Origin of the sequence: Bradyrhizobium diversitatis (assembly GCF_016031635.1) — a bacterium.
In the GTDB taxonomy this organism is placed as follows: Bacteria; Pseudomonadota; Alphaproteobacteria; order Rhizobiales; family Xanthobacteraceae; genus Bradyrhizobium; species Bradyrhizobium diversitatis.
This window is the reverse complement of sequence record NZ_JACEGD010000062.1, coordinates 1-51,659: the sequence shown is the minus strand read 5'-3', so window position 1 is coordinate 51,659 and position 51,659 is coordinate 1. Positions and strand designations below refer to the sequence as shown.

49 protein-coding genes and 2 pseudogenes are annotated in these 51,659 nt (G+C 61.4%); 32 read left to right on the top strand and 19 right to left on the bottom strand.

Annotated elements, in window-relative coordinates; translation table 11 throughout:
* Positions 1-235, bottom strand: a 235-nt coding sequence (locus H1B27_RS37610) for a transposase (RefSeq protein WP_197965965.1), incomplete at its 3' end; no start/stop codon positions are given.
* Positions 236-300: 65 nt separating this feature from the next.
* On the opposite strand from H1B27_RS37610, the pseudogene H1B27_RS37605 reads away from it, so the two are divergent.
* A pseudogene (locus H1B27_RS37605) lies at positions 301-1,140 on the top strand (IS110 family RNA-guided transposase); the annotation flags it as partial.
* Between the two features lie 812 nt (positions 1,141-1,952).
* Complete coding sequence (locus tag H1B27_RS40600) at positions 1,953-2,153, top strand: hypothetical protein (protein WP_311977739.1); 201 nt, start codon at positions 1,953-1,955, stop codon at positions 2,151-2,153.
* 136 nt (positions 2,154-2,289) lie between these two features.
* On the opposite strand, the gene H1B27_RS37600 is transcribed toward H1B27_RS40600, so the two are convergent.
* The 3 genes from H1B27_RS37600 to H1B27_RS37590 all read right to left on the bottom strand — a co-directional run bounded on the left by H1B27_RS37600 (position 2,290) and on the right by H1B27_RS37590 (position 4,322).
* The gene (locus H1B27_RS37600) at positions 2,290-2,502 is read right to left on the bottom strand and encodes a hypothetical protein (protein ID WP_197969513.1); all 213 of its coding nucleotides are present in this window, start codon (positions 2,500-2,502) and stop codon (positions 2,290-2,292) included.
* A gap of 34 nt (positions 2,503-2,536) precedes the next feature.
* A complete protein-coding gene (locus H1B27_RS37595; protein WP_197969512.1) occupies positions 2,537-2,896 on the bottom strand; it encodes a hypothetical protein in 360 nt (119 codons plus the stop codon).
* A gap of 892 nt (positions 2,897-3,788) precedes the next feature.
* Positions 3,789-4,322: a MarR family winged helix-turn-helix transcriptional regulator gene (locus H1B27_RS37590; RefSeq protein ID WP_246516004.1), complete on the bottom strand. Its 534-nt coding sequence runs from the start codon at positions 4,320-4,322 to the stop codon at positions 3,789-3,791.
* A gap of 348 nt (positions 4,323-4,670) precedes the next feature.
* Here H1B27_RS37590 and H1B27_RS37585 point away from each other — a divergent pair, with 348 nt between their 5' ends.
* Entirely contained in the window at positions 4,671-4,892 is a 222-nt protein-coding gene (locus H1B27_RS37585) for an RraA family protein (RefSeq protein ID WP_197969511.1), read from the top strand.
* A gap of 568 nt (positions 4,893-5,460) precedes the next feature.
* Here the strand turns inward: H1B27_RS37585 and H1B27_RS41140 are convergent.
* The 6 genes from H1B27_RS41140 to H1B27_RS37560 all read right to left on the bottom strand — a co-directional run bounded on the left by H1B27_RS41140 (position 5,461) and on the right by H1B27_RS37560 (position 11,333).
* Complete coding sequence (locus H1B27_RS41140) at positions 5,461-5,970, bottom strand: TCP-1/cpn60 chaperonin family protein (protein WP_311977741.1); 510 nt, start codon at positions 5,968-5,970, stop codon at positions 5,461-5,463.
* Positions 5,903-6,901, bottom strand: a complete 999-nt coding sequence (groEL, locus tag H1B27_RS37580; protein ID WP_311977736.1) for a chaperonin GroEL — start codon at positions 6,899-6,901, stop codon at positions 5,903-5,905. The genes H1B27_RS41140 and groEL overlap by 68 nt, the downstream gene beginning before the upstream one ends.
* 107 nt (positions 6,902-7,008) lie before the next feature.
* The gene (locus H1B27_RS37575) at positions 7,009-7,365 is read right to left on the bottom strand and encodes an MmoB/DmpM family protein (RefSeq protein ID WP_027545366.1); all 357 of its coding nucleotides are present in this window, start codon (positions 7,363-7,365) and stop codon (positions 7,009-7,011) included.
* Between the two features lie 25 nt (positions 7,366-7,390).
* Complete coding sequence (locus H1B27_RS37570; protein ID WP_246516001.1) at positions 7,391-8,500, bottom strand: aromatic/alkene monooxygenase hydroxylase subunit beta; 1,110 nt, start codon at positions 8,498-8,500, stop codon at positions 7,391-7,393.
* A 33-nt stretch (positions 8,501-8,533) separates the two neighbouring features.
* Positions 8,534-9,592 (bottom strand): NADH:ubiquinone reductase (Na(+)-transporting) subunit F, encoded by a 1,059-nt coding sequence (locus tag H1B27_RS37565; protein WP_246515999.1) that lies wholly within the window; start codon positions 9,590-9,592, stop codon positions 8,534-8,536.
* A 76-nt stretch (positions 9,593-9,668) separates the two neighbouring features.
* Positions 9,669-11,333: a ferritin family protein gene (locus H1B27_RS37560; protein ID WP_197969510.1), complete on the bottom strand. Its 1,665-nt coding sequence runs from the start codon at positions 11,331-11,333 to the stop codon at positions 9,669-9,671.
* A gap of 617 nt (positions 11,334-11,950) precedes the next feature.
* Here H1B27_RS37560 and H1B27_RS37555 point away from each other — a divergent pair.
* Positions 11,951-12,094, top strand: a complete 144-nt coding sequence (locus H1B27_RS37555; protein ID WP_197969509.1) for a hypothetical protein — start codon at positions 11,951-11,953, stop codon at positions 12,092-12,094.
* A gap of 136 nt (positions 12,095-12,230) precedes the next feature.
* Here H1B27_RS37555 and H1B27_RS37550 read toward each other — a convergent pair whose 3' ends face one another.
* From H1B27_RS37550 to H1B27_RS37540, 3 genes are all read right to left on the bottom strand, one after another.
* Entirely contained in the window at positions 12,231-12,992 is a 762-nt protein-coding gene (locus H1B27_RS37550; protein ID WP_197969508.1) for a hypothetical protein, read from the bottom strand.
* A gap of 2 nt (positions 12,993-12,994) precedes the next feature.
* Positions 12,995-13,555: an RNA polymerase sigma factor gene (locus H1B27_RS37545; protein WP_197969507.1), complete on the bottom strand. Its 561-nt coding sequence runs from the start codon at positions 13,553-13,555 to the stop codon at positions 12,995-12,997.
* 127 nt (positions 13,556-13,682) lie between these two features.
* Entirely contained in the window at positions 13,683-14,042 is a 360-nt protein-coding gene (locus tag H1B27_RS37540; protein WP_197969506.1) for a cupredoxin domain-containing protein, read from the bottom strand.
* A 270-nt stretch (positions 14,043-14,312) separates the two neighbouring features.
* Between H1B27_RS37540 and H1B27_RS37535 the strand changes: the two genes are divergently transcribed.
* The 17 genes and pseudogenes from H1B27_RS37535 to ccoS all read left to right on the top strand — a co-directional run.
* A complete protein-coding gene (locus H1B27_RS37535) occupies positions 14,313-14,765 on the top strand; it encodes an Hsp20 family protein (RefSeq protein WP_197969505.1) in 453 nt (150 codons plus the stop codon).
* 129 nt (positions 14,766-14,894) lie between these two features.
* Complete coding sequence (locus H1B27_RS37530) at positions 14,895-15,239, top strand: hypothetical protein (RefSeq protein ID WP_311977733.1); 345 nt, start codon at positions 14,895-14,897, stop codon at positions 15,237-15,239.
* A 683-nt stretch (positions 15,240-15,922) separates the two neighbouring features.
* Positions 15,923-17,707, top strand: a complete 1,785-nt coding sequence (locus tag H1B27_RS37525) for an outer membrane beta-barrel protein (protein WP_246515997.1) — start codon at positions 15,923-15,925, stop codon at positions 17,705-17,707.
* Between the two features lie 367 nt (positions 17,708-18,074).
* A complete protein-coding gene (locus H1B27_RS37520; RefSeq protein ID WP_197969504.1) occupies positions 18,075-18,275 on the top strand; it encodes a hypothetical protein in 201 nt (66 codons plus the stop codon).
* 103 nt (positions 18,276-18,378) lie between these two features.
* Complete coding sequence (locus tag H1B27_RS37515) at positions 18,379-19,821, top strand: PAS domain S-box protein (RefSeq protein WP_197969503.1); 1,443 nt, start codon at positions 18,379-18,381, stop codon at positions 19,819-19,821.
* Positions 19,811-20,419, top strand: a complete 609-nt coding sequence (gene fixJ / locus H1B27_RS37510) for a response regulator FixJ (RefSeq protein WP_197969502.1) — start codon at positions 19,811-19,813, stop codon at positions 20,417-20,419. Before H1B27_RS37515 ends, fixJ begins: the two co-directional genes overlap by 11 nt.
* Positions 20,420-20,595: 176 nt before the next feature.
* Positions 20,596-20,823, top strand: coding sequence for a hypothetical protein (locus tag H1B27_RS37505; RefSeq protein WP_197969501.1), 228 nt, complete (start codon positions 20,596-20,598; stop codon positions 20,821-20,823).
* A 15-nt stretch (positions 20,824-20,838) separates the two neighbouring features.
* Positions 20,839-22,173 (top strand): oxygen-independent coproporphyrinogen III oxidase, encoded by a 1,335-nt coding sequence (gene hemN / locus H1B27_RS37500; RefSeq protein WP_197969500.1) that lies wholly within the window; start codon positions 20,839-20,841, stop codon positions 22,171-22,173.
* 66 nt (positions 22,174-22,239) lie between these two features.
* The gene (locus tag H1B27_RS37495) at positions 22,240-22,689 is read left to right on the top strand and encodes a DUF6455 family protein (protein WP_197969499.1); all 450 of its coding nucleotides are present in this window, start codon (positions 22,240-22,242) and stop codon (positions 22,687-22,689) included.
* Positions 22,690-22,779: 90 nt separating this feature from the next.
* On the top strand, positions 22,780-24,405 hold the full coding sequence (gene ccoN / locus H1B27_RS37490) for a cytochrome-c oxidase, cbb3-type subunit I (RefSeq protein WP_376709025.1): 1,626 nt from the start codon (positions 22,780-22,782) through the stop codon (positions 24,403-24,405).
* Positions 24,406-24,413: 8 nt separating this feature from the next.
* Complete coding sequence (gene ccoO / locus H1B27_RS37485) at positions 24,414-25,148, top strand: cytochrome-c oxidase, cbb3-type subunit II (protein WP_197969497.1); 735 nt, start codon at positions 24,414-24,416, stop codon at positions 25,146-25,148.
* A 12-nt stretch (positions 25,149-25,160) separates the two neighbouring features.
* Positions 25,161-25,325, top strand: coding sequence for a cbb3-type cytochrome c oxidase subunit 3 (locus H1B27_RS37480; protein ID WP_197969496.1), 165 nt, complete (start codon positions 25,161-25,163; stop codon positions 25,323-25,325).
* 3 nt (positions 25,326-25,328) lie between these two features.
* Positions 25,329-26,201, top strand: coding sequence for a cytochrome-c oxidase, cbb3-type subunit III (gene ccoP / locus H1B27_RS37475; RefSeq protein ID WP_197969495.1), 873 nt, complete (start codon positions 25,329-25,331; stop codon positions 26,199-26,201).
* A 34-nt stretch (positions 26,202-26,235) separates the two neighbouring features.
* Complete coding sequence (gene ccoG / locus H1B27_RS37470) at positions 26,236-27,600, top strand: cytochrome c oxidase accessory protein CcoG (RefSeq protein ID WP_311977729.1); 1,365 nt, start codon at positions 26,236-26,238, stop codon at positions 27,598-27,600.
* A 19-nt stretch (positions 27,601-27,619) separates the two neighbouring features.
* Positions 27,620-28,120 (top strand): FixH family protein, encoded by a 501-nt coding sequence (locus H1B27_RS37465; protein ID WP_197969494.1) that lies wholly within the window; start codon positions 27,620-27,622, stop codon positions 28,118-28,120.
* A gap of 11 nt (positions 28,121-28,131) precedes the next feature.
* Positions 28,132-30,321 (top strand): heavy metal translocating P-type ATPase, encoded by a 2,190-nt coding sequence (locus H1B27_RS37460; protein WP_197969493.1) that lies wholly within the window; start codon positions 28,132-28,134, stop codon positions 30,319-30,321.
* Positions 30,321-30,467: pseudogene (gene ccoS, locus H1B27_RS37455) on the top strand (cbb3-type cytochrome oxidase assembly protein CcoS); the annotation flags it as partial. The gene H1B27_RS37460 and the pseudogene ccoS, both read left to right, overlap by 1 nt.
* A 442-nt stretch (positions 30,468-30,909) precedes the next feature.
* Here ccoS and H1B27_RS37450 read toward each other — a convergent pair.
* A complete protein-coding gene (locus tag H1B27_RS37450; protein ID WP_197969492.1) occupies positions 30,910-31,512 on the bottom strand; it encodes a hypothetical protein in 603 nt (200 codons plus the stop codon).
* Positions 31,509-32,093 carry a hypothetical protein gene (locus tag H1B27_RS37445; protein WP_197969491.1) on the bottom strand — a complete coding sequence of 195 codons (585 nt, stop codon included), beginning with the start codon at positions 32,091-32,093 and terminating at the stop codon, positions 31,509-31,511. The genes H1B27_RS37450 and H1B27_RS37445 overlap by 4 nt, the downstream gene beginning before the upstream one ends.
* Before the next feature lie 94 nt (positions 32,094-32,187).
* Between H1B27_RS37445 and H1B27_RS37440 the strand changes: the two genes are divergently transcribed.
* The gene (locus H1B27_RS37440; RefSeq protein WP_311977726.1) at positions 32,188-33,078 is read left to right on the top strand and encodes a helix-turn-helix domain-containing protein; all 891 of its coding nucleotides are present in this window, start codon (positions 32,188-32,190) and stop codon (positions 33,076-33,078) included.
* Between the two features lie 351 nt (positions 33,079-33,429).
* On the opposite strand, the gene H1B27_RS37435 is transcribed toward H1B27_RS37440, so the two are convergent.
* Positions 33,430-33,981 (bottom strand): hypothetical protein, encoded by a 552-nt coding sequence (locus H1B27_RS37435; protein WP_197969490.1) that lies wholly within the window; start codon positions 33,979-33,981, stop codon positions 33,430-33,432.
* Positions 33,982-33,983: 2 nt separating this feature from the next.
* Positions 33,984-34,220 carry a hypothetical protein gene (locus tag H1B27_RS37430; protein WP_197969489.1) on the bottom strand — a complete coding sequence of 79 codons (237 nt, stop codon included), beginning with the start codon at positions 34,218-34,220 and terminating at the stop codon, positions 33,984-33,986.
* A gap of 380 nt (positions 34,221-34,600) precedes the next feature.
* Between H1B27_RS37430 and H1B27_RS37425 the strand changes: the two genes are divergently transcribed.
* The 10 genes from H1B27_RS37425 (at position 34,601) to H1B27_RS37380 (ending at position 48,053) form a co-directional block, all read left to right on the top strand.
* A complete protein-coding gene (locus tag H1B27_RS37425) occupies positions 34,601-34,783 on the top strand; it encodes a hypothetical protein (protein WP_197969488.1) in 183 nt (60 codons plus the stop codon).
* Positions 34,784-35,075: 292 nt separating this feature from the next.
* On the top strand, positions 35,076-36,035 hold the full coding sequence (locus H1B27_RS37420; protein WP_197969487.1) for an ArdC family protein: 960 nt from the start codon (positions 35,076-35,078) through the stop codon (positions 36,033-36,035).
* Between the two features lie 103 nt (positions 36,036-36,138).
* Positions 36,139-38,250 (top strand): ParB/RepB/Spo0J family partition protein, encoded by a 2,112-nt coding sequence (locus H1B27_RS37415; protein WP_197969486.1) that lies wholly within the window; start codon positions 36,139-36,141, stop codon positions 38,248-38,250.
* A gap of 258 nt (positions 38,251-38,508) precedes the next feature.
* Positions 38,509-42,804 carry a strawberry notch-like NTP hydrolase domain-containing protein gene (locus tag H1B27_RS37410; RefSeq protein WP_197969485.1) on the top strand — a complete coding sequence of 1,432 codons (4,296 nt, stop codon included), beginning with the start codon at positions 38,509-38,511 and terminating at the stop codon, positions 42,802-42,804.
* A gap of 298 nt (positions 42,805-43,102) precedes the next feature.
* Positions 43,103-44,185: a DUF7146 domain-containing protein gene (locus H1B27_RS37405; RefSeq protein WP_197969484.1), complete on the top strand. Its 1,083-nt coding sequence runs from the start codon at positions 43,103-43,105 to the stop codon at positions 44,183-44,185.
* Between the two features lie 239 nt (positions 44,186-44,424).
* Positions 44,425-44,742: a DMT family transporter gene (locus H1B27_RS37400; protein WP_197969483.1), complete on the top strand. Its 318-nt coding sequence runs from the start codon at positions 44,425-44,427 to the stop codon at positions 44,740-44,742.
* 7 nt (positions 44,743-44,749) lie between these two features.
* On the top strand, positions 44,750-45,019 hold the full coding sequence (locus tag H1B27_RS37395) for a hypothetical protein (RefSeq protein ID WP_197969482.1): 270 nt from the start codon (positions 44,750-44,752) through the stop codon (positions 45,017-45,019).
* 531 nt (positions 45,020-45,550) lie between these two features.
* On the top strand, positions 45,551-46,480 hold the full coding sequence (locus tag H1B27_RS37390) for a DUF2493 domain-containing protein (RefSeq protein ID WP_197969515.1): 930 nt from the start codon (positions 45,551-45,553) through the stop codon (positions 46,478-46,480).
* Between the two features lie 234 nt (positions 46,481-46,714).
* Positions 46,715-47,161 (top strand): hypothetical protein, encoded by a 447-nt coding sequence (locus H1B27_RS37385; RefSeq protein WP_197969481.1) that lies wholly within the window; start codon positions 46,715-46,717, stop codon positions 47,159-47,161.
* A 571-nt stretch (positions 47,162-47,732) separates the two neighbouring features.
* A complete protein-coding gene (locus H1B27_RS37380; RefSeq protein WP_197969480.1) occupies positions 47,733-48,053 on the top strand; it encodes a DUF736 domain-containing protein in 321 nt (106 codons plus the stop codon).
* Between the two features lie 742 nt (positions 48,054-48,795).
* Here H1B27_RS37380 and ftsZ read toward each other — a convergent pair.
* A complete protein-coding gene (gene ftsZ / locus H1B27_RS37375; RefSeq protein WP_311977723.1) occupies positions 48,796-49,836 on the bottom strand; it encodes a cell division protein FtsZ in 1,041 nt (346 codons plus the stop codon).
* An 838-nt stretch (positions 49,837-50,674) separates the two neighbouring features.
* The gene (locus H1B27_RS37370; protein WP_197969479.1) at positions 50,675-50,926 is read right to left on the bottom strand and encodes a hypothetical protein; all 252 of its coding nucleotides are present in this window, start codon (positions 50,924-50,926) and stop codon (positions 50,675-50,677) included.
* Positions 50,927-51,659 lie beyond the last annotated feature (733 nt).

The following is a 51,659-nucleotide window of genomic DNA, read 5'->3' as shown; positions in this document are numbered from 1 at the left end:
CTGCAGCATCCAGCATCTGCTCGGCCAGCAGCTTCTTCAGCTTGGCGTTCTCGTCCTCGAGTTGCCGCAACCGCTTGGCATCGGAGACGTCCAGACCGCCGAACTTCGCCTTCCAATTGTACAGCGTCGCTTCAGAGACGCCATGCTTCCGCGCCAAATCGGCAGCCTTCGCACCCGCCTCATGCTCACGCAGCACGCCAATAATCTGCTCTTCCGTAAACCTGGCTCGCTTCATCTGTCCGTCCTTCAGAAGGCCGGACTCTAACTTCAACTGGAGGAAATCGGCAGGGGCAGGTCAGTCGCAAGATCAAGAGACTGGGGCTCCTTGAGGCCTTCAAACTACTGCCTCCCAGCATCGTCGGCATGGAGGCTTGTCTCAGCGCGCACTTTGTCAGCCGTGCTCTGCGCCAACTTGGCCATCAGCCAAGGATCATCCCTGCGATCTATGTGAAGCCGTTCGTGAAGGGACAGAAGAACGACTACAACGACGCCGAAGCTATTGGGACCATCAATCAGATCCGTGCCTTTCTGATCGAGCAAGGCATCGCGGTCAGGACTGGGGCGACGGCTCTGCGGAACTCGCTCCTGGCGATCTTGGAGAATCGGCAGGACGAGATATCGCCGCGAATGCGCGATCTGATCGTAGGTCTCCACGAAGACTGGATACATCTCGATGAGCGGATCGAGGCCCTCGCCAGCGAGATCGACCAGATCGGCGAGAAGGAAGCCAACTGCCAGCGCCTCATGAGTGTCCCCGGCATCGGTCCGCTGATCTCGACCGCCGTCGTGGCGGCCATCGGCACTGGTGAGGCATTCGAGCGCGGACGAGACTTTGGTGCCTGGCTTGGCCTCGTGCCACGTCAGTACAGCACGGGTGGCCGATCTATTCTGGGACGCATCTCCAAGCGCGGAAGCAAGTATCTCAGAACCCTGTTCATCCAGGCTGCAAACGTCATCCTGATGCGCCCGCACAATTGGAATCGCTTCAGCTTCGGAGCATGGCTGCAGAACGCAGCTCCACGGCTGCACCGCAACAAGCTGGCAACGGCCCTGGCCAATAAGCTGGCGCGGATAGCATGGAGCATCTTGCGCAACGAGAAGACCTTCGACGCACCAAATCACGAAGTGATCGCAATCTGAACCCTACCCCGAGTTCGCGACAGAGAAAATGCATGGAACGGATCGATGAACGCATCCAGAGTCTGGTGACCCAAATGGTTGCTTGCCAACCTGTCCGCTAATAAGACCAACGATGCGTGCGTATTCCCATTAAGGCCACGGCCCGCGAGCCGATCAAACAGGCCGGATACATATCAGCGACTTCCGAAACCCACGCACGATCTCTATTGCGAAACGCAGCCGGTCCATACATTGGGTCACGAGCGGCGATTACGCTCGGGCCGACCCATGTCCGATTGATCCCAGCGAGCCGACCTACGGATACCCTGCAGCTTTCGGCATCGGGCCAATAGCAAATGATTGTCGGGTAGGATGATGATTGATGATCAGTGCTGCAAATGCAAAGGCTCGTGTAACAATGGGCAATCGACAACGGAACTCCACGAGCATCCGCGCCTTTGCTCATGCAGTTGTGGCGGAATTCGATAGGCTCTTCGACTCGGCCGACCGCGAGAGTCCTACAGGCAGCCCACCATTCACCAACATCCGCAACACGTTCTCGCCGCAGTGGCATGCTGGTTAAAGCCAGAGAACCGATGGCCTGCGCCGTTCACGCCATCGCCGAAGTAACTGCGCTAGGCGCGCCCAGTTGGGCGATGATCGGGGTTGCATCAGTTCGTTCCAAACCCCGAACGAGGTGAGCCAAAAATCGCGGACGTTGCAGATTTACAACCCGCGTAGCCATTCGAGATACTAAGCTGATACCAAGCTCGTCCATTGAGACGACCGAAACATATTTCATGTTTACTTCATACGAGCAGCGGGGACAAAGAGTGTTTGATGTCTATCGTAATGGCAAGCACGAGTTGCTTGTTCTAAGCAACGGCTCTGCAATACCCGGCGTTTGCTCTCGGAATAAATGGCGCAAGAGCAGAAAAAGAGTTCTCAAAGTCAGCGCCGAGATCAAGTCGGCCGTTCAGAGGCAGGGCTACTACGTTCGCAGCTTGCGGGTCACCAAGGAGCGGTTGATCTAGGTCGAGCAGGTCGGCGGCTTCTCCATGTGCATCTCGACAGCATCACCACAAGCCTCTATCCTCGTTATTCCGCCTAACAGCGGGGTTGAGAAGGCAGATAGCCCGGCAGCTTGAAACGCAAACGGCTTTGGGAAGATTAGGTCGTCGCCGTGCCATCCAACTGCGCCAACCCAGCCTCGATCACGATGATATCTTCCTCGATCTGCTGAATGGTTGTCCGGCAATCAAAACCGGTGCGTGCCTTTAGGTCCACGACCAGCTTACGGCGCTGCATGCGCAAATCGTCGAGAGCCCTCCTGTCATTCAGGCTAACGTAACCGTCCACAATAAGCTCGATTGCGTTTGCCATCCCGCCCGCCAGTCTAATCACCCATCCGCAACGCTTAGCCCGCGACACTCTTCACAACCGCATCTCTTCGCAGATTGTGTCCGGCAGCCGTCAGATGGAATCCTACGATCAGACCGAGCCGCCTTAACGTCAGGAGTGCAAGCGGGTCGCACAGTTCAGTGGAAAGTCCGGCTCCCAATATCGCAATGGTGCGTCGTTCGCCGCAATCGAGATCAGCCCATGAGATGTCCATCACGCGCCTCCGCGCCAAAGAATTGTCTAAAACCCAAACGCGTGCCTGATTTGCCGCAGCATTTCCGTAGCCGCGCCGGTGTACCGGCCGTTGGTTAGGGTATCGATCCAGCTGCGCTGTGCCAATCAGCGCCACAATTGCCACCGTGAAGCCCTTGAACATTAGGCCTCTCCTGCAACAGACCGCCAACCGAGTGTGTCGAATATAAACAGAATGCGCTACTGCACATGCCGACTTAATATGCAAATGGTGACAGTGACTAGTAACCAGTTCCTTAACGGGCGCGATGAGCGCCATGGAATGAGGCGAAGACGCTGCAACGTCCGTTGCGGGATCGCGCGCTCAAAGTCTGCACCTTTCTCAACCGTCCAGGACCACGCAATCAAAAGCCCGCGTGGGGCTCATCGTCTGCGCAATGACATTCGCCCGTCTTCATCGCCAAAGACACTGGAGCAGAGGAGCAGATCAACGCTGTGATGGTGCTACCGAGACAGCTCGTCAGTTGAGATTACGAGTGCGACCCGGATCCCTCCACTTTGAACTGGCGCTCGCTTAAAGAATGAAAACGGCCCGGCGTGAGGCTGGGGGGCGCCGGAGCCGTCATTTCCACGCCTCCGCTCCTGAAGGGTCGAGACGAAAGCGCCAGATCGATCAATAGTCCTTGCCCGTCGATCGGCCGGCTGCAACGTGAGCATTGTTTGAAGACCGCCAATGAACCCGGGCGACGACCATATAGATGACCGAAATTGCGATATATCCTTGCGCCTCAAGCATCCAAAACGTCTCCATCGAGCCTGTCGTTGCTCAGTAAGGCGAGCCAGATTCTGGATTTCGGATCGCGCGATGACAATTGCTCAACGAAAGCAAATTGCAATTTCAAATGAGATGTTCGTGCCGCAGAGGCAAGGCGCAGGCGCTGCTTGATACTTGCTGGCGCGACGAAATCCGTGCGGCGATGTCCTATCCTCCTCCGCAATGCTTCCTTCTCGAACGAAGCTGGAGACGGCGAATCGCTTCAGGAAGCGAGATCGCCATCCTGGTCACTCAGTTCATCTCAAGATTTGAGTTCAGCGTGCAGGCGAGCTTTCTCTAGCCTATGCCTAACTCCCCTAAGGCAGCTGGCCAATCTCGCGAATTCCTGAATACCAAGATAGTCAAAAACAAACTGATCGAGCTCTTCCTGCTGGGCCGCGATGCTCGCAAGACGTTTGCGAGCGTTCTCTGTTAGAGACAGATGTACGAGACGGGCGTCCTTTGAGCCTGGAGTGCGCCGCAGAAATCGTTTGTTCTCAAGCTCCTTGGAATGTTTCGTGATGAAAGACGAGCCGATGTTCATTAGTTTTGCAACGACATTGACAGGAACACCGCCGTCGCGTTCCAACTCGGTTACAGCCATCAAGATCATCATTTGCGGTCCAGTGATACCGAGCGCATTCGCCTGGAAGCAGCGAAGGTCGTCCAGACACACATTGATCGATCTGATCTCCCATGTGAATTGCCTGAGTACATCCTGGCCCGCGTCTGGCCCTTTTCCGAGCCGTTTTGTTCGCCCAGATAAATTCGGCGGCATCGGATCCAGGAGCTCCATCCTTAGATTGTTCCGCGCTGGCGGAATTCAGGGAATTATTTCGGCTGACTGGCTCGACCGGCCAACCATAGGATGTCAGCTCGATGCGCTGCAATCCGCAACTCGCTCCCAGTTGCTGACTTTCCATGTAGAAGGTGCGCCGCTGAAGCTGCTAAGGTACGGCGCAACTTGACACAATCGTTGTGGCGAAATCCGCTGAAAGATTCCGTCTAGCGCAGAATTTGAGCGTCATGCTGGGCTCTAAGGCGCATTTTATTGCTCAAGTGAGACTCAGCGCCACAAGCCGAATGCCTGTGTACCGATCTGGACCGTGCGCCCTCGCGGCATCAGGTAAGTGGCGATGTTGCAATGGGTATTGCCGTTCATCCGGGCGACATCGTCAGCCCGGATGACAACGGCGTGATGGTGCCGAAAGCGACGAGCGGCGCGGTGGTGAAAATCGCAGCCGCACGTGACGAGAAGGAAACGGGAGTCATCAGGGCACCCCTGGACGGAAGCGACATTCCCGAGCTTTCCGGGATGAAAAACCTGCGACTGAGGCGGGCACCGGCAAGCGAGAATTGGTGGTGATGAAAGGCGGTCGCACTGTTTCCTCCGGCGGCAAGAGCATCGCGCATATCCTGCATCACCTCATCGGCGCAAAAATCGCCGGCCGCGTCACCCGTTGGATGGCGAACGTGCTGTCGAAAGCGAGCGAGACGGAAAGCCGTCCCCGCTCTCCTATCGAGCGGGGGCAGGAAACGTCTGGATCAGATCATCCAGCAGACCAGGTTCACCGCGGAAGACCAACTGATGCATGGGATCGGACGCATCGAAGGGCGCTTCAATTCCATAAGTTGCGCCTTGGAAAAAGCACGCCGCGTCGGGCGCAGCCGGAAGATCGATCAGCGCCTGGTAACCTGGCCGACGCCAGAGGACAACGGCGCTTCGGGCCTTCTCATCAGCCCCAGGTAGCGCCGTGAAGTGGCCCAAAAGCCAGCTCGTTTCGTTACCCTTCCCGGCGGGAAAACTACCAGGAACTGAGGGCATGGCTCTTTCTGCGAAAAGCCTCGTTTAGTGATCATTGACGATTCGGAAGATAAGTAGACATATCGATCGGAGCGGAACGAACGCGATGGCGATCGTCGGTCCGCGCCGATCAGCTCCGGCCGTAAACTTCGGCACCGCCGCCGCGCGCAGGGCCGGCGGTAGGATCGACGCCTTCAGGAAGATCGACGACGAGCGAATGGGTCGTCAGGATTAGCTTGGCGACCGACACCGCATTCTCGAGAGCGGCGCAGGTAACCTTGACGGGATCAATGACGCCGGCTTCGAACATGTCGGTAAATCTGCCGCTCCTGGCATCGAAGCCCGTGCCGGGTTGCTCGGCGACGACCCGTGTCACGATCATAGCGCCATCCTGTCCGGCATTGCCGGCGATGATCGCCAATGGGCGCTTGATCGCGTCGCGGACCAGCATCGCACCGGCCTGTGCGCCATCAACCTCCTGATCCACCAACGGATCGAGCTGCGCTGCGACCTGCGCGAGGGCAGTACCGCCACCGGCCACCACACCTTCGCCACGGGCAGCCCGGGCTGCGTTAAGGCCATCTTCGAGGAGTTGCGCCGTGCGTTTTTGTTCGACCGGCGTGGCGCCGCCTGCGAGCAGGAGCGCGGTCCCGCGGGTGAGCTTTGCCGCGCGCGATCACCCGGCCACCCGTCATGATCGCGAGATCCTCCATCATCGCCTTGCGCCAATGGCCGAATTCCGGCGGATTGATCGCGACGACGGTGCCACGTCCCTGAAGCCGAGCCTGCATCACCGCCGCGATGACCTCAGGCGCGATCTCGTCAGCTACCAGCAGCAGCTGACGCCCGCTCTCCTTGAGTTGGTCGAGGATACGCAGGATCGGCTCGGCCGATGGCACTTTGTGGTCGGTCAGCAGGATCGCCGGATTGTCGAGTTCGGCGGCCAGGCTTGAACTGTCGGTCGCCATATGGTGCGATACGAATCCGCGATCGAGCACGAGCCCTTCGTCGACCTCCAGCCGCGTCGGTGAGCCCGGCAACGCATATTCGACATGGACGACGCCTTCGATGCCGACCCGCTCAAGCGCTTCCGCTATAAGCTCTCCCAGTGACGTCTCGGTGGCCGCGACGCTTGCAACCATGCGCAATTCGCCCTGACGCAGCGGCCGAGAGCCCTCTCGCAGTGCTTTGATGACCAGATCGCGGGCGTGGTCCATGCCGGCGACAACGTCGACCGCCTTGTGCTTGTGCTCGACCAGTTTCACGCCATCCTGCACCAGCGCATTGGCGAGCGCTGTCGCGGTCGTGGTGCCGTCACCGGCGATCTCATTGGTCTGGGCGGACACCTCGCGAACAACCTGCGCGCCCAGATTCTCGAACCGGCAGGGTAACTCGATCTCGGCCGCGATGCTGACACCATCGCGCGACACCAACGGCGTCCCGATCGGGCGATCCATGATGACGTTGGTTCCCTTGGGGCCGAGCGTACCGACTACAGCGCGGGCAAGCTGGTCCACGCCGCGCGCAAGCGCCGCCCTAGCGTCAGCATCGTAAAGCATGATCTTGGCCATCTTTCGTCTCCTGTGTGCGCCGCCATCCGTTTGGGGGGGCCTTGTCATTCCGGTCTGGCTAGGGGGATGCCACGCGCCGGCGGCGCGGCCGCCGGCGCGTGATCGTGTCATTCGTATTGGAGCGCCTCGTCCATGTCCCCGAAGAGGATCACGGTGTTCTCGTCGATCATCACCATCCGGCCGTAATGGGTGGCGGTGGAAATCTCGAAGATGTGCGGTGTCATCTCGCGGCCGAGCGCCTCGCTGATCTCGGCCATGTCGAAGACGATCTTACCCTCGCCGTCCACACGGATCATCGCCGGCAGGTAGGTGACCTTGATTCCGGGACGCTGTTCCATGATCTCGGCGATGCAGCGTGCCTCGACGCTGTCGTTCATCGTCACCCCGCATTGATGCGAGATGGTGCGTTCCTGGGTGATGTCCTTGAGCGGCGTGAAGAGCTGCTGCTCGGTGGTAACGGCCATGTTGTGGGTTCCTTTCGTGGCGCGATTATTCGACGGGCTCGGCGACCTGCAGCTCCGGCATCGGAATTTGCGTCGAGAAGACGCCGATCTCCGACACGATCGCCTGCAGGCGGTTGATCGCCGACGCATAAGATTCGGCGAACTGCGCCGATTTCACCCGCGGCTGTGACCAGATGGGTTGCAGATCGAGCGCCGCCTGGGTCGCGATCGGTGAATATTTGTCGAACCAGTCTTGCAGCAGGCGCCGATTGTCCTCACCATGCGCGGGATCGCGCACGAGCGTCGCAAACAGCTCAACCGTATTGGCTAGGTTGCGCTCGTAATCCGCTTCCGCCGCTGAGATGACGGCGGGCGACGAATAGTCGCTCTGTGTCGCCGCGACCTGCATGACGAAACCAGAGCGGAACAACTCGCCTACCAGTGGCTCAAATAGCACGTTGACGATGAAATACTGCTCCAGGAAATCCTCGGCGCCGCGTGCAGATTCCACGAGCTCGCGAGCCTTCTGCCAGATCGAGTTCTCCAGCCAATTGCGCTTGCCGGCGTCGACGTCGAAGCCTTCGATGTCGAGCGCGATCTCGCCGAGATAGAGCGTTAGATCCTGCGCCAGCCGCAGCTTGTAGGACGAGTTGGTCAGGATCGCGTTGTTGATCATTTGGGTATAGCCGTAGCGCTGCGCGCGCATCAGCGCGGTGCCCAGGCCATATTCGGCATGCTTGAAGGCACCCAGATGATCTTGCAGTATTTTCACCCACGCCTTGTCGAAGCGCCTCGGTGCGCCGGCGCGCCGTGCGTTGTCGATTACGTTCTTGATCATGCCGCAGATGGTCGACTGGCGCTGATAGTGCGTCCGTTCCCATTCCTGGTCGGGCGCGCGATAGAGGTGCCAGTCGCTGCTCTTCAGCGCGGTACACTCCTTCGAGTATGTCGGCGTGCCGTCCCCGAACGAAATGATCCAATTCTGGAGGAGGTAGCGTTCGGGGTCCGGCTGGACGTCAACGGTGACGTCCTCGTAATGCGTCGCCCGACGCCCCTTCGGCTCGAAATAATTATACGCGCGGCTATCGGATCCCGGAAAGGTCTTGGCGCCCGCCGCTGCGGACCTCTGCTCCTGCTCCATCACTCGTCCAGACATCGTCTTCTCCCTCTCTCTCTTGGGCATTCGGCCTCATGCTTGGGTGGCGGGCGTGAACTTGTCGAAATACATCCTGGCCGGGTCGATATCGGCCATTTGCAGGATCGGCAGTGCGGCATCGATCATCGGCGGTGGACCGCAGCTATAGGCGTCCGCTTCCTCGGTATTCTCCATGTCGAGCAGGTGGCGGCGCAGCACGTCGTGGATGAATCCGGTTTCGCCGTTCCACTCCGAATCCGCTTCGACATGTGACAAGGCGGGAATGAACTTGAAGTCGGGCATCCGCGCTTCAAGGTCGGTGAAGACGTCGAGCGCGAACAGATCCTGCGTTGTCCGGGCGCCGTAGAAGAAGCGAACCGGGCGCGTCTCGCCGCTTGCCGCCTGGTCGAGCAGGATCGACATCAACGGTGCCATGCCCGATCCGCTGCCGACCAGGATCATCGGCCCCTCGCGCTGCTCGCGACGGAAGCAAGAGCCATAAGGCCCCTTCACCGTGATCGGATCACCGATCTTCGCCTCGCCGACCGCGGTCGAGAAGGCACCGCCGGGATGACGCTTAATGATGAACTCCAGGCGATCGGACTCACTCGGTGGATTGCCCATCGAATAGGAGCGCGTGATCTCCGCGCCATGGAGCGTCAGGTCCGCATACTGTCCGGCCCAGAACTTCATCGGCTGGTCTAGGTCGATCGCGATGCGAACGATGTCGTGCGTCAGCGGCTCGACGCTCGCCAGCTTTCCGTTGAACGCCTTGACTGCGATCGAGCGCGACAGCAAGTCCTCGTCATAGTTGAGCAGCTCGACGTTGACGTCGCTATAGACGAGCGTCCGGCACAGCAGGACCTGACCGCTTTCCTTCTCCGGGTCGGAGAGCGCGAAGGTCGAATATTTGAGCATGTCCACATCCCCTTCGTTGAGGATGCATTTGCACGCGGAGCACTGCCCTTCCTTGCAGCCGTGCGGCAGGGCGACGCCCTGGCGGAAGGCTGCGTCGAGGACGGTCTCACCTTCCTCCACTTCCATCTCGACCCCTACCGGCTCGAGGCGCACCTTGTGCACCGCCGGCCTGCGCTGAGGCATTTCCTGTCCCATGATCATTCTCCGTGAGGCAGTCGCAGCGGTGCCGGGGGAGGCGGGGACACCACCTCCCCCGGCTGCCGGTGGGGGGTCAGATCCGGCGGATCTTGAAACCCTTGCGATAGTCCTCGACATGTTTGGCCCTCGCCTCGGGCTTCAGTTCGCGCAGCGCAAGCAGTGGGCTGCGGATGGTGTGGCCTCGGACATGGTCAAGCGTCCACATGTCCTTCTCCTCGAACGACATGTGCGGCTGAGCGATCAGCGTCTTGCCGTCAGGGCGCACGAAGCCCATGTCAACGATGGCGTCGGCGAGATCCCAGCCGTCATAGACCTCTTCCCACTGGCGGCGGCCCGAGAAGCGGCCCATCGCCGGGGTCGGACGGCCCTGATATTCGGCGGCGAACGCTTCCTTGTGGGTCCAACGGTCGACCTCGCTGGCATAGGTGAACAGCTCGCCGTCCACCTCGTCGACGCAGAAGTCCTCGCGGACGACGCATGGCACCAGGCTCGACCAGCAGCGATGCGGATAAACGTAGCCGGTGTCGGCGAAGGTGATGATCTCGCTGCCGGGTTTGGAGAGCTTCTCGTAATTCTCCCACCAGGCGCCGAACTCGTCGTACCAGCCCGGATACTTGGCCTCGAACCATTCGAAGTCGCGCTCGGTCTGCGCCTCGATCCGCCAGAAAGTCGCCCACCAGCCGGCCGAGATGGACTGCGCGAACTTGTGGACATAGCCTTTCTTGACGATCGAATCGAACGCCTCATGGACGTCGTCGTGGTGGATCTTGATGCCGTATTTTTCGAGCGGCAGCATGTAAGTGCGATAATAGTCCTCGAATATCCAGCGGTGCCACAGCTCCGCGTAGCTCTCCTTATTCTTGTCGCGATTCTTGGTGCCATATTCGATGATCGTACCGATGATCGCGTCAACGATCATGTGGTTCTGCCAGAAGGAATAACGAATATCGCGTTCCAACAGCAGATGATTATCTGGCTCCTTCAATACCGACATCAGCATCGAATGGCCGTTGCCGATATGGCGGCTTTCGTCGCTCTGGACCGAGAGGAACACGGTCGGCAACGCGTAGTCGCCGTTGCGTGCGGCCTCCGACGGCATCGCCACAAACAGCGTGTTGGTGAACGCCGTCTCGGCGGCGACTTGGAGATAGATATTCGATGCGGTGATCGCATCACCGGTCAGGAAGGCCTCGCCAAACTGCCGCCCGATCGTCGTCGCAGCGCATTTGCCGAACGCCTTCTCAGTGATGTCGAACCCGGCCGGATCGATATAATTCTCCATGTACCATTTCTTGAGGTTCATCTGGATGGTCGAGTGCCGGAACTCGTCCACCATCTGCATCGTGAAGCCGGTGCGCAGATGATCGCCGGGGGCGAGCTGCCCGAGCGGCGCCATTGATCGCGCGGCCGAGATCTCCGGGAATGGGATGATCGCCAGGAACAGCTTCATCCATTCAATCCAGCGCGGCTCGACGTTGCGGAACATGTCGCCGCGCAAGGCTGCGTCGAGCGCGCCATAGACGCGATTGTCCTTCTCTTCCTGCATGGGGAAATAGGAACGCAGCACCTGCTTCATCGGGTCGCGCGGCGGCTTGCTGATCTTGTAGTCGGTCGGGATCGCCATCGCGTCCTGCACATAGGACGGGGTCCAGCCCAGATCCGCGATGAGGCGCGTCGCCTCCCCGATACTGATGCCCTTCTGGCTTGTGATCTTGTTGAGTGTGAGTGCCTCAGTCATCGCTCATCTCCTTTCCCTGGCGCGGCGGGGCGTTTTGCGGTTTGGCTGCGACGACATGGCCCGATCATCAGGCACGGCCACCGCTTGAGTCCGCTCAGCAACATACGTGCCAACGGGAGAAGTGCTGGATTTCTTGGAATAGGCGGGGCGGGGCGCGTCATCGATGCGACACGGCGCGCAACACTTTTGTCCCGTCGGTGACGCAGATCTGTTCCGTCGACGCGCGATGCGGGTCCGCCGATCGTCTTCGGCTCTGCACAGAAACGACCTGTTTCCGTCACCCAAGCGCCTCACCTTCGTGCCTGGCACCAAGCATGGCATTTGCCATCGCTTCACCTCCTCCCATCAGCTCATGCCAGCCTGTATCCCAAGCAAACCGCGCGATGACGAGGTGGAGGCCTCATGTCGGTTACGGTGGTTTTGGGAAATTGGCGAAGCATGAGGTGAACTAAAATCGACATCGAGATGGAAATCTCGCGCCAGTCGGGAGCCGCGGCGCGAACATCTCATTTGAAATTGCAATTTGCTTTCCTTGAGCAATCGCCATCGCGCGATCCGAAATCCAGAACCTGGCCCGCCTTACTCAGTAACGACAGGCTTTGATGGAGGCGTTTTGGATGCTTGAGGCGCAAGGATATATCGCAATTTCGGTCATCTATGTGGTCGTCGCCTGGGTACATTGGCGGTTTTCGAACAAAGCGCACGTTGCGACCGGCCAATCGACGGCAAACGAATCGAATGAGCAAGGCGGCAAAGAATGAACAAGGAGAGCCTGATCATTTGCGCGAGTTACGCTGCCATCGCACTGATCTACTTTGCCATGGCAATTGCTCACGCGCTGGGCATTTAGAAGAAGCCGGCGAGTGAGGGTGCACTCGCCGGCTTCATTGCTGCCTCTCAGGGCTCGATTTTGTCCGTATTGGCTGGTAATGGCGCGCACCGAACACTCTTCATATAACCGAGCTTCTCAAGGTCGATGGACGAGTTAACGTCGCGACTCAATCTTGGCATCTCGATGACCTTCGATGTGGATGGCGTTGCATGAGCCAAAGACAATGTCCGATCCTTCATTCCGGAGGTCTGAGTCTCTTCGACGGGCGGCGGCGAGAACATGACATGTCCTTCCCGATTGGCGAAGGAAGGCCGTGCAGTCTTGATCTCTAAGGCGATTTCGGAAATCTCATTTTGCCTGTTCTTTAGCTCTGCTATGACTTCCTTTTGCTGCTTCACAAACGAGGCGACGACATTCGCGAGTGATTCCGAGCGCTCTGCTCTAAGGGACTGATTGATCCAGTGCATCTCGGCAACTTCAGCTCGCAACTCGAGCGAGAATTCGATCATCGTTATCGTGCTTACAACCAGAGCGACGCCAGCAATTCCAAACCCTAGACGCAGGCACCATCGCGTCGTGAATAAGCGCGCAATCGAGTTTGCAGCAGCGCCGAATCGCCCACCTGGATGGAGTTCTCCCCGAGGCTTCGGATCGCCCTGAGACTTTGCTGTCAGCTCGCGCAGTGCCGGCGGCATTTCGGGGCGCAATCCCGCTGCTCGCAGTTCCTCCCGAATGACGGCGTCCGGATAATCGAGAACATCCGTGTGATCTTCCGGCGGGTTCGCGTCGAGGCGAGCCAAGATCATTTCGATAAGCGATTTATCCATATTTATTCCTCCAGATCAGCAATCTTGGCGCCAGACGGCGGCTTACGCACGAGGCGCAAGTCGTTGCGTCCAAGCTCCAGAATGATGCGGCGCAAATTCTTCTTGAGCGCGTCCACTTTTTGAGGAGAAACACTCATGGCCTCGGCTATTTCACGCGAGGTTCTGAGGCCTGCGAGCATATGCATCGCCACCTGGTTGGCCCCTGGGTCCTGTTGTTCGATGAGTCGTGAAAGACTCGCGATCGACAGCGCGTCGTCTTGAGTGGGACGCGCGGGGAAGCGGATCACCGCTTCATCATCGAAATCGAACAACCTTGCACCTGGTGACCTCATCTGATCGCTGCGAATGCTTCGCATGATGCCGACGAGATAGACGAAGAGCTCGTATTTCTTTAAATCAACCGTCCTGGTTGTGAAGCTCCGCGTAATGGCTTCTTGCGCAAGCTGCTCGGCTTCGTGCCGCCTGTTCGCTCGGCCGGCACTCATCCGAAAGGCGACAGCGAGGACTCTTGGATAGAGGTCGTCCCAATCGATGTCGTCCACCCAGTCCGGTCGTTTTTGCATTCGTCACCGCCTTGATCGAGGCATTCTAATGCCCGCCGCCCATCGGGTTGGCGTACAGCTGAATCTCATTCGGGTAGGCGAGCCTGCGGCACGTTTTCATCGCCACCAGACCAAATAAATTCTGACATCATAAAAATCTTTGCAAAAATAGCGGCCTGTTCTTTTGGCAAGAGGCTTGCGGCGCAACGTGGCGGCGATCCGCGAGCTCGGCTTCAACGTGTTCAGCCATGGGCTCTTCACGAAGGGTACCGTCTAGGAGACGCTCGGGACGATCAATCAGCCGGTCGTCTGCTTGCGGCATTGTGTCACTTCTCGGCGGCAACGAATTTGACGGTGTCGCCGGGTTCGATTTCACCAGCGTCGGCTCGAACACCATTTTGCCGCCATCTGAACCTTTGTTCAGCATCTTGACCACGATTTCGGCCGCAGCAGCGAAGCTCGTCACGGTCAAGCATCGCTGCGGTATCCGAAGCAGCGCCTTGCGCATTGTGATCTCCTGTCGTCTCGCGTCGACGGACTTCGACGATATCCAGGATGTCAAAGTGACCGAGGAGCACGGATGGTAGGGAGCTAACCAACGCGAGTCGTGGCCGGGATAAATTCGCGCCGCGCCCTTGAAACGTTTTCCGGCCTTCTTAGTTTTTCGGCGTCGCCGCCGCGCCGATCGGGATGCTCTTAGGGTCCCGCGAAATGAGTCGGGCGCCGGACGGTGTCCGGAGCCTGCTCGTACCCATCTTGCTCCAAGGAGGATTTGGCTATGAGGCATGATTGGACTCCCCTCGGGAGGTCCGCCATCGGCTTCGACCGTCTTTTCGACGTTCTCGACGAGGTCCAGCGGACCGCCGAAGAGAGCTATCCCCCTTACAACATCGAACGTCTCGACGAGAACCGTTTCCAGATCTCGGTGGCCCTCGCCGGATTCACGCCGGACGAGGTCTCGCTGACGGTCGAGCAGAACGTCCTGACGCTCGAGGGCCGCAAGAGCGAGAAGGAAGAGAAGATCTACCTGCATCGCGGCATCTCGGCACGCAATGTCAAGCGCCAGTTCACGCTCGCCGAGCATGTCGAGGTCAAGGGCGCCCGCTTCGAGAACGGTCTGCTCGTCATTGACCTGCAGCGGGAGATCCCCGAGGCGATGAAGCCGCGCCGCATTGCGATCAGCGACGTCGCTCCGAGCAACGTCACACAGGTCGAATCCCGGGTCGCCTGATCCGTCCCGAAAATCTGAAACATCTCGCCGCGCGGGCCCCCGCGGCAGATGCGGTAACTCGTCCTGGCTCAGGAGGCGACCACGCGGCCTGCGACCGCTCCCGACGACAACATTGTCGATTTCTGCTGTTTGCTTCATCGCGGCGTCGCGTTCGAGCCCCCGCGGGATCTCGTCTCACACCCGGGCCTCAGCTTTTACGACAAGCGCGCCATCCTGGCCTCATGGGCATCGGATGCGACCGCGATCGCGTCGTGCCCGCCGCTCATTGCTCCCGAAGGGCTCAAGGCGCCAGCGGCCATCGACGAGATCCTGGAAGCGCTCTGCGCGCTGGACGGCGGCCCGCGGCAATTGCATGCCGGCGTCGCGATCACTGGCCCGCGTTCGGCTGCCTTGTTCTATGACCTCTCGAAGCTGACGTCCGATCCTCGCCAGCAAGACCCCGCCAGTGACATCTATCGGCATCGCGCGGGATAATGATCGACCCACCTCGCAGGCACCCCGATCAGACATTCCCGCCCGCCGAAGCCAGGCGGATCTTGCGGCGGCTCGGACTTCCACGACACCTCCAACCATGCAAGCTGGCTCAACATGATTGAGATCGAGAGGGAGCGTATTGCGGGGAAAACGCCTCTATCGCTGGATCGATGATCTAACCCATCGCGCCGCGAGATCACCGCTTGGGAACGGCAGAGGAATGCCGGGAGCTGCCGCATCAAATAGACGTTCGCTGCGGACAAGGCCCGCGCCAAAATCGGTCGAAGCGATCCCGACCCTTCCAAAGAGTCATGGTCACTGTGCAGAGGGCACGGGTGCGGTCGGAGGCAGGTAGCGGCGCCCCGAGCTGCCCATGTCCGAAAGCAAACGCACGGCTTGTCCGAAGCTCGCCAAGCTGACGCGAACGCGACATGGCGCACGACAAGCCAGAGGCAATGAAGGCGCGCTTTGGCGCTGGCCTGGATCCTGCAGTCGCGAAGGCTGCGTGTGTAAGGCGGCGTAACAGCATCAGCAACGCAACGGTTTGGGACTGCGATCGACCCGCTGCCCGTCGCAGGCGGTGAGCTTCGACGCATCTCCATCTCGGTGTGTCGCTGATGCATGCGCTATGACGACACGCCTGAAGCAGTTGTCGTACTCGGTCCACCGAAGGACGGGTGCAAATGTCTGTGTGTCATCAGCCTTCGTTCGATGATGACGCACATTGTGAGGTGATGATGCGATTTGAAGTTCTTACCTGGTGGGCCGCAACAGCTGCGCTCGTTGCAAGCGGAGCAGTCAATTCAACAGATCTCAAGCCGGCCGCAAAAGTCCCGCCGAAACTGTGGAGCTGGACCGGAGGATATGTCGGCGGACACGTCGGCGGGGGCTACGGCCGGACGTCATTCAGTGATCCCTATGGCCCGTCGATTTACGGGGACGTTGTTGATACGCCTGCATTCCTGGCCGGCGGACAGCTCGGCTACAACTGGCAGCGGGACCGCTGGGTGTTCGGCGTCGAACTGGAGGCGAGCCGTGCTGTCTCGGAAGGCACAAACACCTGTCTTGCCTTCTCCAGCGTTGTTGTGATTGCAACCTGCAACGCAGGTCCAAGCGTCCTTGCCACGGGAACCGCTCGTGTGGGCTATGCTTTTGGCCCGCAGGGCCACACGCTGGCCTACGTCAAAGGAGGCGCCGCTTGGCAAAACAATCGCGGCGCGATCACCAATCACAACGAATTCCGGGACGGGACCTTTGCCGGATACCCGCGGCATACGACGCAGTTCGATTACGGTCGTTTCGGCGGGACCGTCGGCGTCGGCATCGAGCAGCAGCTCACACCCGCTTGGTCCGTCAAATTTGAGTACGACTATATGGGTTTTGGCGGACCTGGTGTCGCGACCCCTCCAACGGTGCAGCGTCCGCCCCTTGCTATCATCCCCACCAGCACGAGCAGGTTATCCAGCGATTATCACGTCGGTAAAGTCGGCTTGAATTACCATTTTGGCGTCGATCCGACGGCGGAATGGGCCGATGCACCGCTGCACCCCGCAACAGCGACGGCCAAAGCCAAGCCTGTTCTATCTACGGGCGGCTGGTCGCTCGAAGGCGGCTCACGGGTCTGGCTCAGCCGGGGCGCTTTCCAGTGGGACTACACACTTGCGCCCAGGTTTCCGGGAGATGCCAGCGTTCCCAGTTCAAGGCTCACCTATCAGGGGCTCGACGGAGTGTCCGGCGAGATGTTCGGACGCCTTGACAGCCCCTGGGGGATATTCCTGAAGGGCAATATCGGCCTCGGACGCTTCAACAGAGGAAAGATGAACGACGAAGATTCGAGCCTCGGGGAGTTGGCCTATTCCAACGCGTTATCAGGTCAGGCGAATGGGCGATTTACGTACTACACGGCGGATGCCGGCTACGATTTTCTGCGCGGCAGCATCTATAGGGTGGGCGCATTTGTCGGATGGACCTCCTATGGCCAGAAGTCGGATTCGATAGGTTGCGTGCAGACCGCTTCGTCCTCGCCGGGCTCGCCATGCACGGGGCCGTTCCAGCGACAGGGACAGCTCATCGGCACTCAAGACACCAATTGGAATGCGCCGCGCATCGGCCTTAGCGCCGAGACTTTGGTGCTTGAACGCTGGCGCGTGAGCGCCGACATGGCTTACCTGCCATGGACCGATTTCAGTGGTCGCGACAACCATCTCCTCCGCGCAGAGACAACGTTCTACGATCAGCGCGGAGACGGTGGCGGAGGCCTTCAGGTGGAAGGGGCGCTCTCCTACTTTCTCACCAAGAATGTCAGCATCGGAGTTGGTGGTCGATATTGGTCAATGTGGACCAAAAAGGACAGCGATGTGATCTACAACGCCAATTTGCTGGGTACCCGAGTTGAGGATCCTGCTCTTGCGAAATACCGCATGGAACGGTGGGGCACGTTCATCCAAGCTTCCTACAAGTTTGACTGAAAACCCAATGGCTCTGCACGGTGACTTTTCACCCGTCGCGTGCGGCGGCGATCAGATGAGCTCCGGCAGGCTTGGGATCAGTGAGGATCTTGGTGCGGAGAGATGTCATGGGCAGACCTCCGATTGGGCCCGCTTCGCTCAAGCGTCAGTGCCATCTGGTGACCCGATGGCGGGTCGACGCGGGAATATTCCTGCATGTCGGTTCGGCAGGGGCTTGCGGTGCAGTTGAGTACCAAGGTGGATAACAACCAGACACTGTCCCTGCCTGGCGTGGAGGCTTTGCCGAATAGAAGTCCCAGCCAAGGCGCTGATGCGCGGCCGTTGCATGTTCCCCAGGCGGGCAAGGGTATCCTGTGAGATGAAAGCAATGGACGAGCGAGCGGTGTGGGAAGGAATTTCGACGGCCCCGTACGAACGAGCGCTCGAGCTCGCCGTGATCGAAGGCAATCGCGTGCATGCGCTGATCTTCGCCTGCCGTCGCACCCCGAGCGGCTGGATCAAGGATACGACCCGTGAGCGGGTCGTCATCCATCCGACGCACTGGCGTCCGTGGCCTGGGAAAGACTAGTTTGCTCCAGCCCACCTCTTGCCGATAGCACGGGCGGTCGAGCTATGAGGCGATCACTCTCCAATCTTGCAAACACGTGTTCGTTTTCGCATCTGGCCACTGAATGACAGCACAAGCCCGATTCTGGCTTCGCTACGGGGCGGCGGCAACCGCCTCCGCTTTCATCTTCTTTCTGCGCCTTGCCTTGCATCACCATTTCGAGGATCGGACCTTCACCGTGATCTATATTCCGGTCGTGGTCTTTGCGGCATTTGCGGGCGGCCGCGGGCCGGCGATCTTTGCTACGCTGCTCTGCCTCGGAAGCAGCGCCTATTTCCTCGGAGCCAGCCTCTACAGCGACCCGGCGAACCTGATCGATGTCTCCTTCTTCACGGTCATGGGACCGATCCTCGGCGTGATCGGAGACCGGCTACGGCAAGAGTCCGAAGATGCCCGATATCGGCAGGCCCAGCTTCAGTCAATCCTGGATACCGTCCCGGAAGCGATGGTCCTGATCGATGAGCGGGGCATCATGCGATCCTTCAGCGTCACCGCCGAGCGCCTCTTTGGCTGGTCGGCCGCGGAGGCGATCGGAAAGAACGTCTCGATTCTGATGCCGGCACCTTACCGGCAGGAGCACGATAGCTATCTCGATCGCTACCGCGCCACTGGCGAGCGCCGCATCATCGGACTCGGGCGAATCGTGGTCGGCGAGCGCAAGGATGGCTCGACGTTTCCGATGGAGCTCGCAGTCGGCGAAGCCAACGCCGGCGCGGGGCGGTATTTTACCGGCTTCGTCCGCGACCTGACCGAACGGCGAACCCAGGAACGCCGCATGCAGGAGCTGCAGTCCGAGCTGGTGCACGTGTCGCGGCTGACCGCCATGGGTGAGATGGCGTCCTCGCTCGCGCACGAGCTCAATCAGCCACTGTCCGCGATCACGAGCTATCTGCGCGGCGCCGCGACCCTGCTGAAGCCTAAAGAAGTCGACAAGGAGCGCGTGCGCGAGGCCATGGACCGCAGCGCCGACCAGGCGCTGCGCGCCGGCGACATTATCAAGCGCCTGCGCGAGTTCGTCGCCAAGGGCGAGACCGAGCACACCATCGAGAACCCGGCGACGCTGCTCGAGGAGGCGGCGGCGCTGGCCCTGGTCGGCGCCCGGGAACAGGGGGTGCGAGTGTCGCTGCGCTGTGACCACGATCTTCCCGATATCGTCGTCGACAAGGTCCAGATCCAGCAAGTCGCGCTCAACCTCATCAGGAACGGAATCGAGGCGATGGAAACAACCAGCCGGCGCGAGCTGACGATCGGCGTCACCCGGCAAAACAGGTTCGCCTTCTTCTCCGTCACCGATACTGGCACGGGCATCGCCCCGGAGATTGCCGAGAAGCTGTTTCAACCCTTCGTCACCACCAAGGCAAACGGCATGGGTGTAGGTCTTTCGATCTGCCGAACCATCATCGAAGCACATGGCGGACGCGTCGCGGCGCGTCCCAGCGACGGCGGTGGCACAGTGTTTGATTTCACGCTGCCCTTCGCCGAAACGGAGGCGGCTGATGAACGGTAAGCCGGTTGTTCACGTCATTGATGACGACGCTGCGATGCGGGATTCGCTGGCGTTCCTGCTCGATGTCAATGGATACGAGTCGCAGGTCTACGAGACGGCCGATGCATTTCTGGCCGGCGGCGGGGCCGAGGTTTTAGGCTGCGTCATCTCTGATATTCGCATGCCGGGCATCAGCGGCATCGAGCTGGTTCGAACGTTGAAACGCGAAGGAGCAGCCAGTGCGGTCATCCTGATCACCGGCCACGGCGATGTCGCGCTCGCCGTGGAGGCGATGAAGGCGGGTGCTGCGGATTTCATTGAAAAGCCGTTCGACGACGAGGCGCTGCTGGGGGCAATCCGCTCTGCGCTGGAGGCCCGTCCGCCGGAGCTGGCAAGCGGCTCAGCTCGAAACGAGGCCGAGGCGCGGCTCGCAGACCTCTCGCCCCGCGAGCGCGACGTGCTGCAGGGGCTCGTGGCCGGCAAAATCAACAAGGTCATTGCGCATGACCTCAGCATCAGTCCGCGAACGGTCGAGGTCTACCGTGCCAATCTCATGGCGAAGACGGGGGCGCGCAGCATGTCCGAACTGATGCGTCTTGCACTCGCTGCGGGTCTGTGACGCCTAGGGTTAGCCCGGCATCGGGTAGCCGCGGTCGCCGACCCGGCCAGTGCCAGTGCCTGCACTGAAGACTGGCGCTCGACTGCAGCGTCGGCGCTCGGGCGCGATGTCTGATTGATCTTGCTCAAGGACTTCGCTCCGGTTCTGAGCAACATGTCGGCAAACAGGAGAACACAATGCGCTTATTTGAGGTGCGCTTCATCAAGACAGTCTGTGACGACACCGGGCACGAGCATCGCGCGTGCCAGGCGGCGTTCACCATCGAAGCTCCGTCCCTGACGGACGCGGTTGGACGAGCGGAAGCCGATTTCTGCCGGCAGAAGCACGTCCATGACTGGACGATCTTCGCGGATGCCGTCGAATTCCGGGCGCCTGCCGCGCTGGAGCGGGCCGGGGCCTCCTAGCAAGGTCGATGTGCCATGAACCCCGTCATGCGCCGCTATGCGGGCTACAATGTGCCGCGCTACACGTCTTATCCGACTGCCGCCGATTTCTCAGCCGACGTTGGCGTGAAAGACCACGAGGTTTGGCTCGCCGGCCTCGGGGCAGGTCAGGCCGTCTCGGTCTATCTTCACGTGCCTTATTGCCGGAAGATATGCCTGTACTGCGGCTGCACGACCAAAATGGCCGTCCGTGATGACGTGGTCGGTGCCTATCGCCGCGCGCTTGAGACGGAGATCGATCTTGTTGCGGGTCTTCTTGGGGAGAGGCCTGAAATACTCCGGCTCCACTGGGGCGGTGGCACGCCCAGCATTCTCGGGCCTGACGGTTTGCGATCCGCCATCGCCGCCCTCCGCCGTCAGTTTCCATTCGCAAATGGTTCCGAGCACGCGATCGAGCTCGATCCACGTCACGTGACTGTCGCGCTCGTGGAGGCCCTGGCGGAACTCGGTGTCACCCGTGCGAGTCTGGGCGTGCAGGACGTCAATCCTTTGGTCCAGGCCGCGATCGGCCGCGTCCAGCCGCTGTTTGTTGTCGAGGCGGCCGTCGAGCGATTGCGGTCGGTCGAAATCAGAAATCTGAACTTCGATCTGATGTATGGGCTGCCGCTGCAGACAGCCGCTTCGATTCGCAAGACTTGTGCGCTGGTCGCGGCGATGGGGCCGGACCGCATCGCCTGCTTCGGCTATGCGCACCTGCCGCGGCTCAAGGCCAACCAGCGGCGTATCGACGAAGCCAAACTGCCGTCGCAGGATCAGCGCATCGAGCAGGCCGAGGTCATGTCTGAGGAGCTGGTTGGCGCTGGCTATGTGAGAATCGGCATCGATCATTTTGCCAAGCCTGGCGATGCGCTCGCAAGGGCCGCGGCAGGTGGGAAGCTGCATCGCAATTTCCAGGGCTATACCGAGGATGCCAGCGGCGCTCTTCTCGGCCTCGGCGCCTCCTCGATATCGACCTTCGCGGACGGCTTCGTGCAGAACGTCGCGGATGTTCCGAGATATGTCGGCGCCATCGCTGCCGGCTCACTCGCCTCCGCCAGGGGATGCCGGCGCGATGAAAACGACCGGCAGCGCGCGCACATCATCGAGCGGCTGATGTGCGATTTCACCGTCGATCTCGATGACGTCGCGCCAAATGCCGAGTTCCGCAATGAATTGGCGAGGCTGACACCGATGCAATCGGAGGGGCTGGTCGAGATCGCGGGCGCGAAATTGACGGTGACACAAGCCGGCCGGGCCGTCGTTCGCGTCATCGCCGCAACGTTCGATACCTATCGATGCGCGCAGGCCGCACAGTTCAGCAACGCAATTTGATCTGCATCAACGACAAAGTCCCTCGGCGGATGTAACACACCATCGAAAAGGGACCCAAATCGTCAGATGTTGATTGAAGCGGCCGGCAAGACGTGCAGCACATTGTTCGGCAATCTCCGTGACCGCTTGAAGGGCGTCATGGATCGCAGGAACGAATTGCAGCGGCTGGACCAGCGGGAGATCGAGGTTATCGCGCGCGAGCTGAATCTTTCCAGGACGGAGCTCTTAGCGCTGATCTTGAAGCCTTCGGGTTCGCTTCAGTCGCTGAGCAGGCGCCTCTCCCATGCGGGTCTTGCCGAGGACGATTTGGACGCATCTCACGGTGACGTGCTCCGCGATCTGCGACGCGTGTGCAGCCAATGCTCGTCCAAGGCGCGCTGCGCCCGGGACTTGAATCGCGACCGGCAAGCGACGCCCGCAAAATACTGCCCGAATGAGCAGACGCTGCGGGCGTTAGCAGACGATGTGCAGCGGTGCGCCCCACCGGTTCTGCCGGGCCCCGCCACCCGCAATTGATGTCGATCAACCCGGGCGCCGCGCGTGCCTCCCTGATCCACTCCTCGAGGAGGTCGCAGCATGACGAACGTCTCCGCCGGCGCAAAATCGATGACGATTGGAGAGGCGACGTTGTGGCCGCTGTTTGCGGTGCTCGCATTCCTTTGCCTGATCGGTGCGGGATTCGCGCATGACGCCCCGTTCGCCTTTCACGCCTCGCTTGGATGCGCGGCCAGCATCGCGGCTGCGTTTGCGATCCTCAACCGCTACTATGATCGCCCGGCCAAGCTGCCCCCGCAGGAGATCAACGGGCGCCCCAACTACAATCTGGGATCGATCAAGTTCGCATCCGTGGCGGCGATGTTCTGGGGCATTGCCGGCTTTGCCGTCGGGCTGATCATCGCCTCGCAACTGGCATGGCCCGCGCTTAATCTCGATCTGCCCTGGACCAGCTTCGGCCGCCTTCGTCCGCTGCACACGTCGGCCGTGATCTTCGCGTTCGGCGGCAATGTCCTGATCGCGACCTCATTCTACGTCGTGCAAAAGACCTGCCGCACGCGGCTCGCCGGCGATCTCGCGCCCTGGTTCGTCGTGCTGGGCTACAATTTCTTTATCCTGATCGCCGGCACCGGCTATCTGCTCGGCGTCACCCAATCCAAGGAATATGCGGAGCCCGAGTGGTACGCCGATCTGTGGCTGACAATCGTTTGGGTGACTTATCTGCTGGTGTTCCTGGCGACGCTGGTCAAGCGCAAGGAACCGCACATCTTCGTCGCCAACTGGTTCTATCTGGCGTTTATCGTCACCATCGCCGTGCTCCACCTCGGCAACAATCCCGCGTTGCCGGTCTCATTGCTCGGCTCGAAGTCCTACGTCGCCTGGGGCGGCGTGCAGGACGCCATGTTCCAGTGGTGGTACGGGCACAATGCGGTGGGTTTCTTTCTGACGGCCGGTTTCCTCGCAATCATGTACTATTTCATCCCCAAGCGCGCCGAACGGCCGATCTATTCCTACCGGCTTTCCATCATCCATTTCTGGGCGCTGATCTTCCTCTATATCTGGGCTGGCCCGCACCATCTGCACTACACCGCGCTGCCTGACTGGGCGCAGACGCTCGGCATGACCTTTTCGATCATGCTGTGGATGCCCTCCTGGGGCGGCATGATCAACGGGCTCATGACCTTGTCCGGCGCCTGGGACAAGCTGCGCACCGACCCGGTGCTGCGTATGCTCGTCGTCTCCGTCGCCTTTTACGGCATGTCGACGTTCGAAGGCCCGATCATGGCGATCAAGGTCGTCAACTCGCTCAGCCATTACACCGACTGGACCATCGGCCACGTGCATTCCGGCGCGCTCGGCTGGGTCGGCTTTGTCTCCTTCGGCGCGCTGTACTGCCTGGTGCCGTGGGCGTGGAATCGCAACGGACTCTACAGCCTCAAGCTGGTCAACTGGCACTTCTGGATCGCCACCATCGGCATCGTGCTCTACATTTCCGCCATGTGGGTGTCTGGAATCCTGCAGGGCCTGATGTGGCGCGCCTACACCTCGCTCGGCTTCCTCGAATATTCCTTCATCGAGACCGTCGAGGCCATGCACCCCTTCTACATCATCCGTGCAGCCGGGGGCGCGTTGTTCCTGATCGGCGCGCTGATTATGGCCTTCAATCTCTGGATGACGGTCAGAGCCGGCGAAGCCGAGGCGGCACGCGCCGCCGGACGGCTCCAGCCAGCCGAATAGGTCATCCCATGTCCTTCTGGAACCGACACAAGATCTTCGAGAAGAACGCGACCATCCTGATCGGTGGAATCCTCGTGGTCATCGCGATCGGCGGCCTCGTCGAGATCACGCCGCTGTTCTATCTCAAGAGCACGATCGAGGCGGTCGACGGCGTTCGTCCCTACACGCCGCTCGAGCTTGCCGGACGCAACATCTATGTCCGTGAGGGTTGCTATCTCTGCCACTCGCAGATGATCCGCCCGCTGCGCGACGAAGTGGAGCGCTACGGCCACTACTCGCTGGCCGCCGAGAGCATGTACGATCACCCGTTCCAGTGGGGATCGAAGCGTACCGGTCCTGATCTCGCCCGCGTCGGCGGCAAATATTCCGATGATTGGCATGTCCGCCACCTGATCGATCCCCGGGCGATCGTGCCGCAATCGGTGATGCCGGGGTATCCATCGCTGGCTGCCACCGAACTCGAGCTTGAGGACGTCGCCGGGCATCTGCGCACCAGCCGCGCGATCGGCGTACCCTATACCGACGACCAGATCGCCCATGCCAAAGCCGACCTCATGGCTCAGCTCGATCCCGATGGTGCGGATGCCGAAGCGTTCCAGAGGCGCTATCCAAATGCGGTTATCCGCAGCTGCGAGGGCAGGGTCGGCCGGCCCACCGAACTCGATGCGCTGGTCGCCTACCTGCAGATGCTGGGGACGCTGGTCGACTTCAGGCTCTACGACGAAAAAGCCAATCTGCGTTGAAGGCATTTTGTGATGAAGGCGATTGTCTCCATTGAAAACCTGGTGTCGCAGTTCGTGCTCAGTTTCTGGACGCCGGTCTTCGTCGGCATCTTTCTTGCTATCGTCTTTTACGCGCTGCGTCCCCGCAACAAGGCGCTGTTCGATGCCGCGGCGAAAATGCCGCTGCGGGAGGATTGACAGATGAGCCAGCACAACGAGACCGACCGTGTTTCCGGCCGGTCGACCACGGGCCACGAATGGGACGGCATCGAGGAGCTGAACACGCCGCTTCCCCGCTGGTGGGTGCTGACTTTCTACGCCACCATCGTCTGGGCCTTCGGCTATTGGGTGGTCTATCCGGCGTGGCCGCTGGTGAGCGGCTACACGGCTGGCGTCCTGCACTACACCAATCGCGCCGCCGTGGCCGCAAATCTCGCCCAACTCGAAGCTTTCCGCGGCGAGAAGATGAAGGCGCTTGACACCGCATCTCTTGCCGACATCGAGAACGACCCGGCGCTGCTGGCCTTGGCGCGGGCGCGAGGCAAGACGGTGTTCGGCGACAATTGTGCGCCCTGTCACGGCAGCGGCGCCGCCGGCGCGAAGGGCTATCCGAATCTGAACGACGACGACTGGCTCTGGGGCGGCACGCTCGACCAGATCATGCAGACCATCCAGTTCGGCGCGCGATCCGGCAACGCCAAGGCGCATGAAGGCCAGATGCTCGCCTTCGGCCGCGACGGCATCTTGAAGACGGACGAGATCGTCACGGTGGCCAATTACGTGCGTTCGCTCTCGGGACTGGCGACCGCCGCCGGCTATGACCCAGCCGCGGGCAAGACGATCTTCGCCGAGAACTGCGTGAGCTGTCACGGCGAGGATGGCAAAGGCAATCAGGAGTTCGGCGCGCCGAACCTGACCGACCAGATCTGGCTCTATGGCTCGGACCAGTCCACGCTTGTGGAGACCATCACCAAGGGCCGCGCCGGGGTCATGCCCGCCTGGAGCGGACGGCTGGATCCGCTCACGACCAAGGCGCTCGCGGTCTACGTCCACTCGCTCGGCGGCGGCAAATAGCAATGCCTTCGCGAGGTTCGACCGGTTCACCCAGGTGAAGCCGTTCGCCTTGCGGGAATGGAGCCTGGCGCTTTGCCTCGGCGTCTATTACCTGCTGCCGTTGGTGCGCTGGAATCGCGGCCTCGGCGCGCCCGACCAGGCCGTGCTGATCGATTTTCCCAACCAGCGCTTCTATTTCTTCTTCATCGAGCTGTGGCCGCAGGAGTTCTACTACTTCACCGGGTTGTTGATCCTCGCTGCCTTCACCTTGTTCCTGATGAATGCGCTCGGCGGCCGCATCTGGTGCGGCTATCTCTGTCCACAGACGGTGTGGACGGACCTGTTCTATGCGGTGGAACGCTGGACCGAGGGCGACCGCCGCGCGCGAATCAAGGCCGATGCCGGTCCGCTGACAGCCAATCGCCTGGCGCGGCGCGCGTTGAAGCACGCGATCTGGCTGATGATCGCCTGGTGGACCGGCGGCGCCTGGGTCCTCTATTTCTCGGATGCACCGGCGCTGGTGAAGGATCTCGCCACGTTGCACGCGCCGGCGATCGCCTATATCTGGATCGGCATTCTGACGGTTTCCACCTATCTCCTGGCCGGCCACGCACGGGAGCAGGTCTGTCTGTACATGTGCCCGTGGCCGCGCATCCAGGCCGCGCTCACCGATGAGTGGGCGCTCAACGTCACCTACAAATACGACCGCGGCGAGCCGCGTTGCTCGATGAAGAAAGGAAGAGACCTGCGCGCTCTGGGCGAGAAGATCGGTGAGTGCATCGATTGCAACCAGTGCGTCGCGGTCTGCCCGACCGGCATCGACATCCGCAACGGTGCGCAGCTCGGCTGCATCCAGTGCGGCCTCTGCATCGATGCCTGCGATACCGTGATGGGGAAGATCGGTCGGCCGACGCGGCTGATCGGCTACGACAACGACCTCAATGGCAATCGCAGGATCGCCGGCCAAAAGGAAGTCTTTAAGCCGATTCGCGCCCGGACGGTCGTCTACGCGGCGCTGATCGGCATGGTTTGCGCGGTGATGCTGTATGCGCTGCTGACGCGCTCGCTGCTGGACCTCAACGTGCTGCACGACCGTAACCCCGTGGCGGTCAAGCTCAGCGCCGGCGCGATCCGCAACGGCTATACGCTGCGCTTCCTCAACAAGCGCGGATTTGATCGCGTGATTGCCGTCGATGTCGACGGCCCCGCCAACGCGCAGATCCACATCGCCGGCGTCGATTCCGTCACGCCGGACCGGCCCATGATCGTCCTCGCGCGCGATGCCACCACCGAGTTGCGCGTGCTGGTGACTGCACCCTTCGGCGAGACAATGGAGAAGACCCAGCCGGTGAAGTTCCGCATCACCGACATCGGGCTCGGCGAGGTTGCCTCCGCCACCGATCATTTTGTGACGCCCTGAAATCGGAAGGAAACCGGACATGACAACCTCTTCATCCGCCATACGGCCGATCACCGGGCGCTTTGTCCTGATCGCCGTACTTTCTTTCTTTGCCGTCGTGATCGGCGTCAACGCGGTGATGATGCGGCTTGCCATTACCACGCTGCCGGGTACCGACGTCGACAGCGCCTATAGCGCGAGCCTTGCCTATCAAAGGGACATCCAGGCTGCGCATCAGCAGAACGGGCGCGATTGGAAAATCGATGCGCATATCGAGCGCCAGGCCGGCGGGACGGCCCGGCTGACTCTGGTCGCGAAGGCGCAGGACGGCGCGCCGCTTGCCGGGTTGTCGGTCTTCGGCCGGCTCGAGCGGCCGACCGACCGCCGAGCCGACCAGGCGTTTGCGATGACCGAGGGGGGCGGCGGCAACTACCACGGCATTGCGCATGGCGTTGCGGTGGGGCAATGGGACCTGGTGATCGAGGCCGAGCGGGACGGAAAGCGCCTGTTCCTGTCGCGCAACCGCGTTGTTTTGAACTGAGGCGTGCTGCCATGCAATCGACCATTGATTTTTCGCACTTCCTGAAGAAGTCCGGCCCGGATCACCTGCGCCTCGATCTCGCCGTCGACGGCATCTGTTGCGCCGGCTGCATGGCCAAGATCGAGTGCAACTTGTCGCAGATCCCGGATGTCACCTTGGCGCGGGTCAATCTGACCGATCGGCGCCTGGCGCTGGAGTGGAAGGCGGGCGCGGTGGATCCTGCGCTCTTCGTCGTTCGTCTCGCCGAGCTCGGCTACAAGGCCCATCCGTTCGAGCCGGCGCGCGCAGAGACACGGGAAGCCGATCTCGCGGGCGCGCTGCTGCGGCGCCTGGGTGTTGCCGCTTTCGCGGCGATGAATGTGATGATGCTGTCGGTGCCGGTCTGGTCCGGCAATCTCAGTGACATGCTGGGTGAGCAGCGCGACTTCTTTCATTGGCTCTCCGCACTGATCGTGCTGCCGGCGGCAGCCTATTCGGCCCAGCCGTTCTTTGCGTCGGCCTGTGCGGCGCTGCGTGCGCGCCGTGTCAACATGGATGTGCCGATTTCGATCGGCATCGTCCTGGCGCTGACGATGTCGCTGTTCGAAACGGCTGCGCATGCCGAGCACGCCTATTTCGACGCGGCAATCATGCTGATCGCATTCCTGCTCGCGGGCCGTTATCTCGATCAGAACATGCGTCGGCGCACCCGCGCCTTTGCCGGCAATCTTGCCGCGCTGAAGGCGGAAACGGCAACAAAATTCATCACTGACGAGGAGATCCGCACCGTTCCCGTCGCCGCGATCCACCCCGGTGACATCGTGCTGCTCCGTCCCGGAGAGCGGTCGGCCGTCGACGGCGCTGTCCTCAGCGGCCGCTCCGAGATAGATCAGAGCCTGATTACCGGCGAGACACGGCCAGCGACGGCAGTCGCCGGAAGTGCGGTCTACGCCGGGACCCTGGTGCGATCCGGCGCGCTGCGCGTGCGCGTCTCGGCGGCTTCCGAAGCAACGCTTCTGTCTGAAATCTCCCGGCTGCTGGAAAATGCCCTGCAATCGCGTTCGCGCTATCTGCGCCTTGCCGAACGTGCCTCACGACTTTATGCCCCCCTCGTTCACGCCACGGCGCTGCTGACGATGATCGGCTGGCTTATCGCAGGCGCCACGCTCCACGATGCAATCGTGATTGCAATCGCGGTCCTCATCATCACCTGTCCCTGCGCGCTCGGCCTCGCCATTCCAGCCGTTCAGACGGTGGCCTCCGGCGCCCTGTTCGGCTCAGGCGTGTTGCTCAATGCAGGTGAGGCGATCGAGCGGATCGCTGAGGTCGATCGGGTGATCTTCGATAAGACCGGCACGCTGACTCTGCCCGAGCTCGACGTTGCAAATGCCGCGTCAATTCCTGCCGATGTCTTCGATTTGGCCGGCCGCCTGGCGCTCTCGAGCCGCCATCCGGTCGCCGCCGCGGTTGCGCGCGCGGCAGGCGCAAAAGCGCCGCTGCCGGGCATCGCTGAGGTACCGGGGCAGGGCGTGTCCGGCGTCGTCGATGGTGTCGACATCAGGCTCGGGCGGCCGTCCTGGTGCGGCGCCGATGAGCCGGCTAACCGGATTCTGCAGAACGATCCCGAGGCATCGGTCGTCGCGTTTCGACATGGTTTGATGCGCCATGTCTTCGCAGTCCGGCAGCGGATCCGTCCTGATGCGGCGAACACCGTCTCTGCACTGCAGCGGATGGGCTTGACGGTGGAGATGCTCTCCGGCGACCGGGAGCCGGCCGTCAGGGCCGCTGCCGAAGCGCTCGGCATTTTCCAATGGCGCGCCGACGTGACCCCGGTCGACAAGATCGCCCGCATCGACGAGCTCGCGCGCCACAGCCACAAGGTGCTGATGGTCGGAGACGGTCTGAACGATGCGCCAGCGCTCGCCGGTGCTCACGCCTCGATGTCGCCGGTCACCGCGACGCATCTCAGTCAGTCGGTGGCGCATGCGGTGTTTCTCGGCGAGCGGCTCGCACCCGTGCAAGCCGCAATCGCCGTTTCGCGCCAGGCGGTGCGGCTGATGCGGCAGAACCTCTGGCTCGCGGTGATCTACAACGCGCTCGCCGTGCCGCTCGCCATGGCCGGCCTGGTGACGCCGCTGATCGCCGCGGCCGCGATGTCCGGATCATCGCTGCTCGTGATGCTCAATGCCTTGCGCGCGCGCCGGCAGAGGGAGCCCGCCTGATGGAAGTCCTGCTCTATCTGGTGCCGCTTGCGATCGCGCTTGGCGGGCTCGGCCTTGCGGCCTTTCTGTGGTCGCTCAGGAATGGCCAGTATGACGATCTCGATGGCGCCGCTTGGCGGGCGATCGCCGATGACGAGCCGCCTGAGACATCCTCCACCTCGGCGCACCCGGCGAGCGCCCAGCATCAGCAACGCGATCGCAATCCTGGCAAAGACCATCAGCAAGCCCCAGGACACCTGGGCGGCGAATCGAGCGGGGGTTCGGTAAGCGAACGGTCGCCACCGCTCGGCGATTGCCGCCCACCTATCAACAGCAGCTGGGGGAATTGGTCAGCTTATGGGAGACACAAGAAGATGTCGGCTTCAGCTGTGATCATGCGATAGATCGTGAATTTGTCAGATCGATGATGCGTAACACCATAATCAAACTGACCCGCGAACCCGACTTAAACTACAAGCTCGACCTCTTGTTTGCACAAATGCTTGCGTATCAAGGAGGACGTAAGGTGTCTCTAAATCGTTATCTGCTTCCGCCATGGAACTAAGTCACCCGATGCCGGCAGTTCAGAAAAGCTAGCGTCTCACCAGGTTATAAGGTCCCCTTCTCCCGTGAACGCTTCGATGCCTCAAAGTCTCGTCGAAATATTTTGTTCTCGTAGATCAAGCGCCACGTTGCGGTGGAGCTATCACTGGCCGTGAGACCAAGTTGAATGAAAAGGTTGAAGGTATCGAAATTCGTAAACCACCTCGATTGACCGCCGCGTATACCTGCAACGAAGTAGCCTGATTGAGCGTATATCGATTCACCAAGCCTGTGAACTTGAGTTCCTTTTCCGTATTTGTCTGACAGTAGACCAGCTAGCTCGTCGTAGCGAGCCAGCGCCGCACTACCTGCCGGGTCTTCGCTGAACGGACGGCTGGTTATAAGGACACGCCAAAGCTTGTCGTTGAACCCGAATGACAGTAACGCTCCGCTTTGGTCCGCCAGCGCTTTTTCCATCTTCGATGCGAGATAGCTCTTTCCGAAGTCCGTTCCTTCAATTTCTTTGAGTTCGACCCCGTTGGCTTGAATCTCAGCGGAGGAACTTCCCCAGACAAGACCGATCGGACCATCTGTTGCGGGCGACTGTGCGTGCGTAGGCAAGGCGAGGCACGATGCTGCGAATGCAATCAGGCCAAGAGCATACTTCATAGCGCGTCACGATCCTTTACGACTTTGTCAGGTGGTTGAGCAGGCTTGCCCGAATTCTCGGTGAGAGTCGGAAGCGGCATTGGAATTCCATGCTTTGCGGAGTAAAATTTCAATCGGAGTTGAGATACACTCAACTCGTCAGTTTCTGCCTTTAGAAGAGACATCGCCTGAGCCAGCCCGCCGGAGTATCTCGCGGCCTCAAGCCGAGAGGCGGCAGCCTTCTTCTCTGCCTGCGAGAGCTCTTCAAGGATCATGTTTAGTTCTTGGTCGGATGCGTCGTGAAACGGCCGACCGTCCAGCCGATAGTCCAGGGTGATACGTCTGACAAAAGAGGCTCGCTTTTGGTCGAGCATGGCCAGCGTATTTCGCGCGATGGCGAGCCGAACCTCAATTAGAGATTTGAGAAGTCCAGGTCCGTATTTTTCGCTCTCCTCTTGCGTGGTCGATATCTGGGAGGTGAGAGCGGCCCTGTCTCGATCGATTTCAAGCGTTGAGACCTGGGACTCTTGAAGTACGACCCCAAGGGTCGCGCTCAAGGCGACGCTTACGATTGTCAAAAAGGCTATCAAGAATTTCTGCACTTTCGGCCCCAACGCAGCGGATCATTCCGCAACTTAGGGGGGTGCACAAGCAAAAAGACCGAAGGCTAAACTTTGGTCGGGCATTTCTCTTGCCGTGCAAGGCGGATTCTTAGTTGCAGCGCGACCACTGCACCGAAATCCGCTGAAGATTGGGCTGCAACCGTCGATTTCACCCACGGGCGCACGCTCCGCCAGGCCAGCCAAAATTGGGGGTGCCTCCGGATTTATACTTAGGGGAATGACACGAGTTTCGAAACCCGGGGAAGCGGGCAGACTGCCGTCACCGACGATTGAAACCGGAGTTTCTGCCATGCTCACCGCCGCAACCGCCGGATCCTCAATCCGCGCGCGAACGGCCGCTGCGGTTCGGTCAAATTCCCTGCCCGAAGGCCCGCTGGGCTTGATCGGCGCTTCGACGCGCTTTGCGCGCAACGCTGAAATTTACGGCGAAGACGATCCGGCGGAATACCTCTACCAGGTCATCTCCGGCGCGGTGCGAACCTGTCGCACGCTGGATGACGGCCGTCGCCAGATCGGCAGCTTCTATCTGCCCGGCGATGTCTTCGATGTCGAAGCGAGCGAGGTGCATCTTGCCTCGGCGGAAGCGATCAGGGAGGCGCGTGTCCTGGTCGCCAAACGCAGCGACGTGATGGCCCGGGCCGAGTCCGAAAAGGATGTTGCCAGACAGCTCTGGACGCTTGCGGTCCGCGAGCTGCAGCGTATGCACGAGCACTCAATGGTGCTGATGAAAAGCGCGGAAGAACGGGTGGCCGGGTTTCTGCTGGAAATGTCGCGCCGCAATGCCGCCGCTCATTCGATCGAATTGCCGATGCCGCGTCAGGACGTCGCCGACTATCTCGGCTTGACGATCGAGACGGTGTCGCGGACCTTCAGCCAGCTGGCGCAGTCCGGAACGATCGCGCTGGAAACCTCCCGCCGCATCCTGCTCCGCAACCGTGCGGCGCTGAGCCGGCTCAATGCCTGACAATCGAATCTCTAATCCGCGCTTTCGCCAGCTCTTTCGGCCCTTGTTGCGGTTGCCCCCAAGCACCGCGTCGTCAATGGGATCAACGCGGTGAATGGCTCGAAAAGGTGAGGTCGTTACCATCTCATGCGTGCCAGGGACCTCCGCGATCAGCCCCTGGACCTTCTGGCCGGTCACCCGGCAAATCGAACAGAACAGGGCGCCAGCGCTCACCGCGATCATTCTTCACTCCAGGAAACCTGCGCTGCCGACGGTTGGTGCGATGGTCGATGCAAATCAGCCGGCATCGTGCCCCGTTCCGACCGCGCCAGAACGGCAGAAGCAGTTTGCGGTAATTCGGGGGAAGCCGGGTTAGCCGTGAGTTTCAGCCGCGAGCAGCGGAGGAAGCACCGCGTTGCTCGCGTATTTTTCTACTGCTTTGAAAAGCGTCTCGTAGCTAAGACGCCTGAACTTGCCCTCATATGGAACACCAATTCTGACGGCCATTTTGTGCAACGTATCATAGTGCTGCGGGATATTCTTTTCCAGCGCCTCAACTAGATTGGGAATGAAGGTGTCCCTCGCAGAGGCGGTATCAATTCTTCCATCCATGACCGCTGATGCAATTATCTTGAGTTCACTAAAATAAAGTTCGCCTGTTGTTGCTACGCTCTGGAAATCCGCCAGCGATATTGGCGCGGTCTTGGCGCAATACGCCCTAAGAGCATCTACGTACTCAAGATATCTCTTTTCTTTCTCTCGCTTATGAGCGTTGCTGTTCTCGTACAGGCGTTGCTTGTGCGCGCTTCTCTCGGAGGCCGTCATCGTAAAGCGCGTTGCAATGAAGCCAAACACTCCCCCTACTACGAATGTTATCGCTGGCAGGACAGCCGGTTTAGCAATGAAGGCCAGTAGCTCTTCCATCATTACTTCTTGTCGCCGGCCTGCTGCAGCAGAAGCGCGATAGTGTCGGCCTCCGAGGCATAAACCCTGGTCTTGTAGTCGGTGAACAGGCGTTTAGCAGCCTGCTCTCCCGCTAGTTCCTGGCTCAGTCCCTGGCGGATAAGCTCTCTGGTCGATCGAGCCCACTCGTCGGCCTTTTCTGGCGACGGCTGGTGCGCGAGCCCAAACTTGATCATCAGCCCATGACCGATGCTAGCCATGACGTCCTCCCAAATGCCTATGAAATCAGCATCCCGATAGACTGGTATCATCGGCTAGCCAGTCGGACGAGTTGCAATGAGGGTTTGTCCACGTTTAAAGCGCGACTGACCCGGTTCTACTCGTGGCCCTCCGGCCATGTTGAGCCGATAGGCCAGTGAAGGGCCTGTACCCAATCCGATCTCATGCCCGAACCCAGTGGATGGTTTGTAGTTTTTCAGGTTTATAAAATTTGGGTTGATTTCGAAGGCTGTTTTCAAACTGGCGACGAATCGAAGGTCTTCAATTTAGGAGCAAATCAAGATCCAAGTGAGCTGGCGCGATTTGCGCGACTCGCGGTATGCCGTTGTCGTCAGTCTCCTCACTGCGCAAAAGGAATAAGATGGTTGCAGCTGCCCGTGAATTGCCAGCTTCAGGTTATGCGCTCGAAGTTGATGGCCGACTCAAGGCCGAATTTGCGACCAGGGATGGGGCCAAGTCCGGTGCGGAGGAGCTGAAGAAGCGTTTTCCAATGCTTCGGATCAGAATCTATGACGCAGAGACGAAGACTCGGGAAGAGGTCTAGGTCCAGGCGCCTGGTTGTTCCATCCGCATTGGATTTGCCGTGCGTCTCCCTGCGGGACCGGGCTGTCGGCTGCGCTGAAACCCCGGCTTTGGCCGGGTTTTCACCCATTCGGGCTTCCATCCCTGACGCAAAGGCTTGGGGCTCGTCTGAGGCTCTCGCAGCGGCACGCCGTCGCCTGCAACAGATATAACGCTTCCGCAACAAACATTGAGAGTGAGAGGGCTGGCTGGGTTGGCCGCGACGGGTTGGAGCTGCGAGAGAGGCTTGCAGCGCCCGTCGCGAAAGACCCGCGATGTCCAGACATCCTCGCACGCGCACCGGCCAGGACCGGGCCAACCTTTATGACGAAATCACCGACAAGATCATAGCCGAGCTGGAGGCCGGCCGCGTGCCATGGGTTCAACCCTGGGGGACGGAGGCTGCAAAAGCGCCGCTGTCGATTCCAAGGAACGCCGCGTCCGCCCGGCCCTACAGCGGCATCAACGTTCTCATCCTCTGGGGGGCGGTGATCGAGCACGGTTTTGCGGGCCAGAGCTGGCTGACCTTCCGCCAGGCGCTTGCGCTTGGTGGTCATGTCCGCAAGGGTGAGCGCGGCACAACCATCGTCTATGCCGACCGCTTTGTCCCGGCCGACGAACGGCGCCGTGCGCGTGAGATGGGCGAAGAGGCGCAGGCCGTTCCATTCCTGAAGCGGTTCACTGTCTTCAACACCGATCAATGCGACGGATTGCCCGCCGACGTCGCGACCACCGCGCCAATGCCGGTTCCGGGCATGATCGAGCCGCAGGTCGAGGCCCTGATTAAGGCAACCGGCATCGACTTTCGCATCGGCGGCAATCGCGCCTTCTATATGCCGGCAGAAGATTACGTCCAGGTGCCGGCGCCGGCGGCCTATTTCGAACCGATCAATTGGCACCGGACCGCGCTGCATGAACTTGGCCATGCCAGCGGCCATCCTTCGCGCCTCAACCGCGATCTCGGCGGTTCGTACGGCACCAAAAAATACGCGTTCGAGGAATTGATCGCCGAATTGTGCGCCGCGTTCTCCTGCGCTTCACTCGGCATCGTGCCGACCGTGCGGCACGCCGATTATATCGGCTCCTGGCTGGAAGTCCTGCGAGACGACAACCGCGCGATCGTGCGGGCGGCCTCGCAGGCCAGCAAAGCCGCGGATTATCTGCTTGGCTTCCTGCCAGCAAATAATCCAACTGCTTCCGCCGATGGTGCCGAGGCAGATCAGGAGGCGGCGTGAGCGGAGCTTAGCTTGCGAAATAGAGGAAGAGGGCGGCGCCGAGCGCCACGACGGGTTGGAGGTCGAGAGAGAGGCTTTCGACCGCCCGTCGCGGAGACGAAAAATGACGAAGCCAGTCCAAAAGATCACGCTGTCGCCCTCACGTGACATTCCCTTCAACAAGCTGGTGCTGAGCCAGTCCAACGTTCGGCGCGTCAAGGCGGGCGTCTCGATCGAGCAGCTTGCCGAGAGCATCGCCCAGCGCACGCTGCTGCAAAGTCTCAATGTCCGCGCCATCGTGGACGAAGAGGGTAACGAGACAGGCATGTTCGAGGTGCCGGCCGGCGGGAGGCGCTACCGTGCTCTCGAGCTCCTGGTCAAACAGAAGCGCATGTCCAGGACGCAAGCCGTGCCCTGCGTCGTTCGCGAGGGAGGCATCGCGGAAGACGATTCGATCGCGGAGAACGATGAGCGCGTCGGCCTGCATCCGCTCGACCAGTTTCGCGCATTCCAGACGCTGCGAGACCTCGGCATGAGCGAAGAGGACATCGCCGCGCGGCATTTCGTGGCGCCCGCGATCGTCAAGCAGCGCCTGCGCCTGGCATCGGTCTCGCCGAAGCTGCATGAGGTCTATGCCGAGGACGGCATGACGCTGGAGCAGCTGATGGCGTTCTCGGTGAGCGGCGATCACAGTCGCCAGGAGCAGGTCTGGGACAATGTCAGCAGGTCCGGCTATGATGAGCCGTACCAGATCCGCCGCATGCTGACCGAGAACACCGTGCGTGGGTCCGATCGTCGTGCGCAATATGTTGGCATCGACGCTTACGAGCGCGCCGGAGGTCCGGTCCTGCACGATCTGTTCGAGCATGACGGCGGTGGCTGGCTCCAGGACGTCGCACTGCTCGACCGCCTTGTCACGGACAAGCTCAAGCAAGACGCCGAGGTCATCGCGGCGGAAGGGTGGAAGTGGATCTCGGTGGCCGTCGATTTTCCATTTGGCCACACCACCGGCTTGCGGGAATTGGAAGGAACGCCGGCCTCGCTCACCAGCGAGGAGCAGGGCACGCTCGATGCGCTCAATGCCGAGCATGACAGGCTTGAAGCCGAGTATCAGGATGCTGACGAACTCCCCGAGGAGGTCGACCAGCGCCTCGGCGAGATCGAGGCGGCATTGCTTGCGTTCGAGGAGCGGCCAATGATCTACGATCCGGCCGACATCGCCCGCGCCGGCGTTTTCATCAGCATCGATTCCGACGGGCGGCTGTCGGTGGATTGCGGCTACGTCCGGCCGGAGGATGAACAGGCGGTCGTCGATGCCGACCCCGGACAGGGCAGCACAACGGGCGAGAGCCAGGAGGCCGTTGCTCCGGTGCAGCGTACCGCCATCACCGTCGGTGGCGCGCCAACCGAGCCGGCCGAAGAGGATGAGGACGATGCTGCAAGACCGCTGCCGGACCGTCTGATCACCGAGCTGACGGCCCATCGAACGCTGGCGCTACGCGACGCGCTTGCCGAGCATCCTTCGATCGCGTTCCTGGCGGTGCTGCACAGTTTCGTGCTGGCGACCTTTTACAGGTTTGTATCATCCGCCAGTTGTCTCGAGATCGCGGTGCACACGCCGACATTTCCGGTCCAGGCTCCGGGATTGAGAGACAGCGCGCCGGCCAAGGCGATCGACACCAGGCATGAAGCCTGGAAAGCGCGGCTGCCCAACGATGCGAAGGCGCTTTGGGATGCGCTCTGCGCATTGGACGGCCAAGCGCAAGCAACCCTGTTCGCCCATTGCGCGTCGCTCTCGCTCAACGCGCTCTATGAGCCCGTAAACCGCTATGCTCAGGGGCGGGTATCGGCTGATGGGCTCGCGCGCAGGCTCGGCCAGGCCGACGTGCTGGCGCGGGCGGTCGGGCTCGACATGGTGCAGGCCGGCTGGAGGCCGACCGTCGATAATTACCTCGGCCGCGTCACCAAGCCACGTATTCTGGAGGCGGTGAGGGAGGCAAAGGGCGACGCCTCCGCAGAACTGATCGACCATCTGAAGAAGTCCGATATGGCCCGCGAGGCCGAGCGCCTTCTCGAGGGCACGGGATGGCTGCCGGAGCCATTGCGCCTCGCGGATACGATCCAATCGGCAGAGCAAGACGCAGTCGCGGGTCCGCTTCCCGAGTTCCTCGCTGGCGATGAGGACGGTAGCGGCCCCGCAGACGACGTTCAGCCACATGGCATTGCCGCTGAATGAGTGTCCGGCGTAGCGCGGCAATCCCGCCGCGCGCGTCATTCGCACTTGCTTCCGAAGCCCGGCATCACGCCGGGCTTCTCTTTTTGGAATCCGGCTCCGGCGAACGGCCTCGCGCGCGGCGTGGCCGCGTCCTCCTCCCGCGCTGGAAGCAAGGGGTGAGCAGAGTGAGAGATCGGCCGGGACAGGTTTGAGCCGGTCGGGCCTTAGAGAGCGCCCGTCGGTTTGACCGTTCCCGCTCTCCTCGAAAGCTCAACTCCCATGATCAATCTGTCCTGCTCCGCGACCGCCGCGGCTGCGTCCTCCATCGCCCAAGCCGCGCGGCTTATCGTCTGCGACCTCGAACAGGGGCGGCGCATCGATGCAGCGAGCGTTCTGCGTTCCGCCATGGAAGGCGCCTTCTGCGGCTCGGATGCCGCCGGCGCCTGGCATTGGAAAGCCGCCTACGAGGCCTGTGAAGCCGCAACCGTTCTTTTCCTGCGCAAGCATGGCACCGCCATGCGGACCAAGGCGGGATCGCCGGCTGCGTTACTGGCGATGCTGGCCAAGGTCGCAGGCCTGCTTCCAAGCCATACGCGCAGGTCCGAAGAAAGCGACGCGCTTCAGCAATTCTCGACGCCGATCCCGCTTGGCTTTGTCGCCTGCACCGCCGCCGGCATTGCCAACACAGACCTCGTGCTGGAGCCTTCGGCGGGCACCGGTCTTCTCGCCATTCTCGCCGAGATCTCCGGCGGCACACTTGCGCTGAACGAGCTCGCCGAAACGCGCGCCGGCCTGCTCGACCTGCTGTTTCCAAACGTGACCGTCACGCGCTACGACGCGGCGCAGATCGACGATCATCTCGAGGCGGCTGTTGCCCCGAGCATCGTGCTGATGAATCCGCCATTTTCGGCTCTGCCCAATGTGGATCGGCGGATGGCGGATGCAGCCTTCCGCCATCTCTCCTCGGCGCTGGCCAGGCTCCGCGACGGCGGTCGCCTCGTCGCGATCACCGGCACAAGTCTCGCCCCCGACAACCCAGGCTGGACCGACGCCTTCATCCGTCTCCAGGAGCGCGGCCGCGTGGTGTTCTCGGCTGCGATTGCAGGGGCGGTTTTTGCCAAGCACGGGACGGCGATCGAGACGCGGCTCACGGTGATCGACAAGCAGCCCGCGCCGGACAGAAGCGTCTTTCCAGCATGTCCGGGCATGGCGCCGGACGCAGCCACGCTGCTGGCATGGGTCCTCGAACATGTGCCGCTGCGGCTTCCGATTACGTCACCTGCTCTCGCTCCGGTCAGCTCGACCGTGCCGGTTCGGCGACCCGTTCGCGCTTTGACGATGCGGCCCTCGCCCGGACAGCGGCTCGATGATCCGCAAAGCGTTGAGCTCAGCTACCAGACGGTCGACTGGACCGCTCCGGACGGAGCTCATCTGACTGATGCCCTCTATGAGGACTACACCCTGCAATCGATCAGCATTGACAGATCGCAGCCGCATCCGACCAAGCTGGTGCAGTCGGCCGCGATGGCCTCGGTCGCTCCGCCGAAGCCCTCCTACCGGCCCCATCTCCCGGAGAAGGTTGTCGCAGACGGCCTGTTGTCGGACGCCCAGCTTGAAAGTGTGGTCTACGCCGGCGAAGCACATTCGGCCTTCCTGGCGGGCGCCTGGACGGTCGACGCGACCTTCGACGTTGTGGCAGCTGCCCGTGACGACGCTCCAGATGCCGTCCGCTTCCGCCGCGGCTGGTTTCTGGGCGACGGCACCGGCGCGGGCAAGGGCCGGCAGGTCGCCGGCATCCTGCTCGACAATTGGCTGAAGGGCCGGCGCCGTGCGGTCTGGATCTCGAAGAGCGACAAGCTGCTCGAGGACGCACAGCGTGACTGGTCGGCGCTCGGCATGGAGCGGCTCCTGGTCACGCCGCTCTCACGCTTCCGCCAGGGCACCCCGATCCGGCTCTCGGAAGCCATCCTATTTACCACCTACGCTACGCTGCGCAGCGATGAACGCGGCGAAAAGCTTTCGCGTGTCCGGCAGATCCTCGAATGGTTGGGCTCCGATTTCGACGGAGTGGTGGTGTTCGACGAGAGCCACGCCATGCAAAACGCCGTGGGCGGCAAGGGTGAGCGCGGCGAGCAGGCCGCCTCGCAGCAGGGACGCGCGGGCCTGCGGCTGCAGCACGCGTTGCCCAATGCACGGGTGGTCTACGTGTCCGCGACCGGCGCCACGACCGTTCACAACCTCGCTTATGCCCAGCGGCTCGGCTTGTGGGGCGGCGAGGACTTTCCGTTCGCCACGCGCGCCGAGTTCGTTGAGGCGATCGAGGGCGGCGGCGTCGCGGCGATGGAGGTGCTCGCACGCGACCTCAAGGCGCTGGGTCTGTATGCGGCGCGTTCGCTTTCCTACGAGGGCGTCGAATATGAACTGATCGAGCATGAGCTCACCCCCGAACAGATCCGCATCTATGATGCCTATGCGGCCGCGTTCAGCATCATTCACAACAATCTCGATGCCGCGATGCGGGCGGCCAACGTCACCGGCGAGACCGGGACCTTGAACGCCCAGGCAAAGTCGGCGGCCAGGTCGGCCTTCGAGTCCGCAAAGCAGCGCTTCTTCGGTCATTTGCTGACCTCAATGAAGACGCCTTCCTTGATCCGCGCGATCGAGCGCGATCTCGGGGAGGGGCATGCCGCCGTCATCCAGATCGTCTCGACCGGCGAAGCGCTGATGGAGCGCCGGCTCGCGGAGATTCCGACCGAGGAGTGGGCGGATGTCCAGGTCGACATCACGCCGCGCGAATACGTGCTCGACTACCTCGCCCATTCCTTCCCGGTCCAGCTTTACGAGCCCTTCACCGACTCCGAAGGCAATCTCTCGTCCCGGCCTGTGTACCGTGATGGTCAGCCCGTGGAGAGCCGGGAGGCCGTCGCGCGGCGCGACCGGCTAATCGAGAAGCTTGCCTCGCTTGCGCCCGTGCCCGGCGCGCTCGACCAGATCATCCAGCGCTTTGGCACCGACAGGGTCGCCGAAGTCACCGGGCGCTCACGCCGGATCATCCGGCAACACGATCGCCTCATGGTCGAAAACCGCGCCGCTTCGGCGAACCTCGCCGAAACCGGGGCCTTCATGGACGACCTCAAGCGCATCCTCGTCTTCTCGGATGCCGGCGGCACCGGGCGCAGTTACCACGCCGAACTGTCGGCGCGGAATCGCCGTCTGCGGGTGCACTACCTGCTCGAACCCGGCTGGAAGGCCGATGCAGCCATCCAGGGCCTCGGCCGGACCAACAGGACCAATCAGGCACAGCCGCCGCTATTTCGTCCCATTGCCACCGACGTGAAGGCCGAAAAGCGCTTTCTCAGCACGATCGCGCGCCGTCTCGATACGCTCGGCGCCATCACCCGCGGTCAGCGTCAGACCGGGGGTCAGGGGCTGTTTCGGCCCGAGGACAATCTCGAGAGCATTTACGGCCGTGATGCTCTGCGCCAACTCTACCTGCTCCTGGTTCGGGGCAAGGTGGATGGTTGCTCTCTTGAGATGTTCGAGGATGCCACCGGGCTGAAGCTCGTCGACGCCAATGGCATCAGGGATGACCTGCCGCCGATCACGACTTTCCTTAACCGTCTGCTGGCGCTGACCATCGAGCTGCAAAACGTGCTGTTCGCCGCCTTCGAGCAGCTGCTGACGGCCCGGATCGAAGGCGCGATCGCGTCCGGACTCTATGATGCGGGCCTGGAGACCCTTCGCGCCGAAAGCTTCGCCGTCACGAACCGGCGCACCATCTACACCCATCCCGCGACCAGCGCCGAGACACGGCTGCTCACGATCGTCCAGCGCGAACGCAACCGGCCGCTCACTCTGAATGATGCCATTGGCCTTCTGTCGGACCGCCGCGCGGTCCTGCTGGTCAACGAACGGTCCGGCCGCGCGGCGGTGCAAGTCCCGGCTCCGAGCCTGATGTTGGACGATGGCGACATCGAGCAGCGCGTCAGATTGGTCCGGCCGATGGAAAGCCACAACGTCCCATCGAAGGCCATGGGCGAAAGTCATTGGACCGAGACAGACCGTGAGCAATTCAGTGCAGCCTGGACAGCTGAGCTTGCAGACGTGCCGGAGTTCACCGAGAGCACGATCCACGTCGTCGCCGGGCTCCTCCTGCCGATCTGGAAGCGGCTGCCGAAGGAATCGACCCGCGTCTACCGCCTCCAGACCGACGCCGGCGAACGGATCATTGGGCGGAAGGTCTCGTCCGCCTGGGTCGCCAACGCGCTTTTGGGCGAGCGGCCGACGCTCAGGCCCGAAGACGTCTTCGCCGCCTTGCGCGAAGGCCGCGCGTTCGTTGAGCTTGCCGAAGGCCTGACACTGCGGCGCGTCCGCGTCATGGGTGCGCATCGCATTGAGCTCGCGGACTTCAACGAAACCATGCGCGACCGCTTGCGGACCTATGGGCTGTTCAGTGAGATCATCTCCTGGAAGCTGCGCATGTTCGTGCCCACCGATGCAAGCGGGGCCGTCGTGCTTGGCAAGGTGCTCGAACGCTACCCGGTCGAGCGCATCTGCGAGCGCGAGGCCGCCTGATGCGGCGCGATGCTTTCGAATGGACATGCCGCCTCGCGCGTGAGGCCGAGGCTGTGTGCCGCCACTCTCCCTCCAACCGCAAAGGCGAGCGACGCGATTGGCTCCTGTGCGATGTCCACAACCGGCCTGGCCGCTCCGTGTTCGTACGACGCCACGAGTCGCACAAAGGACCGGCCGGCAAGCGGAGCCAACATGGTGTGCGGCGGATGATGGTGCGCGTTTGCGCTTGGGTGCCGTCTCACAGACGATCGACAGCGTCTCAGCAACCTGCTGCCAGCGCAGTGCGGGAGGTTGCGTGATGACCCGCGACGCTTCTGAACTGGCGCGCCGCCTCGCGCGTAATGCCGAGGCGGTCTGTCGCCATTATTTGTCCAATGGACGGCGCCAGGGCCGCTATTGGATCGTAGGCGACGTCCGCAATACGCCGGGCCGGTCGATGTTTGTCCGGCTCAGCGGACCGGACTTCGGTCCCGGCGCCGCCGGGCATTGGACCGATGCTGCCTCGGGCGAACATGGCGATCTCCTCGACGTGATCCGCGAGAGCTGCGGTTTCGTTGACTTTCGCGATGTCGCAGGCGAAGCACGACGCTTTCTGCGTCTGCCGCGCGCCGAACCGCGCCGCAGCCCAAAGCCCGATCGCACACGGGTCCCCGCCGGATCGGCGGAAGCGGCACGGCGGCTCTTCGCCATGTCGCAGCCGATCCGCCGGACGCTCGTCGAGACTTACCTCGGCCATCGCGGCATCAAGGCCGTCCATGATGCGGGCGCTCTGCGATTTCATCCGCGCAGCTATTATCGCCCGGACGACGGTTCGCCGACTGAGACCTGGCCGGCGATGATCGCCGCCGTGACCGATCTTGCCGGTCGCATTACCGGCGCACATCGTACCTGGCTCGCGCCGGACGGCTCTGGCAAGGCGCCGGTCGACACGCCGCGACGGGCCATGGGCGGTCTTCTCGGCCATGCCGTCCGCTTCGGCACGGCCGACGACGTCCTCGCTGCCGGCGAAGGCATCGAGACGACGCTGTCGCTGCGCTGTGCGCTGCCTGACATGCCGATGGCCGCCGCGCTCTCGGCCAACCACCTGGCAAGCCTTCTGCTTCCGCCGACGCTACGTCGGCTCTACATCGCCCGCGACGCCGATGCCGCGGGTGACACAGCGGTCGCGGCATTGACCCAATGCGCGGAAGCAGTGGGCATTGAGGCGCTTGTCCTGTCTCCGCGGACGGGCGACTTCAACGAGGACCTGCATGCATTCGGCTTCAGCGCCCTGCGGGCGGCACTGCGCATCCAACTCGCGCCGCAGGATGTCGCTCGGTTTATGCTCTTCGCTGATGCCGGGACAGTTGGCCGGTCGACCTGCGGTGCCGCCGGCAATTGAACAAATGATGTTGTGTTGTTGATGATGTCGCGGACCGCACGCGAGTTTGGAAGAACGCTGCAGCCGGCCTTGCCCACCTCTGCCGAGATGCACGGTGCGATCACTCGTGCAGCGACCTGAGCTACAGCGACCGTGGCGCTACCGGATTTGGTAGGTCGCCTTTGACCAAAGCAGAACAGTTGATAGTCGCAATCGACATGCGGTTTGTGCTACGCGTCGCCTGACGAAAGGGATATCTGATGGCGTGGCTATACATACTTCTGGCGGACGTGTTCGAGATCGCATGGCCCTTCGTTTTGAAGCGCTCGATCGGGCTTCCGAAATGGACAACAGTTTTATCGGGGGTCGTCTTCGCTCTTCCTATTTTTCTTCTGTTGGGTGAATCCGTGAAGTGCTTGCCCGCTTCGACGGTTTACGCGGGCTTCGCCGGAATTGCGACCGTGGGGACAGCGATTGTCGGCATTGCGTTTTTCGGTGAGAGCGCAAATCTTGCTCGCCTCTGTTCTGTCATGTTGGTTGTTGTCGGTCTGGTCGGCGTGAAGCTCTTTTCGGAATAGTCTGCACTTGCACCTTCGTGGACGGATCATCGGTCATGGAGAACCGAATGCAGCTGTCGTGTTCTATCGAAGCGCGCACTTTGCGGGAGTTGACGCGCTATGGAAAACTGCATTCCTGGATGACAAGACTTGGAATGCCGCTCCCGCAGACATCCCCCAAAATCCCCGCTTCCAGCCGGCTCTCATGTCGCTGGCCCGCGAAGGAAATCTGGTGTTGATTCCGTCAGGGCTGGATGCGATGGATATCGAGGCGGGGATCTTTCGGGTCGCCTGCTGAAGTCTCGCCGGAAAAGCGATAGGGCAGGCGCTCATTGCTCGTGCAGAAGAGCGGCTTGCGAGACTCGGCTGCGCAAGGCCAATCTCCAGGTGCTCGAATCCAACTCAGCCTTGCGCGCACAACTCTTGCCCGAGGATGTCGCCCGCTTTCTGCCGCGTCCGAGGATCGCTACGGGATAGCGCCAGGCAATTTGACTCGATCTCGTCATGACCGGTCATTGCGTGGGCTGCCTTTGCCAGACAGCGCCGCGCCCACGGCCTTCTAGAGGGCGATCGGACGGCAAGCGGCCCGGCCCGGCAATGGCTGCGGTGCGGCTATTTTCCGCCGGCGCTCACGCGCCTTTGCATCGCGAAACAAAATAGCCGCACCTCCGCCATCCTCCGCTTCGCTGCGGCCCTGCGCTTCCACCTGCGCCCTGCGGGCTTCGGCGGATTGATCGCTCCGGGTTCTGGTCCGTTCCGCCTGCCGTCTGGTGATCGCCACGAAGGCCGCGATGGGCGCGGCCGAACGGCAAAAGGACCAAAAGCCATGATGACCGAACACGACGACAACCAGTTCGAACCGCCGCACGGCTCATCACCGACCGATCATGTCCTCAACCAGCTTCAGCTCTATGGCCATCGCCCCTTTCACGACGAGCCTGACCCAAGGCCGCTTCCCGAAGCCAAGGCCATCACAGGCGCGATCGCCGACATCTTTGATGCGCTCGTGGCGAGCCTGAGCGACACACGGCTTGAACCCGACCTCGAAGATCTTCTCTGGTCGACCGTCAATCTCTTCCATCGCGCCACGGGCCGCATCGAGCGCGAACTCGACGACAACGAAAAAGCGCAGCAAAAGAGCCAGCGCGAGCAGAATGGATCGGAGGTGCGATCCGTCGAACTGGAGAGGCTCACCGCCGAAGGCGTCACTTTGATCGAACGCCGCAACGCCATGGAGCTGTTCCGCGATCTGGCGACCGAGCAATTCGAGCTTCATACCGGCTCGCCCTGGCGCCCCCGTTCCGGATCACTCGTCAATCATCGCACGCTCACCTCTGCGATGATCGACAGCCGCGATTTGCTGACTGCCAAACGCCGCGCGGACACCGAGGCGTTGCTGCCATCTGGACCCAAGATCGCGCTCACCGGTGGACTCGATTTTAACGACGTCTCCCTGATCTGGGACCGGCTCGACAAGGCCCATGCCAAGCACCCGGACATGGTGCTACTGCACGGTGGCTCGCCGAAGGGCGCCGAACTGATCGCCGCCAAATGGGCAACCAACCGCAAGGTTCCCCAAGTCGCCTTCAGGCCGGACTGGACCAAGCACGGCAAGGCAGCTCCGTTCAAGCGCAACGACGCCATGCTTGCAGTGCTGCCGATCGGTCTCATGCACTTTCCGGGCACCGGGATACAGGACAATCTCGCCGATAAGGCCAGGAAGCTCGGCATTCCCGTCTGGAAGTTCGGCGGCGCGTAAGCGCCGTCGCCCATCGGCGCTTCTTCATCGAGGACCAAGTTCGCCAGCGCAGATCACTGCAAATTCTCTGATCGCGACCGATATAGCGCTCGAGCAGAAATCCTCGGTTCTTGTCCGATCTGACGACCGAGGCCACGCACTCGCACAGCGGCGCTTCCTGCGCTATGATTCTCATCGCGCCGTGGTGGTGGTGGAAGGCGCGAGCGTCATGTCTTTTGTCGCGGAGCCACCACCATGCTTATCATCGCACTCGTCCTCAATATGCTTGGCATCGGCCTGTTCTGCTGGCTGGGTCTCACCCTTGCTGTCTACGCGCTGCCCTGTTTCGTTGCGCTTTCCGCAGGTTTTGCGGCTGCTCACAGCGGCGCGAGCATTGCCTCCGCTACTCTTGTTGCAATTCTTGCCGGCGCCGTGACCGTTCTCATCGGTCAAACCGCCTTAATCCGCGCTCGATCCAGCTTCGTGCGCGTGGTGATCGCCGCAGCTTTCACCGTCCCGGCGGCTGTCGCGGGCTATCACCTCGCCCATGGCCTGTCGCAAATCGCGATGCCATCCTCACTTTGGCAGGGTATCTTCAGCTGGACCGGCGCCTTTGCCATCGCCGGCATGGCTTGGAGACGGATAACCAGCTTTGCCGAGCCGCTGGCATCGGGCGAGCCTTTGTCGGAGGAACATCAGTAGCCCCTCTCGGCCAGGACGCGACAAGGATGAGCCCTGGGTCTCGACGGCTGAGGCACCTCGGGTCCAAGCGTTGGCTGGGTCGACGAGCTTGAGCGAGAGATAGTCGCGGCGTTCTCGGAGCGCTTGGCACCGGGCATTCGCACCTGACCTCCCGGCGAAAGGCAGGCCAGCCAGGGGCATCTCATCGCGGCTGGTTCACGGCAAATGCGATCGCCCTTTCTTCGCTTTTGATTCCATCTCTACGCCTGAATGCAGCGACATCTTGCGCACCCCAACCGAGCGGCGCCACAACTTCTTCCGGGGATGCTGTTCAGCGAACGGACCACCTGGCCTCTTGATGGCTGGATCTGGCCGAAGAGCGGCTGCGCCTCGATCGCCTGAACGCAACGCCAGCGGCTCGACTTTCTTCCCCTGGGCTACGCCCATTCCTCGCGAGGCAAGAAAGTCGCCCCGCTGGCGTCCTCCGCTGCGCTGCGGCCCGCGGGCGGGTGCGTCGTCGATCGTCTTCGGCCTGTAGATCGCCATCGAGGCCGCGGTGGTCGCGGCTCGAAACTAGCTAAGGAGAAGTAACATGGCTACCATCGGTTCTTTCAAGAAGATCGGCAGCGACTTCCAGGGCGAGATCGTCACCCTCAGCCTCCAGACCAAGGGCGTCCGCATCGTGCCCGAGGCCAACCGCACCAACGAGAACGCTCCGAGCCACCGCGTCTTCGTCGGCCGGGCCGAGATCGGGGCCGCCTGGTCGAAGCGCTCCGAGGAGGGCCGCGACTATCTCTCGCTCAAGCTCGACGACCCCTCGTTCAATGCACCGATCTACGCGAACCTGTTCAGCGACGAGGACGGCGACGGCTTCAGCCTGATCTGGTCGCGGCCGCGCAAGAACGGCGACTGAGGTCGCCAAAAGCCCCGTCCGGTCCGCCGGGCGGGGCTTCTCTCTCAGGTGCCATTGTTGAGGCCACTGCCTTCGGCGCCTCGCTGGTCGCCTTTCGCGGTCATTTCTGTGAACGTCTGTCCCGCTTATGTCGGCGGGATTTTGGCTACCTGATCGCCCAAATCTGGCTCGGAGGACTTACCCGTGGCGTACTAAAGCATTCAGCCAGCGCGAGCCATGATGAAGTTCCAATCATTCTGGCAACGTCTGTCGGTGTATCGTCGACAGCTCTCTCATGTAGTCGATGACGAAAGGCGTAAGCGTTCCGGAATCTCGAACTAAGTGCCGCTGTAAATAGGCGCAAAGGCATGCCATGCCCCTCCAACATCAAGTGAATCAAAGTCTTACTGTGCCGATCAGCGTAGGGACCCCACGCCGATTCACAACTGGGTTGCAGGCGTTCCTACCAACGACTTCGAAGAGCGCTATTGCGGTAACGCTCTCGTTCCCGTCGGGCATGGCGATGTTCGTGGCTTGCAGACGGCGAACGGTTTTTGTTTGGTCGACCTTGCGTCTCGCAGCTATTGTGCTCGAACGCGCGAAGACCGCCATCTGGGGATTCCTGCGATTCCATTCCGCATGGGATCGAAACTTGATCCCGAAATTCTCCTGCAGGCGCTTATCGACGTGAGCAGAAGCTCACGCGGTACAGCTCGGTCAGAACCATTCAAGCCTGAACCGACTTGCCGCATCCTCGTTGGATTCAACGTTGCTGCATGAACTGCGACTTCGAATCATTTGGTAGTTGGAAGGTGCTTATCCCAGCAATGGACTTATCCGCCGAGTCCAGATTATCGATGCCAGTCGCCACTACCGAAACACGGACGAGACCCTGCAGGCGTTCATCGAAAGTGGCGCCGACGATGACGTTGGCGTCCGGGTCGGCCCCTTCGCGAACGCGGCTAGCAGCTTCGTCGACCTCGAATAACGTCAGGTCCATGCCGCCGGTGATCGAGATTATGAGGCCACTGGCGCGCTTGATCGAGGGGGCCTCGATCAATGGATTGGAGATCGCGGCCATGGCGGCGGTGAGCACGCGCTTCTCGCCAGAAGCCTCACCCCCGCCCATCATGGCTTTGCCCTTCTCGCGCATGACGGAGAGAACGTCGGCAAAATCGAGATTGATCAGACCTTCTTTGACTATAAGGTCGCTGATGCAGGCCACGCCCGAATAGAGCACTTGATCGGCGATGGCGAAGGCATCGTTAAATGTGGTCTTCTCGGTGGCCACTCGGAGCAGATTCTGGTTTGGGATGATCAGCAGGGTGTCAACCGCGTTCAGCAGTTCCGCAATGCCGGCTTCAGCAACGCGCATACGGCGCTGGCCCTCGAAGTGGAAGGGCTTGCTGACGACGCCGACCGTGAGAATGCCAAGTTCACGCGCGATCCTGGCTATAACAGGAGCCGCCCCAGTTCCCGTACCGCCGCCCATGCCAGCGGTAACGAACACCATGTTTGCGCCGGTTAATTGATCCTGGATCGCCTGAATTGCCTCTTCGGCCGCGGCGCACCCTACTTTGGAGTTCGAGCCGGCGCCAAGCCCTTCGGTCACCTTTGTGCCCAACTGAATGAGGCGCTTGGCCTTGGACGTGGTGAGCGCTTGTGCGTCGGTATTGGCGACGACAAAGTCGACGCCTTCCAGCCCGGCTGCGATCATGTTGTTGACGGCATTGCCTCCGGCCCCACCGACTCCAAACACAATAATACGCGCTTTCATCTCGCGAAGGTCGCTGATGTCGGTCACTTTTACCTCACGATTTCTTCGGCACGTTGGAATAGCGGACCCGGATTGCTACCGACGAACCTTGCGGTCTGTCTCGACCAGGATCGCAGCTAGACATCCTAGTCGACGTGCGGCCTGTCCGTGGCTGTCGATCGAGGCGCCAACTCGGTCACCGGTCCGTAGAGCCGCCACCTCGTCCTCAAGCCGCGCCGTCGCCTGTCTAGCTGCATGGTCTCTGCGGTCGCCTGCAGCACTTCAACCATCAGGCGCTCCGCGCGCCCGCTTTCGCGCTCGAAATCCGCGCCCTAACCGGCCGCCCTTGCTTCGAGCTGCACAATTTCCGTCTGCAACGCTTCAATCTGGGACGATGTCGCCCGCGCGACGACCACCTCGTGGGCAGGGAGTATGCCTTACTTCAGCGAGATCAACGCTCACCAGTGCTTTGCCATTATCCGAAGGTGAGCGCGGCAACCTGAGCGGCTTGGCAACCGATCGGGCGGCCTCGGGTAAGATTTTCGGCCGGGCACCAAGTGCCACATATGTCAGCGCCTCAATGGGCATCGGCTGTTCTCCTACAACGAACCGGGAGGCAATCGGCTGTTAACCGAAAAGTAACCGGAAGGTAGGCTGCGTTGGTTAATAAGTCGTTAACAGCTCCAATGCCGATTGCCACTTGAGTACGCGCGGGCCCAAGCCAAAGCCGCCGAGGTCGCCCTCGTCAAAGCGAACTCGATCAAGCGTTGGTGCGCCGATTGTGGACCCAGGCCAAATGTACACATTGCCTTCTCGAAGAGCGATTGCTGGCGACCCGACAGCTTTCCGGAGCGCACGGTTGGAGGCGTGTATGCCTGATCGCTAGTCAATGGGTGTGACGGAACTGGCCCTGTAGCTCGGCCAAGGCCCCTGCGTATGGATGAAACGTGAGGCTCACCGTGTGGTGCCCTGGGCGAAGTGCGACGCCCGAAAAGATGAAGTTGCCCCTGAGGATGTCGCTCGATTCGCCATCGACCATTGCACGCCACCAAGGATGCCAAACGTCATTGAGGAGCAGCAGGCCGCCGGACGGCGCGTCGACCTCGACATCGACTCTGGTAGTCTCGTAGCGGATCAAGCGTGCTGTGCCTGGCGCTGAGCCGGCCGCGGTTGCGCGTGGCAGCGTTGACGCGCTCCGCGGCCGAAATGCCGGGCGCAGCGGGACGCGGCGAGTCCTGGCGCGCGAATCGGTAGGCAACTTGCTGTCTGTGATCGGTTAACACCATATGGTGATGTCGGACCGGGTGCGATCGGCGGCAGCTCTAATGACCGACCAGAAATCTCAATCTGATGCCGACGCTCTGATTTAGCGCGCTCCCGAGGGCCATTTCGGCTCTGGCAACCTGACCTGCTTGGCACAAGGCAAATGCAGCCAGGGGCGATCTCAGCGCGGCTGGTTCACGGCAATCGCGATCGCCCTTTTCTTCGCTTTTGCTTCCATCTCTACGCCTGAACGCAGCGACCCCTTCTGCAGCCCAACCGAGCGGCGCCACAACTTCTTCCGGAGATGCTGTCAGCGCACGGACCACCTGGCCTCTTGATGGCTCGATCTGGCCGAAGAGCGGCTGCGCCTCGATCGCCTGAACGCAACGCCAGCAGCGCGACTTTCTTCCCCTGGGCTACGCCCATTCCTCGCGAGGCAAGAAAGTCGCCCCGCTGGCGTCCTCCGCTGCGCTGCGGCCCGCGGGCGGGTGCGTCGTCGATCGTCTTCGGCCTGTAGATCGCCATCGAGGCCGCGGTGGTCGCGGCTCGAAACCAGCTAAGGAGAAGTAACATGGCTACCATCGGTTCTTTCAAGAAGATCGGCAGCG

Bases quoted from the DNA above. Each gene is read 5' to 3' on its own strand.
- H1B27_RS37390 (WP_197969515.1), top strand. From the start codon at position 45,551: ATGACCGAACACGACGACAACCAGTTCGAACCGCCGCACGGCTCATCA.
- H1B27_RS37550 (WP_197969508.1), bottom strand. From the start codon at position 12,992: ATGGATAAATCGCTTATCGAAATGATCTTGGCTCGCCTCGACGCGAAC.
- H1B27_RS37560 (WP_197969510.1), bottom strand. From the start codon at position 11,333: ATGACTGAGGCACTCACACTCAACAAGATCACAAGCCAGAAGGGCATC.
- H1B27_RS37400 (WP_197969483.1), top strand. From the start codon at position 44,425: ATGGCGTGGCTATACATACTTCTGGCGGACGTGTTCGAGATCGCATGG.
- H1B27_RS37555 (WP_197969509.1), top strand. From the start codon at position 11,951: ATGCTTGAGGCGCAAGGATATATCGCAATTTCGGTCATCTATGTGGTC.
- H1B27_RS37535 (WP_197969505.1), top strand. From the start codon at position 14,313: ATGAGGCATGATTGGACTCCCCTCGGGAGGTCCGCCATCGGCTTCGAC.
- H1B27_RS37460 (WP_197969493.1), top strand. From the start codon at position 28,132: ATGCAATCGACCATTGATTTTTCGCACTTCCTGAAGAAGTCCGGCCCG.
- H1B27_RS37495 (WP_197969499.1), top strand. From the start codon at position 22,240: ATGTTGATTGAAGCGGCCGGCAAGACGTGCAGCACATTGTTCGGCAAT.
- H1B27_RS37540 (WP_197969506.1), bottom strand. From the start codon at position 14,042: ATGCGCAAGGCGCTGCTTCGGATACCGCAGCGATGCTTGACCGTGACG.
- H1B27_RS37415 (WP_197969486.1), top strand. From the start codon at position 36,139: ATGACGAAGCCAGTCCAAAAGATCACGCTGTCGCCCTCACGTGACATT.
- H1B27_RS37425 (WP_197969488.1), top strand. From the start codon at position 34,601: ATGGTTGCAGCTGCCCGTGAATTGCCAGCTTCAGGTTATGCGCTCGAA.
- H1B27_RS37575 (WP_027545366.1), bottom strand. From the start codon at position 7,365: ATGGCCGTTACCACCGAGCAGCAGCTCTTCACGCCGCTCAAGGACATC.
- H1B27_RS37410 (WP_197969485.1), top strand. From the start codon at position 38,509: ATGATCAATCTGTCCTGCTCCGCGACCGCCGCGGCTGCGTCCTCCATC.
- H1B27_RS37435 (WP_197969490.1), bottom strand. From the start codon at position 33,981: ATGGAAGAGCTACTGGCCTTCATTGCTAAACCGGCTGTCCTGCCAGCG.
- fixJ (WP_197969502.1), top strand. From the start codon at position 19,811: ATGAACGGTAAGCCGGTTGTTCACGTCATTGATGACGACGCTGCGATG.
- H1B27_RS37505 (WP_197969501.1), top strand. From the start codon at position 20,596: ATGCGCTTATTTGAGGTGCGCTTCATCAAGACAGTCTGTGACGACACC.
- H1B27_RS37465 (WP_197969494.1), top strand. From the start codon at position 27,620: ATGACAACCTCTTCATCCGCCATACGGCCGATCACCGGGCGCTTTGTC.
- H1B27_RS37430 (WP_197969489.1), bottom strand. From the start codon at position 34,220: ATGGCTAGCATCGGTCATGGGCTGATGATCAAGTTTGGGCTCGCGCAC.
- H1B27_RS37450 (WP_197969492.1), bottom strand. From the start codon at position 31,512: ATGAAGTATGCTCTTGGCCTGATTGCATTCGCAGCATCGTGCCTCGCC.
- H1B27_RS37385 (WP_197969481.1), top strand. From the start codon at position 46,715: ATGCTTATCATCGCACTCGTCCTCAATATGCTTGGCATCGGCCTGTTC.
- H1B27_RS37520 (WP_197969504.1), top strand. From the start codon at position 18,075: ATGGACGAGCGAGCGGTGTGGGAAGGAATTTCGACGGCCCCGTACGAA.
- H1B27_RS37420 (WP_197969487.1), top strand. From the start codon at position 35,076: ATGTCCAGACATCCTCGCACGCGCACCGGCCAGGACCGGGCCAACCTT.
- H1B27_RS37565 (WP_246515999.1), bottom strand. From the start codon at position 9,592: ATGGGACAGGAAATGCCTCAGCGCAGGCCGGCGGTGCACAAGGTGCGC.
- H1B27_RS37590 (WP_246516004.1), bottom strand. From the start codon at position 4,322: ATGGAGCTCCTGGATCCGATGCCGCCGAATTTATCTGGGCGAACAAAA.
- H1B27_RS37380 (WP_197969480.1), top strand. From the start codon at position 47,733: ATGGCTACCATCGGTTCTTTCAAGAAGATCGGCAGCGACTTCCAGGGC.
- H1B27_RS37515 (WP_197969503.1), top strand. From the start codon at position 18,379: ATGACAGCACAAGCCCGATTCTGGCTTCGCTACGGGGCGGCGGCAACC.
- hemN (WP_197969500.1), top strand. From the start codon at position 20,839: ATGAACCCCGTCATGCGCCGCTATGCGGGCTACAATGTGCCGCGCTAC.
- H1B27_RS37545 (WP_197969507.1), bottom strand. From the start codon at position 13,555: ATGCAAAAACGACCGGACTGGGTGGACGACATCGATTGGGACGACCTC.
- H1B27_RS37600 (WP_197969513.1), bottom strand. From the start codon at position 2,502: ATGGCAAACGCAATCGAGCTTATTGTGGACGGTTACGTTAGCCTGAAT.
- H1B27_RS37480 (WP_197969496.1), top strand. From the start codon at position 25,161: ATGAAGGCGATTGTCTCCATTGAAAACCTGGTGTCGCAGTTCGTGCTC.
- H1B27_RS37525 (WP_246515997.1), top strand. From the start codon at position 15,923: ATGTCTGTGTGTCATCAGCCTTCGTTCGATGATGACGCACATTGTGAG.
- ccoO (WP_197969497.1), top strand. From the start codon at position 24,414: ATGTCCTTCTGGAACCGACACAAGATCTTCGAGAAGAACGCGACCATC.
- groEL (WP_311977736.1), bottom strand. From the start codon at position 6,901: ATGGCCAAGATCATGCTTTACGATGCTGACGCTAGGGCGGCGCTTGCG.
- H1B27_RS37405 (WP_197969484.1), top strand. From the start codon at position 43,103: ATGACCCGCGACGCTTCTGAACTGGCGCGCCGCCTCGCGCGTAATGCC.
- ccoP (WP_197969495.1), top strand. From the start codon at position 25,329: ATGAGCCAGCACAACGAGACCGACCGTGTTTCCGGCCGGTCGACCACG.
- ccoN (WP_376709025.1), top strand. From the start codon at position 22,780: ATGACGATTGGAGAGGCGACGTTGTGGCCGCTGTTTGCGGTGCTCGCA.
- H1B27_RS37595 (WP_197969512.1), bottom strand. From the start codon at position 2,896: ATGTTCAAGGGCTTCACGGTGGCAATTGTGGCGCTGATTGGCACAGCG.
- H1B27_RS37585 (WP_197969511.1), top strand. From the start codon at position 4,671: ATGGGTATTGCCGTTCATCCGGGCGACATCGTCAGCCCGGATGACAAC.
- H1B27_RS37570 (WP_246516001.1), bottom strand. From the start codon at position 8,500: ATGTCTGGACGAGTGATGGAGCAGGAGCAGAGGTCCGCAGCGGCGGGC.